Here is a 54,664-nt window from a genome sequence, read left to right as displayed (position 1 = left end):
TCGCGCTGCAGGTCCCGCATGAGGTCCAGGATCTGGGCCTGCACGGTGACGTCCAGCGCGGTGGTCGGCTCGTCGGCGATGAGCAGCTCGGGGTCGCACGAGAGCGCCATGGCGATCATGGCGCGCTGGCGCATGCCGCCGGAGAACTCGTGCGGGTAGGCGTCGACCCGGCGGGCCGGCTCGGGGATGCCGACGCGGCCCAGCATGTCCACGGCGTGCTTCCTGGCCACGGACTTGGAGACGTTGTGGTGGATGCGGTACGCCTCGATGATCTGGTCGCCCACGGTGTAGAAGGGGTGCATCGCCGACAGCGGATCCTGGAAGATCATCGCCATCTTCTTGCCGCGCAGGCCGCGCACGTGCTCCTGGGAGGCGCCGACCAGCTCCTCGCCGTCGAGCCAGATCTCGCCGGAGATGTCGGCGCCCCTGCCCTTGTGCAGGCCGAGGATGCCGAGGCTGGTGACGGACTTGCCGGAGCCGGACTCGCCGACGATGCCGAGCGTCTTGCCCCGTTCGAGGCTGAAGGTCAGCCCGTCCACGGACCTGACCAGGCCGTCGTCGGTCGGGAAGTGGATCTTCAGGTCTTTGACATCGAGAAAGGGGGTCACGCCAGCCTCACCCTCGGGTCGACGACCGCGTAGAGCAGGTCCACGATCAGGTTGGCCAGGATGATGAAGGTCGCCGCGAGCAGCGTGACGCCCATCACCTGGGGGAGGTCGTTGTTGCTGATGGCGTCCACGGCGTACTTGCCGATGCCGGGCAGGGAGAACGTGCTCTCGGTCAGCACCGCGCCGCCGAGCAGCAGTCCCAGGTCGAGGCCGAACATCGTGAGCACGGGCGTGAGCGTGGCGCGCAGGCCGTGCTTGAGCACCACGACCCGCTCGGGCAGGCCCTTGGCCCTGGCGGTCCGGATGTAGTCCTCGGACATGGTCTCCAGCATGCCGGCGCGGGTGAGCCGGGCGTAGCCGGCCGCGTACAGGAAGGCCAGCGTGACCCACGGCAGGATCAGGTTGTTGGCCCAGGTGAACGGGTCCTCGGTGAGCGGCACCCAGTCGGCCACGTCGCCGACCAGGCCGAGCTGGTCGCGGAAGATGGCCAGCGAGACGATGCCGGTGAAGAAGATGGGCAGCGACACGCCGGCCAGGGCGATGCCCATGGAGACGCGGTCGAAGAAGCTGCCCCGCTTGAGCGCGGACACCACGCCGGTCGCCACGCCGAAGATGACCCACACGACGGCCGCGCCGAGCGCCAGCGACAGCGTGATCGGCAGCCGGTTGAGCAGGTCGGGCAGGACCGGGTTCTGGGACACGTAGGAGTAGCCCAGGCAGGGGGCCGGGCAGTGCTCGATGCCGGGGCCGTAGTTGCGGTCGACGCCGACGAAGATGCCCTTAACGAACCGGCCGTACTGCACGATGATCGGGTCGTTGAAGCCCAGCCGGATGGCCGTGTCGTGGATGACCTGGGCGTTGGCCGCCTTGCCCACGTACCGGGAGGCGAGGTCGTCAGCGGACATCCCAGCGAGCCGAGGCACGAGGAAGAAGATGGCGAACGTCGCGATGCTCACCACGAAGAGCAGCATGACGGCCGCTACCAACCGTCTGAGAATGTATGTCACCACTGATCTCGGCCACGGGCGGCCGGGCCTTGTGGGCCCGGCCGCCCAAGCCTTCACCTGCTTTCGACGGACGTTCCTGCGGGATTGCCCCGGCCGGGTACTACTGGGTGCTCAGCGTGAGGAACTCGTACATGCCCCAGTTCTGGCTGACGAAGACGTTCTTCAGCGTGGGCGGCCGGTAGAACAGGCCGTGCGCCCACACGTAGGGCAGGATGAACGCCGAGTCCATGACCTGCTTGTCCACCGCGGCCCAGATGGCGCCGCGCTTGGTGGCGTCCGTCTCGGCCGCCGCCTGGTCGATCAGCTCGTCGATCTTGGGGTCCTTCACGCCGAGGTTGGTGTTACCGGCGGGACGGATGACCCGGCTGTCGACGATCTGCTGGAAGAAGCCGAAGCCCTCGGGGTAGTCGGCGCCCCAGCCGTAGACGATGAGGCCCAGGCCGTTCTTCTTGGCGAAGTCGGGCTTGCCGGCGTACAGCTTGAAGTAGTCACCCTGCGGGTAGCCCTTGACGTCCAGCTTGATGCCCACGCGGGCGAGCGACTGCTGCAGCGCCTCGGCGGTCTGCTTCTCGGCGGCGCGCTCGTTGCGGAAGGAGATGGTGGTGCTGAAGCCGTTCGGCTGGCCGCAGGCCGCCAGCTCCTCCTTGGCCTTCTCGACGTTGCCGCCGGGGTTGGCCTCGACGCCGTACGGGTCGATCTTCTGGTAGCCGGTCATCTTCGGCGGCATGAGGCTCAGGGCGACGTCGCCGCCGGCGTCGGGGCCGCCGTAGGCGCCCTGGATGGCCGAGCGGTCGGCCGCGTAGAGGACCGCCTTGCGGCAGTGGATGTTGTCGAACGGCTTGACGTCACCGTTGATGTTGGTGAACCAGGTCCGGTCGATCAGGGCCGAGTCGGCGTACTGCTTGACCTTGTCGTCGGTCAGGACCGTCTTGCGGGCGTTGGCGGCCACGCCGGTGCTGTTGACCTTGACGTCGATCTTGCCGGACAGCAGGCGCTGGTCGAGGTCGTCCTCGTTCTGGCCGAGCAGCACCTCGATGGAGTCGTTGAGCTGCTTGCGGTTCGGGTCGGTCGCCGGGTCCCAGTTCGGGTTCTTCACGAGCTCGATGCGCTTGGTGAGCTCGTGCGACTTGAACATGTACGGGCCCGTCGAGACCGGGTGCTCCTTGTACTTCGAGCCGGTGTCCTTGGCCTCGGGCACGGGGGCCGTCTGCGGGAGCATGGCGAAGTAGTCGAAACCGCCGTACGGCTTCTTCAGGTGGAAGACGACCGTCCGGTCGTCGGGCGTCTCGACGGCCTTGAAGTCGTCGAGCTTGCCCTTCATCTTGTACGGGCCCGTGTAGTCGCCCAGGTCGAGCCAGTCGTTGAAGTAGGTGGGGCCGCTGGGCAGGATGTCCTTGTCCAGCGAGCGGGCCACGGCGTACTTCACGTCCTTGGACGTCACCGGGGTGCCGTCCTCGAACTTGACGCCCTCGCGCAGCTTGTACGTCCAGGTCTTGCCGCCGTCGCTGGGCTTGCCCAGGTCCTCGGCGAGGTCGCCGACGAGCTGCAGGCCCTCCTCGCCCGGCACCGGCTTGAACATGGTCAGCGCGCGCGTGTAGAAGCGGGAGAAGTTCCACGCGTAACCGTAGTACTGGTCGCCCGGGTCCACCGAGTCGAAGTCGCCGGGCATGCCCATCCGGAGCGTGCCGCCGGTCTTCGTCGACGGGTTGACGACCTGCGTCACCGCCGCGTTGTACTGGCTGGCGGGGGCCGCGTCACTGCCGCCGGAGGAGCTCTTGGAGCCACCGCCACCGCCGCCGCACGCGGAGACGACCAGGGCGAGAGCGGCGGTCGTTGCGACCGCCGACGCCGTTGATCTTATCTTCATGGACCTGACACACCCCTTGATCTAGGAGTTCGTAGAACTTTCGGAAAACTCACGAGGTCTATCGCGCCTTGGGGTCGAATGCGTCCCTGAGGCCGTCACCGAGCAGGTTGAACGCCAGCACGGTGACGAAGATCGCGAGACCGGGGAAGAGCATGAAGTTCGGCGCGACGTCGTAGTTGTGCACGGCCTCGGCGAGCATGCCTCCCCACGTCGGGGTCGGCGGCCGCACGCCCACGCCGAGGAAGGACAGCGCGGCCTCGAACAGGATGTTCGAGGGGATCAGCAGCGTCGAGTAGACGAGGATCGGCGCGATCAGGTTGGGCAGGATCTCCTTGAACAGGATCACGTGGTTGCGCGCGCCGAGGCTGCGGGCGGCGTCGACGAACTCGCGTTCGCGCAGCGTGAGGGTCTGTCCGCGGATGATGCGCCCGATGTAGGGCCAGTTGAAGAAGCCGATGATGAACACCAGCAGGCTGATCCTCAGTGTGTCGCCCGACATGCCGAACGCCTTGTCGGGGATCACCCCCGCCAGCGCCAGCGCGAACACCAGCAGCGGGAAGGCCAGGAAGATGTCCATGAGCCGGCTGATGACGGTGTCGATCCAGCCGCCGAAGAATCCGGCGATCATCCCGAACACGGTGCCGAGCACCACGCAGAGCAGGGTCGCGAAGAACGCGATCAGCAGGGAGATGCGGGCTCCGTACAGGATGCGGCTGAACAGGTCGCGGCCCGTGGTCGGCTCGACGCCGAAGAGGAAGTCCCAGCTCATGCCGCCGAACGCGCCGATCGGCGCCTGGATGGCCGGGTCGATCTTCTCCCGGTGCCACTCGGCCGGAGGGTGGCCCAGCCAGGAGACCAGCAGCGGCGCGAAGATCGCGATCAGGATCAGCAGGATGATGACGATGCCGCCCGCCATGGCGACACGATCGCGCTTGAGGCGCATCCACGCGATCTGGCCGAGCGAACGCCCCTGGATGGCCTTGCGGTCCGCGCCGGCCGTGACCGCTTCCGGAGCGGCCTGCGACACGGATTCGGGCACGTCGAGCGGTGCGGTCATGCGCCCTCCCGTTGCGGCGCCGCGGGGCGCGCGAAGGCTCGCGTGACCGAGGAACTGCGCATGCGGTTCATGCCCCCTGGGTTGCAGACGACGACGTCCGTGCCGGACACCGTCCGATCTGGTGGCATCCGTGAGATCAGAGACCGCACGTCACGGCCCCAGGGTGCAGAATCTATGCCTTGAGCTGCGCTGACCAGCCCCCAGGGGCGCTATGTGGCTCAACTGTGACTGACGCGAAACTCATTCGTATTGATCTTGAACGGGATGTCAGGGAGGCATTCCGATTGTGTCGCAGATCTGTGACACAAGCTCGGTCACTTGATGCCGCGGCGCCGGAGGATGTCCTCGATGTCGGAGAAGTCCTCGTCGCTCTTCCGCTTCGGGGGCGCCTCGACCGCAGGCTTGCCCGGCTGCGCGGGCCGCCCTCCGGCGCCCTCCTGGCCGGTCGCGGCCTGCCCCGTCACCTCTTCCCGGCGTGCCTTGCGGCCCTTGCGCGAGCCGCCCTCGCGGGCCAGCACGCGGCCCCGCATCACGCCGGAGACCACGAACAGCACCACGGACAGCCCGGCCACCGCGACACCGGCCCATACCAGCGGGTTGAGCACCAGGCTGGTGACGAACCCGACGACCGTCGCGCCGATCGTCCACAACGCCTGCAACGCGCCGGTCAGGTACGCGGCCACGGGCAGCAGCGCCCACGCCGCCGCGCGCATGCCCGCCGCCGCGCCCCTGCGGCGGAAGGCCAGGAAGCTGAGCACCAGCCCCGCGATGGTCAGTCCTGCGCACAGCGCCATCCACGGGATCTGTTCGAACATTCCGGCCGCCGCCCCTCGTCTCGACTACGCCTTCCATCCTGGCACGCGGACACCGGCCGGGCGCTCCTCCGCGAGGACCACTTCCCCCTTAGGGGAAGGGGCCGGAGATCTCAGGGACACCCCGCGGGGATCTCCCCCGGCGACCGGGGAGGGTCAGGCGGGGACGAGGGCGCGGAGGTCGTCGATCGTGACCGAGGTGAGCGAGGGGACGACCAGGCGGCCCGGGGCGGGCTCGACCGGCAGGACGCTCGGCACCGCCACCACCGCGCAGCCGGCCGCCGTGGCGGCCGCGACGCCCGTGGGAGAGTCCTCCAGCACCACGCAGCGGACCGGCTGCACGCCGAGCAGCCGCGCCGCCGTCAGGTACGGCTCCGGGTCCGGCTTGGTACGGGTCACGTCGTCGGCCGTGACGACCGCGTCGAAGCGCTCGCGGCCCACGCCCTTGAGCACCGCGTCCGCGATGTCCTTCAGCGAGGACGTGACCAGGGCCACCGGGACGCCCTCCGCGCGCAGCCCGTCGAGCAGCTCCGAGGCGCCCGGCATGATCCGCACCCCCTCGGACAGGGCGGCGACCATGCCGTCGACCATCCACTGCCACAGAGTCGCCGCAGGCACGTCCGCGCCCGACACCTGGATCATGTAGTCGACCGTGCGCTGCATGGAGCCGCCCACGAGGTGTGCCTGGTGCTCGGCGGTCCAGACGGCGCCGAGCCGGGCCATCACGCCGGTCTCGATCTCCAGCCACACCTTCTCGGTGTCGACGAGAAGGCCGTCCATGTCGAAGAAGGCGGCTTGCATGCGGCTCCGATCGGTCGCTGACGGGTGCCGGCGGCCCGGCGCGGGGCCGGGCCGCCGGCTGGGGCGTCAGACGTTGAAGTACTTGGCCTCGGGGTGGTGGGCGACGAGGGCGGAGGTGGCCTGCTCGGGGTGGAGCTGGAACTCCTCCGACAGCGTGACCCCGATGCGCTCGGGCGAGAGCAGCTCGAAGAGCTGCACCTGGTCCTCCAGGTTGGGGCAGGCCGGGTAGCCGAACGAGTAGCGGCAGCCCTCGATGTTGACCTTGAGCATGTCGTCCAGCGACTCCTCGCCGCCGATGCCCAGCTCCGCCCGGACCCGCGCGTGCCAGTACTCGGCCAGCGCCTCGGTGAGCTGGACGGACAGGCCGTGCAGCTCCAGGTAGTCGCGGTAGGCGTCCTTGGCGAACAGCTCCGCCGTGGCCTCGGAGATCTTGCCGCCCATGGTCGCCACCTGGAACGCGACCACGTCCACCTCGCCGGACTCGCGCGGGCGGAAGAAGTCGGCCAGGCACAGGTGGCGGTCGCGGCGCTGGCGCGGGAACGTGAAGCGGGTGCGCTCGCGGCCCGCGTCGTCCAGGATGATCAGCGAGTCGCCGTCGCTGACGCACGGGAAGTAGCCGTAGACGACGGCCGCCTCCAGCAGGCCCTCGGTCTGGATGCGGTCGAGCCACATGCGCAGCCGGGGCCGGCCCTCGGTCTCCACCAGCTCCTCGTAGTCGGGGCCGTCGCCGCCGCGGGTCGGCTTGAGCCCCCACTGGCCCAGGAACAGCGCGCGCTCGTCGAGGAAGGCGGCGTACTCGGTCAGCGAGATGCCCTTGACGATGCGGTCGCCGTGGAAGGGCGCCACCGGCACGCGGTTGTCGGTGGCCACGTCGGAGCGGGCGGGCAGCTCCTCGACGGGGGTGCGCTGGAGCACGGCGCCGGTCTTGACGCGGCGCTCGCGCAGCGGCGGCAGCGTCGCGCCGGCCACGCCGCGCTTGACGGCCATGAACGAGTCCATGAGCCGCAGCCCCTCGAAGGCGTCGCGGGCGTAGCGCACCTCGCCCTCGAACAGCTCGGCGAGGTCCTGCTCGACGTAGGCGCGGGTGAGCGCGGCGCCGCCCAGCAGCACCGGGTACTTCTCGGCCAGGCCCCTGGAGTTCATCTCCTCCAGGTTCTCCTTCATGATGACCGTCGACTTCACCAGCAGGCCGGACATGCCGATGACGTCGGCCTTGCTGTCGTCGGCGGCCTCCAGGATCGCGGAGACGGGCTGCTTGATGCCGAGGTTGACGACCTGGTAGCCGTTGTTGGACAGGATGATGTCGACGAGGTTCTTGCCGATGTCGTGGACGTCGCCCTTGACGGTGGCCAGCACGATGCGGCCCTTCGTCTCGCCCTCCACCCGGTCCATGTGCGGCTCCAGGTAGGCGACGGCGGCCTTCATGACCTCGGCCGACTGGAGCACGAACGGCAGCTGCATCTGGCCGGAGCCGAACAGCTCGCCGACGGTCTTCATGCCGTCGAGCAGCACCTCGTTGATGATCTCCAGGGCGGGCCGCTGGTCCAGGCCGGCGTCGAGGTCGGCCTCCAGGCCCTTGCGCTCGCCGTCGATGATGCGCCGCTTGAGCCGCTCCCACAGCGGCAGCGCGGCCAGCTCCTCGGCCCTGCCGGCGCGCACCGCGGCGGCGTCGACGCCCTCGAACAGGTCCATGAACCGCTGCAGCGGGTCGTAGCCCTCGCGGCGCCGGTCGTAGACCATGTCGAGCGCGACCTGGCGCTGCTCGTCGGGGATGCGGGCCATCGGCACGATCTTGGAGGCGTGGACGATGGCCGAGTCGAGGCCGGCGTTGACGCACTCGTTGAGGAACACCGAGTTGAGCACCATGCGCGCGGCCGGGTTGAGGCCGAAGGAGATGTTGGACAGGCCCAGCGTGGTCTGCACGCCCGGGTAGCGGCGCTTGAGCTCGCGGATGGCCTCGATGGTCTCCAGGCCGTCGCGGCGGGTCTCCTCCTGGCCGGTGGCGATGGGGAAGGTCAGGCAGTCGACGATGATGTCCTCGACCCGCATGCCCCAGTTGCCGGTCAGGTCCTCGATGAGGCGGGTGGCGACGCGCACCTTCCAGTCGGCGGTGCGGGCCTGGCCCTCCTCGTCGATGGTGAGGGCGACCACGGCCGCGCCGTGCTCGCGGACCAGCCGCATGATCTTCTGGAAGCGGGAGTCGGGGCCGGCGCCGTCCTCGTAGTTGACGGAGTTGACGGCGGCGCGGCCGCCGAGCATCTCCAGGCCGGCCTTGAGCACCTCGGGCTCGGTGGAGTCGAGCATGATCGGCAGCGTGGAGGCGGTGGCGAAGCGGAAGGCCAGCTCCCGCATGTCGCCGACGCCGTCGCGGCCGACGTAGTCGACGCACAGGTCGAGCATGTGGGCGCCGTCGCGGGCCTGGTCGCGCGCCATCTCGACGCAGTCGTCCCAGCGGCCCGCCAGCATGGCCTCGCGGAACGCCTTGGAGCCGTTGGTGTTGCACCGCTCGCCGATCGCGAGGTAGGAGGTTTCCTGCCGGAACGGGACGCTCTGGTACAGCGAGGACGCGCCGGGCTCCGGGTGCGGGCGGCGCGTCACGGGCTCGCGGCCGCGCACCCGCTCGACGACCTGGCGCAGGTGCTCGGGCGTGGTGCCGCAGCAGCCGCCGATCATCGACAGGCCGTAGTCGCGGGTGAAGGCGTCGTGGGCGTCGGCCAGCTCCTGGGCGCCGAGCGGGTAGTAGGCGCCGTCGGAGGTCAGCACCGGCAGGCCGGCGTTGGGCATGCAGGACAGCTTCAGCCGGGAGTGGCGGGCGAGGTAGCGCAGGTGCTCGCTCATCTCGGCGGGGCCGGTGGCGCAGTTGAGGCCGATCACGTCGACGCCGAGCGGCTCGATCGCGGTCAGCGCGGCGCCGATCTCGGAGCCGAGCAGCATCGCGCCGTTGGTCTCGATCGTCACCTGGGCGATGACCGGCACGTCACGGCCGGAGTCCTCGGCGGCCCGCTTGGCGCCGACGACGGCGGCCTTGACCTGGAGGAGGTCCTGGCAGGTCTCGATGATGATCGCGTCGGCGCCGCCCGCGATGAGGCCGGCGGCGTTGTCGCGGTAGGCGTCGCGCAGGCTGGCGTACGGCAGGTGACCGAGGGTGGGCAGCTTGGTGCCGGGGCCCATCGAGCCGAGCACGAAGCGCGGCTGGTCGGGGGTGGACCAGTGGTCGGCCCGCTCCCGGGCGATGCGCGCGCCCGCCTCGGAGTACTCGAAGACCCGGTCGGAGATGTCGTACTCGCCGAGGGCCGCGAGGTTGGCGCCGAAGGTGTTGGTCTCGACGCAGTCGACGCCGACGGCGAAGTACGCGTCGTGGACGCCGGCGACGATGTCGGGCCGGGTGACGTTGAGCACCTCGTTGCAGCCCTCGAGTCCCTCGAAGTCGTCGAGGGTGGGGTCCTGCGCCTGCAGCATCGTCCCCATGGCGCCGTCGGCGACGATCACTCGCTGGGACAGGGCTTCACGGAAGGAGGACGCGGGGCTGCTCATGGCGCTCAGCTTATCGGCTGTGCCCGCCGCGGGTTCTCGGGGACACGGGAATTGGATCATCAGGGATCGGGTCCCTGCACCGGCGTCACTCCGGTAACGGGATCCGGCCGCCGGTGGATGGTGCGGAGCCGGGCCCGCGTCTGGTAAAGGTGATCATCAGCACTCGGTGACATGAGCGGCTCCTCACCGCATAGGCTTAGCGGGACGGAGGAGAGAGGAGGCGACACATGATCGAGCTCGAAGGGCTCCCCGAGCTCGTCGACCCGGTGCTCATCGCCGCGTTCGAGGGGTGGAACGACGCGGGCGAGGCTTCCAGTGGTGTGATCGCCCACCTCGAGTCCGCGTGGAAGGCCGAGCCGCTGATCGCGCTCGACCCCGACGACTACTACGACTTCCAGGTCACCCGGCCCATCGTGGAGATGGGCGACGGGCTGACGCGTTCGATCGTGTGGCCGACGACCCGGCTCTTCCACGCGCGCCCGCCGGGGCTGGAGCGCGACGTGGTGCTGCTGCGCGGCATCGAGCCCAACATGCGCTGGCGCTCGTTCTGCGCCGACATCATCGAGGTCTGCCGCGAGCTGGGCGTGGAGCTGGCCGTCATGCTCGGCGCGCTGCTCAACGACTCCCCGCACACCCGGCCGGTGCCGATCCTGGGCGGCGCGACGGACGAGGCGCTGGCCCGCTCGACCAATCTGGAGCTGAGCCGCTACGAGGGCCCGACGGGCATCGTGGGCGTGCTCCAGCACGCCTTCGGCGAGGCCGGGCTGAAGGCCGTGTCGCTGTGGGCGTCGGTGCCCCACTACGTCGCCCAGCCGCCCAACCCGAAGGCGACGCTGGCGCTGCTGCGCCGCATGGAGGACGTCCTGGACATCCCGATGCCGCTCGGCGACCTGGACGAGGAGGCCCGCGCGTGGGAGCGCGGCGTGGACGAGCTGGCGTCCCAGGACAGCGAGGTGGCCGAATACGTCAAGGAGCTGGAGGACCGCAAGGACGCGGCGGAGCTCCCCGAGGCCAGCGGCGACGCGATCGCGGCCGAGTTCGAGCGGTACCTGCGGCATCGCGACACCGATACTGACAGCTAACTTCCAGCATTTCGGGCGCGCTTCCCGCGCGCCGTCCGGGTCATAATCGGGGCCGTAGGACGGCGAGGCCGGCCGGGGGTTCCAGCCCGGTCAGGGCCTGGCCGAGGCTGAGGCAGGAGAGTCGGGCGTGCGCCGGTCACAGGGGCGTCACGCCGCCCCGTTCCACGTGACCGCCCACGTAAGGCCCCCCATGGTGACATCTCACGTAGACCCGCACCAGCGAAGCCAGGACGCCAGGCGACGTGTCCTGGAGATGGCGCTCTCCCTGCGCGACGGGCCGCCGGGCGGCTCGGTCGACCACTTCCTAGCGCTGCTGCAGTACCGCCTGCCGTTCTGGCTGAGCGTCCTGCACGACCTGTCGAACCACGCCGGCCGCGACACGGTCCGCGGCAATCTGGTGCCGGTGGCGCGGGCGGGCGTCGAGTACCACCTGGAGGTGCAGTCGGCCGCGCTGCCCGCGTTCAGCTCGCCCGACGTGACCGTGCGCGTCCGCGAGGCCATCCGCGCCGCGGGGCTCGGGCCGGACGCGGAGGTGACGCCGCTGGCCGCCTACCTGGAGGAGGAGCGGCGGCTCGGCCGGGTGGCGGCCTGCGTGGACCCGGAGGCGAGCGCGCGGCTGCTGCTCGCGGGCTGCTTCCACCGGGCCTACCTTGAGCTGTTCGTCGGGGCGGACGCGGTCCCGTCACGGGACGTGAGCGCCGAGGAGATCGTCCGCGAGCTACGGCTGGATCCCCCCGCCTGACCGCCCGTCTGACCGCCCGCCTGCTCCGTCCGCCCGCCCCCGCTGTGGCGGGCGGGGGGGGGGGGGGGCGCGGGGCACGGCGGGCCTTCGGGTCAGGTCAGGCCGTCGCGGCGCGGGCGGCCAGGGCGGCCTCGTCGTAGCGGGCCCACACCAGCGACGCCACGTCCGGGTCCGCGCCCAGGGGGTCGGTGACGAGGTCGGCCCCCGCGGCCAGGAGACGGCCGTGGAAGTGACCGGGCGCCAGCACGTACGACGCGACGGCCACCCGCCGGGCCGGACCGGACCCGGCCCGTTCCAGCGCCTCGGGGAGCGTCGGCGTGCCGGCCGAGGCGAACGCCGCGGTGACCGGCCGGCCGAGCCGCACCGCGAGGCGGTGGGCGGCGGCGCGCACGTCGGCCAGCGCGGCCGGGTCGGACGAGCCGGCCGCGCCGAGGACGACCGCGTCGGTGCGGCGCAGCCCCGCGCGGGTGAGCGAGCGGGTCAGCGCGGAGGTGAGCAGCCCGTGGGGGCCGAGCGGCGCCGCCATGAGCGCCCCCGGCCGGTGCTGGGCGAGCACGGCGGGCAGGTCCACGTGGACGTGGTAGCCGCCGGCGAGCAGCAGCGGCGCCACGACCACCGGCCCGGGGACGGCCGGCAGGACGTCGCGCAGCAACGGGCCGCTGATCTCCAGGTAGGCCAGCTCGACGCGGCGCCCCGGCCGTCGCCGGCGGACGGCGGCGGCCAGCTCGGCGAGGGTGCGCTCCCCCTCGGCGCTGCGCGTGCCGTGCGCCGCGAGCACCAGCGTGGGCGCGCCGCCCCGGGTCACCGCCGGGGGAAGTCCCCGGGACGGCCCTTTCGGCAGCGCCCGGGACGGATGCGGAGACGGGCTCCGGGTCGGGCCCGGACGCACGCTCACTGGTGGGCCTCGTGGGTGCAGGCCAGGCGGTAGCCGCGCTTGACCACCGTCTCGACGATGCCGCCCGGCCCGAGCGCGCGCCGCAGCCGGGTGATCGCCATCTCGACCGCGTGCTCGGCCGAGTCGCGGGCCAGGCTGCCGGGCAGCACCGTGCGCAGCTCCGTACGGGACACCACGTGGCCGGGCTTGTCGGCCAGCCGCTTGAGCACGGCCATCGGCGCGGGCGGCAACGGCCGCAGCTCGCCGTCCACGACGACGGCGTGGCCGCGGATCTCCAGGTGGTGCCCGCCGGCGAGGACGCGGGTGACGCCGTGCTCGGGCAGGTGCCGGGCCAGGGCCCGGGCGAGCGCGCCGAGCCGGGAGCGTTCCGGCTGGAGGGTGGGGATGCCGCGGGAGACGAGCGGGTCGGCGGTGACGGGGCCGACGCAGGCGGCGACGACCCGGTCGCCGAAAGCGGCCAGCAGCGGCTCCTCCTGCCCTTCGGCGCGGGCGGCGGCGAGCATGGCGTGCACGGCGGGCGCGCTGGTGAAGGCGACGGCGTCGACGGCTCCGGAGATCGTCTGGGTGATGAGGCGGCACAGGGGCGAGGGGTCGCGGTAGGGCAGCCACCGGTAGACGGGGATCTCGATCACCTCGGCGCCCGCCGCGCGCAGGTCGGCGACGAAGTCGGCCAGCGGCTCGCCGTGGAGCTGCACCGCGATGCGCCGGCCCCGCAGGTCCTGGGCGAGCAGGTGCTCCTTGACCTCCTTGCAGGAGTCGGTGGCGGGCGTCCAGTGGTCGTCCAGACCGGCGGCGCGGACCGCTCCCCTGGCCTTGGGGCCGCGGGTGAGCAGGCGGGCGCGGGCGAGCCGGGCGACGAGGTCGCCGGACAGGCCCCAGCCCTCGGCGGCGGCCACCCAGCCCCGGAAGCCCACGCCGGTGGTGACCACCACGTCGTCGAGGGGTCCTTCCAGGCTGAGGCGGGTGGCGGCCAGCAGGTCGGAGTCCTCGGCGAGCGGCACGAGGCGGATCGCCGGCGCGCTCACCACGCGGGCGCCTCTCCGTTCGAGCAACGCGCCGAACTCCTCCCGCCGGCGGGTCGCGGTGACGCCGACGGTGAAGCCGGACAGGGCGTTGGGAGCCGTCTCGTGGGTACGCGACGGGTCCTCGTCGGGGAGCGCGCTCACGCGGACACCTCCTGATGGATCGGGGGAGCCGGCGGGCCCGGCCGGGCCCCGAGCACCCGGCCGGGCATCACAGGCACGTGAGCCAGAAGTGAGATCACGCGCTCCATGGTGCTTTCGTGCCGTTTCGCCGCTGGGTCCCTTCTGTTACCGCTGTGCTACAAGCGCCCCGGAAACCGTGCGCGGCGAGAACGGCAGGCAGTTGTCACCGCGGTGCCACATCCGCCGCCGTCCGGGATTGATCGCGAGCGGGCGCGGGAAGCCTTCCGGGTGACCAAGCGACCTTTCGGGGAGGTTCGGTGACGGTCCGGCCCATCCGCCTGTTCGACGACCCGGTGCTGCGCTCGGTGGCGGCGCCGGTGCGCGACTTCGACCGCGAGCTGCGCGGCGTGGTCAAGGCGCTGATCGCGACGATGCGCGCCGGCCCGGGGCGCGCGGGGCTGGCGGCGCCCCAGATCGGGGTGCCGCTGCGGGTGGTCGCCTACGCGTACGAGGGCCGGTCAGGCCACCTCGTCAACCCCCGCCTGGAGCTGTCGGAACGACGCGTGACGGCGGACGAGGCCTGCCTGTCGGCGCCGGGGGTGTGGTGGCCGCTGGAGCGCTCCTACATGGTGGTCGCGCGCGGCCGTGACATGTTCGGCAAGCCCGCGACGGTACGGGCGCTGGGCGTGCTGGCGAGGGTGCTGCAGCACGAAGTGGACCATCTGGACGGCGTGCTGTTCAGCGATCACCTGGAAGCAGGCGAGCGGGAACGGTTTCTGGCCGTCGCACGACCATCGGGATGAGGGAGCGGCGCTGGTCGGGGTCGGTGCCGCCCCAGACGCCGTTGACCTGGCGGGTGTCGATCGCGTAGTCCAGGCAGGGCTGGCGCACCGGGCATCCCCGGCACACCGACTTGGCCTGCTCCACCTGCTCACGGCCCGGCCCCTCCATCGTGATCGGGAAGAACAGTTCCGGGTCCATGGCCTGGCAGGCGGCCCTGCGTGACCAGTCGAGCATCATCATGCTCAGGGCGCCTACCCCTTTCCCCGCGGGTCACACCACTTCGTCGAGCAGCCTGTCCCAGTCGGCGAGGAACCGGCCGAGCCCGTAGCGGCTCAGGGCCGCGGCGCGGGCGGCCTTCCCGGCCTGGGCGGCCCGCTCCGGATCGGCGGCGAACTCCTTCAGCGCTCCGACCAGCACGTTCATCCTGGTGGAGATGACGCCCGCCTCCGGCGGGACGGCCTCGACGGCCTCGGTGGCGGCCAGCGCCACGACCGGCATGCCGATCGTCATCGCCTCGATGAGGGCCAGCCCGAGCGAGGTCCACCGGTACGGGTGCAGGTAGACGCGCCGCCGGGCCAGCTCCCGGTGCATGAGGTGCTGCGGCAGGTCCTCGTACGTCCCGTACGGCAGTTCCCTGACCTTCATGCCGAACACGTCGAGCGGCACGGCCTCGTGGAAGCGGGGCAGCAGGTCGGTGCCGGCGACGCGGGTGCGCCGCACCGGCTCGTTGACCACGACGCCGGCCCGGGGCAGCTCGCCGGTGTAGAGGTGGCCGGGGTCGGGGACGCCGTGCTCGATCACCCGGGTGGGGGCCCTGCCGTTGTCCCAGTACAGGTCGTTGAAGTGGGTCACGTGGACGAGCGTGATGTCGTCCCGGCCGGCGAGCGGGTGGCGGGTGCGGGGCACGTCGCCCGCGGGCGTGTTGTGCTCGACGTAGACGCCGGGCAGGTCGCGGCCGAGCCACTCGCGGGCCAGGTCGAGGTCGCGGGGGCGCTGGTAGACGACGGCGTCGATCGGCTCGTGGCGCAGCCGGTCCCAGCTGACCTCGCGGGCGCTCCCGGGCCAGTCGTAGGTGTCGGCGCGGCCCAGGCCGTCGGGGCCGCGACCGGGGACGAGCGGCAGGACGTACTCGTGCGGCCCGCGGATGAACGCGCTGGTCCACGCGCCGTGGACGTGCCACAGGAGGATCCTCACCAGCGGCTCCAGCCGATCACGCGGGCCCGGCGCGAGTGGCCGGCGGGGACGGGGGCGGCCTCCAGGTCGCCCAGCAGCCGGTCGGTCACCTCGGTGAGGTCGGCGGCCACCTCGGCGGCCTCCAGGACCTCCTGGTGCAGCGTCTGCGGCGTGGGCACGAGGATGCCGCGGGCGCCCGCCGCGCGCGCCGCCTCCATGTCCCTGCCGATGTCGCCGACCACCACGCAGTCGCGCGGGCTCACGTCCAGCACGGCCGCGGCCCTGATGACCAGGCCCGGCGCGGGCTTGCGGCAGGTGCAGCAGTCGCCGTCGTCGTGGACGCAGATCGCCCACGCGTCGAACGGCCCCATGAGCTCCTCGACCCGGGCGTTGACCTGCCCCATCTCGTCGGGCGTGATGAGCCCCTTGGCCACCCCGGACTGGTTGGTCACCACGGCCACCGGGATCTCCGCGCGCCGCAGGCGTGACAGCGCCTCGACCGCCCCCGGCATCGGCTGCACCTTGCCGGGGTCCCCGTTGTACGGGATGTCCCTGATCAGGGTCCCGTCACGGTCGAAGAGCACGGCCCCGGGACCTCGCTGTACGAACACCGCTCACCTCCGTCACGCCGGCCGGTCAGCTACCCGGCGAGGTCCCCCACAAACAACTACTGAGCGTGACCAATCGCAGAGCCCGCAGGCTGTTTTCGCACCTCCACGCGATGCCGCATGTTTGAGAGTCGCTTCTCTCGGTAGCGGTTCTCCATCCGGTGGGAGGAGCCAGATGAGATTTCTCGGCATCAACGCGATCTTTCACGACCCCGCCGCGGCGGTCGTCGCCGACGGCCGCATCGTCGCCGCCGCGGAGGAGGAGCGGTTCAGCCGCCGCAAGCACGGCAAGCGGCCGCTCGCCTTCTCGGCCTGGGAGCTGCCGGAGCTGGCGGCCGCCTGGTGCCTGACCGAGGCCGGGCTGTCCCCCGAGGATCTCGACGCGGTCGCCTACTCCTACGATCCGGCCCTGGTCGTCCGGCGTCCCGAGGGCGACTGGGAGGACCTGCGCACGAGGTACGCGGTGCGCGCGCCGAACTTCCTCGCCACGGCCCTGCCCGGCCTGGACCCGGCGCGGGTGCGCTTCGTCCCCCACCACGTGGCGCACGCCGCCTCGGCGGGGCTGGCCGCGCCGTTCCGGGACTGCGCGGTGCTCGTGTGCGACGGCCGCGGCGAGAACGTCTCCCACCTGGCGGGCCGCTACCGCGACGGCGAGCTGGAGGTGCTCGCCGCGCAGGAGCTGCCGCACTCGCTCGGGCTGATGTACGAGGACGTGACCCAGCACCTGGGCTTCCTGCGCTCCAGCGACGAGTACAAGGTCATGGCGCTGGCCTCCTACGGCCGGCCGCGGCACCTGGAGTCGCTGCGCGAGCTGATCCGCACCACGGAGGACGGCGGGTTCCGGGTCGAGCCGATCGACTGGAACTCCTACGCCAAGGCCCTGTCCAGGGGCTCGCCGTGGACGCCGGACCACGCTGACCTCGCCGCGAGCGTGCAGGCGCGGCTGGAGGAGGTGCTGCTGGAGCTGGTCCGCTGGCTGCACGAGCGCACCGGGGAGCGGCGCCTGGCGCTGGCCGGCGGGGTCGCGCTCAACTGCGTCGCCAACACCCGCCTGCTGGACGAGGGGCCGTTCGAGGAGGTGTGGGTGCAGCCCGCCGCGGGCGACTCCGGCACCGCGCTGGGCGGCGCCCTGCACCTGGCGCAGGCGTACGGCGAGCGGGCCACGCCCATGATCGGCGCCGACCTGGGTCGCGGCTTCACCGACGAGGAGCTGGGCGCCTGGCTGGACGTGGCGCGGGTGCCGTACACGCGGCCGGCCGACCTGGCCGACGCGGTGGCGGCCGAGCTGGCCGCCGACCGGATCGTCGCCTGGTTCCAGGGCCGCTCCGAGTACGGACCGCGGGCGCTCGGCCGGCGCTCGCTGCTCGCCCACCCGGGGCACGCCCGCAACACCGAGCGGCTCAACGACGTCAAGGGCCGCGAGCAGTTCCGGCCGATCGCGCCGATGGTGCTGGAGTCGCGGGCCCGCGACATCTTCACGCGGGGGCCGGTGCCCTCGCCGTACATGCTGTTCGTGCACGAGGTCGACCCGGCGTGGCGGGAGCGGATCCCGGCCGTGGTGCACGTGGACGGGACGGCGCGGGTGCAGACGGTGTCGCCGCGCTCGGAGCCGCTGCTGGCCCGGATGCTGTCGTCGTTCGAGGCCCGCACCGGGCTTCCGGTCGTGGTCAACACGAGCCTCAACACCGCCGGGCGGCCCATGGTGGACGACCCGCGCGACGCGCTGGAGTGCTTCGGCTCCTCGCCGGTGGACGTGCTCGCCCTCGGGCCGTACCTGGTGCGGCGGCGGGAGGTGTTCGCTCAGTGATCACGGTGGTGGTCCCCACGGTGGGGCGGCCGAGCCTGCGCGCGACGCTCGCGGCGCTCGGGCCGGACGTGCCGGTGATCGTGGTGGACGATCGGCCGGCCGGACATGACGGGGCGCCGCTGGTGACACCCGGGCACGTGACGGTCGTGCGGTCCGGCGGGCGGGGGCCCGCCGCCGCGCGCAACGCGGGCTGGCGGGCGGCCTCGACGCCGTGGGTGGCCTTCCTCGACGACGACGTGGTGCCGGGGCCCGGCTGGTACGAGGCGCTGTGGAAGGACCTGGCCGGGCTGTCGCCGCCGGTCGCGGGCAGCCAGGGGCGGATCAGGGTGCCGCTGCCCGCCGGCCGGAGACCCACCGACGCCGAGCGGAACACGGCGGGCCTGGCCGGGGCGCTGTGGATCACCGCCGACATCGCCTACCGGCGGGCCGCGCTGGAGGAGGTCGGCGGGTTCGACGAGCGCTTCCCCCGGGCCTACCGCGAGGACGCGGACCTGGCGCTGCGGCTGACCAATCGGGGGCACCGGCTGGTGCGGGGCGAGCGGGTGACCGTGCACCCGGTGCGCGACGACGGGTTCTGGGCCAGCGTGCGCTTCCAGCGGGGCAACGCCGACGACGCGCTGATGCGGCGCCTGCACGGGCCGGGGTGGCGGGAGGCGATCGGCGGGGCGCGGGGACGGCTGCGCCGCCACGCCGCGGCCACGGCCCTCGGTATGGCCGCCGCGGGCCTCGGCGTGGCCCGGCTGCTGGGCGCCCGCCGGCCGGACACCGCCTTCCTGGCGGCGGCGGGCGCGGGGTGGGCGGCGTTGACCGCCGAGTTCGTCTGGGCGCGGATCGCGCCCGGCCCGCGGACGCCGCGCGAGGTGCTGCGGATGGCCGTCACCAGCGTGCTGATCCCGCCGGTCGCCTGCGCGCACCGGCTGCGGGGGGAATGGAAGGTGCGGCGATGAGCGGACGGGTGCTCGTGGCGCGGCTGGACGACGCCGGGGACGTGCTGCTGGCCGGCCCCGCCGTCCGGGCCGTGAGCGCGCACGCGCGCGAGGTGACCGTGCTCGCCGGGCCGCGCGGCCGGGCCGCGGCCGAGCTGCTGCCCGGCGTGGACCGGGTGATCGTGTGGCAGGCGCCGTGGATCGACCACCGGCCGCCGCCCGTGTCCCCGGAGGACGTGGACGACCTGCTCGGCCGGATCCGCGGCGTCGACGAGGCGGTGATCCTCACCTCGTTCCACCAGTCGGCGCTGCCGCTGGCGCTGCTGCTGCGGCTGGCCGGCGTGGGCCGGATCTGCGCCATCAGCAACGACTACCCCGGCTCGCTGCTCGACGTGCGGCACGTCGTCGACGAGGGGCTGGACGTCCCCGAGGCGGAGCGGATGCTCGCCGTGGCCCGCGCCGCCGGCTTCGACCTGCCGCCCGGCGACGACGGCCGGCTCGCCGTCCGCCGCCCGCTGCCGGACGTGTCCCGCTTCGGCCTCGGTCCCGGCCCGTACGTCGTCGTGCACCCCGGCACGTCGGCGCCCGCCCGGACCTGGCCGCCCGAGCGCAACCGCGAGGCGGTGCGGGAGCTGGCCGACGACGGCCACCGGATCGTCGTCACCGGCATGGAGCGTGAGCTGACCGCCCATGTCGCGGCCGGGGCCCCCGAGGCGGCCGTGGACCTCGGCGGCGCGACCACGCTGGCGGAGCTCGCGGCCGTCATCGAGGGCGCCGCCGTGCTCGTCGCCGGCAACACCGGCCCAGCCCACCTGGCGGCGGCGGTCGGCACGCCGGTCGTCAGCCTGTTCGCCCCGGTCGTCCCGGCCGCGCGGTGGGCCCCGTACCGGGTCCCCACGGTCCTGCTCGGCGACCAGGGGGCACCATGCCGGGACTCCCGGGCGCGCGTGTGCCCGGTGCCCGGCCATCCCTGTCTGGCGCAGGTGACCAGTGAGCAGGTCGTCAAGGCAGTGAGGGAGCTGAACCAGTGAGAATCGCCCTGGTCTCGGAGCACGCGGACCCGCTCGCGGCCATCGGCGGCGTCGACGCCGGCGGGCAGAACGTCTACGTCGCCGCCCTGGCCGCCGCCCTCGGGGCGCGCGGCCACGAGGTGGTCGTCCACACCCGGCGCTGGGGGCAGGACCAGCCGGACCGCGTCGTGATCGCTCCGGGCGTGCGCGTGGAGTACGTCACCGCGGGCCCGGCCGCGCCGGTCCCGAAGGACGAGCTGCCGCCGTACATGCCGGAGTTCACCGCGCGCCTGGCGGCGCGATGGGAGGAGGAGCCGCCCGATGTCATCCACGCGCACTTCTGGATGAGCGGGCAGGCCTCGCTGCGGGCCGCCGGGAACGTGCCGGTGGTGCACACCTTCCACGCGCTCGGCACCGTCAAGCGGCGCTGGCAGGGCGCCGCCGACACCAGCCCGGCCCACCGCGTGGACACCGAGCGGCAGATCGGCCGCAGCGCCGACGCCGTGCTCGCGACCTGCCGCGACGAGGTGAACGAGCTGCGCGCGATGGGCGTGCCCGAGCAGCGGATCGCGATCGTGCCGTGCGGCGTGGACACCGGCGTGTTCCGCCCCGACGGCCCGTCGGCGCCACCCTCCGGCGCCTCCTGGGCCTGGGACGGCGCGGGAGCCCCGGGCGGCGGGCGGATGGCGCGGGTGCTCAGCATCGGCCGGCTGGTGCCGCGCAAGGGCGTGGACACCGTCGTGCAGGCCATGCGGCTGCTGCCGCGCGCCGAGCTGGTGATCGCCGGCGGGCGCGTGGACGACGAGGAGGCGGTACGGCTGCGCGACCTGGCCGACGGGTGCGGCATCGGCGACCGGGTGCGGGTCGTCGGCAGCGTCCCGCGCGACGAGGTGCCCGCGCTCATGCGCTCGGCCGACGTGCTGGTGACGGTGCCGTGGTACGAGCCGTTCGGGATGGCGCCGGTCGAGGCGATGGCGTGCGGCGTGCCGGTGATCGCCTCGGCCGTCGGCGGCCACCTCGACACCGTCGCCGGATGCGGCCTGCTCGTGCCGCCCCGCCGCCCGCGCGCCCTGGCCAGGGCGCTCAAGGACGTACTGGCGGATCCGGCCCGGCGCCGCGCGATGGGCGCGGCCGGGGCGCGCAGGGCGCGCGAACGGTACGGCTGGCCGCGCGTCGCCGAGCGCACGGAGGCCGTGTACACGCAGGTCATCGACGGCAGGCTGTGCCGTCTCACCGCGCTGGGAGGGTGAGCCATGGACGCGCATCTGCAGAAGCTGTGCGCCACCCTGGCGCGCGTCGACGGCCACACGGCCGTCGTCCGCGCGTGGGGCGGCAAGCTGGCCGGGGTGCTGGGCTCCGGCGGCAGGCTGCTGGCCTGCGGCAACGGCGGCTCGGCGGCCGAGGCGCAGCACCTGACGGCCGAGCTGGTGGGCCGCTTCCGTGCCGACCGCCCGCCGTACGCGGCGATCCCGCTGCACGCCGACACCTCGTCGCTGACGGCGATCGTGAACGACTACGGCGCCGAGGAGGCGTACGCGCGGCAGGTGCGCGCCCACGGCCGCGAGGGCGACGTGCTCGTGTGCCTGTCCACCAGCGGCGGCAGCGCGAACGTGCTGGCCGCCGCCAAGGCCGCCCGCGAGTGCGGGATGCTCGCCTGGGCGCTGACCGGGCCCGGCCCCAACCCGCTGGCGGGACTGTGCGACGAGGCCGTCACCGTGCCCGCCGAGGAGACCGCGACGGTCCAGGAGGTGCATCTCGCCCTCATCCACCTGCTCTGCGACGCGGTCGAGGAGGCGCTGTGAGCGGTCCGCTCGTCGTCATCGGCGACACCCTGCTGGACGTGGACGTCGAGGGCGTCGCGGACCGGTTGTGCCCGGACGCGCCCGTCCCCGTGATCGACGTCGAGGCCGAGCACTCCCGGCCGGGAGGAGCCGGCCTGGCGGCGCTGCTGGCCGCCCGCGACGGCGCCGACGTGGTGCTCGTCACCGCGATCGGCGACGACCAGGACGGGCGGCGCCTGTGCGGGCTGCTGGCCGGCGAGGTGGAGCTGGTGCGGCTGCCGCTGCGCGGCGGCACCGTGCGCAAGACCCGCGTCCGGGCGCGGGGGCAGACGCTGGTGCGCGTCGACTCCGGCGACGGCAGGGCCCGGCACGCGGCGGGCGAGGAGGTCGCCGCGGCGCTGCGCCAGGCCGGGGCCGTGCTCGTGTCCGACTACGGCCGGGGCGTCGCCCGGGCGGTGCGCGAGGCCCTGCGCGGGCTGGATGTGCCGCTCGTGTGGGACCCGCACCCGCTCGGCCAGGAGCCGGTGCCCGGGTGCGCGCTGCTGACGCCCAGCGAGGCCGAGGCCCGCCTCATGTGCGACGTCCCGTACGAGGGCCCCGACCAGGCGGCCCGCCACCTCATGCGCTCGCTGCGGGCGCGGGCCGTGGCCGTCACGCTCGGCGTGCGCGGCGCGGCGCTGGCCCGCCAGGGCGGCGCGCTCACCCAGGTGCCGGCGCCGGTGTCCGCCTCCGGGCAGGACGTGTGCGGCGCCGGGGACCGGCTGGCCGCCGCCTCCGCGCTCGCGCTGCGCGACGGCTCCGGCGTGGAGGAGGCGGTCACCATCGGCGTCGGCGAGGCGTCGCGCTTCGTCGAGCGGGGCGGCGCCGCCTCCATCCGCACCCAGGAGCAGGAGCTCGGCGACCGGCCGCGCACCGCGCTGGAGGTGGCCGAGCTGACCCGCGCGTACGGCGGGCGGCTCATCGCCACCGGCGGCTGCTTCGACCTGCTGCACGCCGGCCACGTCAGCCTGCTGCGGCGGGCCCGCGCGCTCGGCGACGCCCTGGTGGTGTGCGTCAACTCCGACGACTCCGTCCGCCGGCTCAAGGGACCGACCCGCCCGATCGTGGACGTCCGCGACCGGGTCGAGGTGCTGCGGGCGCTGGCCTGCGTGGACGCGGTGCTGGTGTTCGACGAGGACACCCCGGCCGCGGCCATCGAGCGGCTCAGGCCGGACGTGTGGGTCAAGGGCGGCGACTACGAGGGCGACGTGCTGCCCGAGGCCGAGATCCTGGACCGGCTCGGCGCCGAGATCGTCGTCCTCAGCAGCCTGCCGGGCCGCTCCACGACCAACCTCATCAGGGAGATCCGCTGAGCCGCGTCGGCCGGGGCTCCCGCGGTGCGCGGGAGCCGTACCGCCACGAGAAACCGCCACGAGAAGGAGAGCACATGAACGTCCTCATCACCGGAGGGGCCTCGGGCCTGGGCCTGGCCACCGCCGAGGCCGTGGCCAAGGAGGGCTGGCGGCCGCTGGTCGCCGACGTGCGCGAGCCCGGGCAGGGCGTCGATCACGTGGTCGCCGACCTGTCCGACCGGGCCGAGGCCGAGCGGGCCGTGCGCGAGCTGGCCGAGCGGGCCGGCGGGCTCGACGCCGTGGTCACCGCGGCGGGCGTCGACGCCTGCGGGCGGCTGGAGGACGTGGCCGCCGACGACTGGGACCGCGTGATCATGGTCAACCTGCTGGGCACCGCCTCGGTCGTGCGCGCGGCGCTGCCGTACCTGAGGACGTCGCGCGGCAAGGTCGTCACCTGCGCCTCCACGCTGGGGCTGCGGCCGCTCAGCGACGCCACCGCGTACTGCGCGTCGAAGTTCGGCGTGGTGGGCTTCACCCGGGCGCTGGCCGTCGAGCTGGCCGGGCAGGTGGGCGTGACGCTCCTGGTGCCCGGCGGCATGCGGACCGCGTTCTTCGACGGCCGGCCGGAGCAGTACAAACCCGGGCCCGACGCGGGCCTGAACGATCCGGCCGACGTGGCGCGGACCATCGTGTTCGCGCTCGGGCAGCCCGCCGGGTGCGAGGTCAGGGAACTGGTCGTGTGCCCCTCGACGGAGACGTCATGGCCCTAGAACTCGTCGCGCTGCGCGGGCTCGGCCTGGGCGACCTGCTCACGGCCGTGCCCGCGCTGCGCGCGCTGCGCCAGGAGTTCCCCGTCCACCGGATCACGCTCGCGGCGCCGGCCGCGCTGCGGCCGCTCATCCCGCTGACCGGGGCCGTCGACGACCTGATCGACGTGCGGGGTCCCGGCCCGGTGCCGGTCGAACGGCCCGACGTGGCCGTCAACCTGCACGGCAAGGGCCCGCAGAGCGTCGAGGCGCTGCGCCGTACCCGGCCCGGGCGGCTGCTGAGCCACACCGACGGCCCGCCGTGGCGGGAGGGCGTGCACGAGGTGCGGCGCTGGTGCGACATGCTGGAGTGGTACGGCGTCAAGGCCGACCCGTCGGACCTGACGCTGGGCGTGTCGGACCGGACCGGGCCCGTGGTCGTCCACCCGGGCGCCGCCTTCCCGTCGCGCCGCTGGCCGCCCGAGCGGTTCGCGCAGGTGGCCGCGGCCCTGGAGGGCTCCGTGGGCGAGGTCGTCGTCACCGGCAACGCCGAGGAGGAGGCCATCGCCGCGCGCGTGGCGGAGCTGGCCGGGCTGCCCGCCGGGCGGGTGCTCGCCGGCCGCACCGACCTGGCCGGGCTGATCGACCTGGTGGGCCGGGCCCGGCTCGTCGTGTGCGGCGACACGGGCGTGGGGCACCTGGCGACCGCGTTCTGCGTGCCGTCGGTGGTGCTGTTCGGGCCGGTGCCGCCCGCGTGGTGGGGGCCGCCGCCCGGCTGGCGGCACGTCGCGCTGTGGGCCGGGCTGCCCGGCGACCCGCACGGCGACCGGGTCGACCCCGGCCTGCTGCGGATCGAAGTCTCCGAAGTCGTCGAGGCCGTGATGGAGGTCACGTCATGAGGGCTCTGGTTACCGGTGGAGCCGGTTTTCTCGGCTCCCACCTGTGCGAACGCCTGCTCGGCCAGGGAGCCGAGGTCATCTGCATGGACAGCTTCCTCACCGGCGGGCCGCGCAACGTCGAGCATCTGATCGACCGCCCCCAGTTCCGCATCATCGAGTGCGACCTGACCGGGTACGTCCACGTCCCCGACCGGCTGGACCTGGTGCTGCACTTCGCCTCGGCCGCCTCCCCCGCCGACTACCTCCGCTACCCCATCGAGACGCTGCGGGTGGGCAGCGTCGGCACGCTGCACGCGCTGGGGCTCGCACGGGAGAAGGGCGCCCGGTTCATCCTGGCCTCCACCAGCGAGGTGTACGGCGACCCGCTGGAACACCCGCAGAAGGAGACGTACTGGGGCAACGTCAACCCGGTCGGGCCGCGCAGCGTGTACGACGAGGCCAAGCGCTTCGCCGAGTCGCTGACGACCGCCTACCGGCACTCCCGTGACACCGACACCGGCATCGTGCGGATCTTCAACACGTACGGCCCGCGGATGCGGCCCTTCGACGGCCGGGCGATCCCGACCTTCATCCGGCAGGCGCTGCTGGGCGAGCCGATCACGATCACCGGCGACGGCGGGCAGACCCGGTCCGTCTGCTACGTCGACGACACGGTCACGGGCATCCTGGCCATGGCCGGGAGCGACTTCGCCGGCCCGGTGAACATCGGCAACCCCGGCGAGCTGACCATGCTGGAGCTGGCCACGCTGATCAAGGAGCTGACCGGGTCGTCGTCGCCGATCGAGTTCATCGAACGGCCGGCCGACGACCCGATGGTGCGCCGGCCGGACACGACGCTGGCGGCCGAGCGGCTCGGCTGGCGGGCCGCGGTGCCCGCCGCGGAGGGGCTGCGCCGGACCATCGACTGGTTCGCCGCCGAGCTGGCGGGCCACGGCAAGCTGGAGCGGCTGGGCGCCTGAGCGTGGCGTCGGGGGGTGGTGGTCCGAGGATGCCGGGAATCGCGATGATCGTGCTCGACATGCTGAACCCGTACGAGCACGAGGACGCCGACCGGCTCGTGCACGGGGTGGAGCCGATCGTGCCCAAGCTCGCCGAGCTGGCGGGTCGGGCGCACCGGCGCGACGACGTGGAGCTGATCTACGTCAACGACAACTACGGCGACTTCGCCGCCACCCGGGAGGATCTCGTGACGCGGGCGCTGAAGGGGCGCCGGCCCGACCTGGTGCGGCCGATCGTGCCGCCGAGGGACTGCGCGTTCCTGGCCAAGGTGCGCCACAGCGCCTTCTACGGCACCTCCCTGGAACACATGCTGCGGCAGCGCGGGATCGGCACCGTGCTGCTTGCCGGGCAGGTGACCGAGCAGTGCGTCCTCTACAGCGCGCTGGACGCGTACGTGCGGGAGTTCGACGTGGTGGTGCCGCCCGACTGCGTGGCGCCGGTCCACGGGGATCTCGGCCGGGCCGCGCTGCGCATGATGGAGCGCAACATGTCGGCCGAGATCATCCCGTCACGCCGCCTCCTGGTGTGAGGCATCCCCGTCCGAGCCGGACGGGCCTCCGCTAGAGCGCGACGCCGAGCAGGGCGTCGGACAGGTCGCGGACCAGGGCCGGCGCTCCGGCGTCGGCCCCCTCCACCGCGAGCGCTCGCTCGGCCCAGGCGTCGATGGCGGCCAGCGCGCCCGGCGCGTCGAGGTCGTCGGCGAGCCGCTCCCGCACCAGCGCCAGCAGCTCGTCGGCGGGCGGCCCCGACGGCAGCGCCGCCGCCTCGCGCCAGCGGGCCAGCCGCCGCTCCGCCCGCTCCATCAGCTCCGGGGTGTACTCCCAGTCGGCGCGGTAGTGGTGGGCCAGCAGGACCAGCCGGACGGCCATCGGGTCGTGCTCCCGGCGCAGCCGCGACACGAACACCAGGTTGCCCTTGGACTTCGACATCTTCTCGCCGTCGAGGGCGACCATGCCGGCGTGGGTGTAGAACTTGGCGAAGGGCCACTCGCCGGTCGCCGCGTGCCCCTCCGAGGCGCCGCACTCGTGGTGCGGGAAGATCAGGTCCGTGCCGCCGCCGGCCACGTCGTAGCCGGCGCCCAGGTGGTCGAGCGCGATCGCGGTGCACTCGATGTGCCAGCCGGGCCGGCCCCGGCCCAGCGGCGAGTCCCACGCCGGCTCGCCCGGCCGCTCGGCCCGCCACAGCAGCCAGTCGAGCGGGTGGCGCTTGCCCGGCCGGTCGGGGTCACCGCCCCGCTCGCCGAACAGCTCCAGCATCTGGTTCTCGCCGTACCCGGACACCTGCCCGAACTTGGGGGCGTCGGCCGAGCTGAAGTAGACGTCGCCGTCCAGCTCGTAGGTGACGCCCTTGGCGGACAGGGACGCGATCAGCTCGGCGACGCGGCCGACGACCTCGGTGACGCCCACGTACTCGCGGGGCGGCACGATGCGCAGCGCCTCCATGTCCGTGCGGAACAGCTCGATCTCCCGCTCGGCCAGGTCCTGCCAGGCGATGCCGGTCTGCTCGGCGCGCTCCAGGAGCGGGTCGTCGACGTCGGTGGTGTTCTGCGTGTAGTGGACGTCGTGGCCGCCGTCGCGCCACACGCGGCCGACCAGGTCGAAGGCGTGGTAGGTGTTGGCGTGACCGAGATGGGTGGCGTCGTAGGGGGTGATGCCGCACACGTACATCCGGGCCGTGGGGCCGGGATCGGTCGGGCGGACCTGCCCGGTGGCCGTGTCGTGGAGCCGCAGCGGGACGCTCTGACCGGGCAGCTTGGGGACGTTCGGGGCGGACCACGATCTCATAGCTTCGAGCCTATCTGTCCCGTTCGGCGGTCAAGTCCGTGAAGTCGTACGTCACATCTCCGGCGGCCAGCGTGACCCGCATGGCCGACAGCGACGTGAGGATCTTGCCCTCGGGCGTCTCGTGGCGGACCAGGAGCGACTCGGGGTCGGCGGACGGCGCCTCCTCCCCCGGGACGCGCCAGTCACCGGCCCGGAAGCGCGGCAGGTTGGCGACGACGCGGGGATGGGCGGGGTCGAGTCCCGCCGCGTTGACGATCATGTTGGTGCCGTCGGGCACGCGGGTGACGGTCAGCCGCTCGCCGTCCCAGCCGGCCAGCCGCGCTCCCGGCGGTTCGGCGAGGAGGAGGAAGAAGGGGTCGTAGACGGTGAGGTCCGCCTCGGACAGGCTCACCTCCGCGGGGACGTCCGCACGGGGCGGGTCGCCCGGCAGGGTGCCGGTGGCGGCGGCGCGCAGGGCCAGGTCCCCGCGGGAGACCCGGGTGGCCTCGGCAGCCGTGACGCCGCAGCCGTTGAGCAGGGCGGCCGCGCGGTGGGCCGTGGGGTGGAGCGCCAGCCAGGTGCCGCCCGCCTTGAGGTCGCGACCGCCGATCACGCCGGGGTAGCGGTCGGGCCAGTGCTCGCCCGGCCCCTCCCAGGGCCGGTCGGCGTACTCGTCGCGCACGAACAGGAGGGTCAGTGGCCACCCTGTCTTCACGATCACGGTGCACATGAGGCAAAGAGTAGTGAACGCCGCTAAATGGGCGGCCAGGGGATGGCGGGCCAGTCCTCCGACGGCGACGGGTGGACGCCGGTGTCGAGCAGCCGCCTGACTCGCTGCCAGGTCGCCTCCACCTCGGCCGGCGTGAGCAGCTCCCGCAGCCGGCGCCCGAGCGCGCCCGCCTCCAGGTCGCGCTCCAGCTTGGCCAGCACGGCGACGGCCTCGCGCGCCAGCGGCTTGCCGCGCCACTGCCACAGCACGGTGCGCAGTTTGTCCTCGGCGGCGAAGCAGACGCCGTGGTCGACGCCGTACACGTGGCCGGTGGGCAGCGGCAGCAGGTGGCCGCCCTTGCGGTCGGCGTTGTTGACCACGGCGTCGAACACCGCCATCCGCCGCACCACCGGGTTGCGGCTGCGTACCAGCCGCATCAGGTCGATCTCGCGCTCGGTGTCGATCCAGAGCTGGCACATGCCGGGGCCGAACGGCCCGTCGCGGTAGACGGTCGGCGGCACGATCTGCCAGCCGGTCGCCTGGGACACCTCGAAGGCCGCCACCTCGCGGGCCGCGAGGGTGCCGTCGGGGAAGTCCCACAGCGGGCGCTCCCCGCGTACGGGCTTGTAGACGCAGGCGACGGTCTGCCCGGCGAGCGTGACGGAGCAGTAGAGCGTCAGGTTGGTCGCCTCGACCAGGCGCCCCACCACGTCGAGGCGCCCGTCACGGAGGAGCTTCAGCGCGCTCTCCTCATCCATGACCGGCGTGTGCGAGTGCCTGACGGCGGGCTCGCTCTCCGGGGCGCTCATGAGGCCGCCTCACCCCCGCGGTAGCCGTTGAGCCGGACACAGATGTGCCCCTCGGCGTCGAGGGGCTGGCCGCACAGGGGACAGGGTGGCCTCCCCGCGGCGACGAGCCGCAGGGCGCGCGCGGTGAAGGCCCGCGCGGCCCCGGCGCTGATGTGGACCCGCAGCACCGCGGGATCGGGCACGTCGAGGTCCTCCTCTTCGACCATCTCCTGCGCCTCGATCACCACCTGCGAGGTCTCGGGGTCCCAGGCGAGCGCCATGGTGCCCACCCGGAAGTCCTCGGAGAGCGGAACGTCGAGGGGGTCGTCGTCGGCGAGGTCGGCGGGTGCGAGGGCCGGCACGTGCGCGGTGCCCCCGCTGCGCCGCAGCACCTCGTCGAGCAGCTCGTCGAGCCTGCCCGCGAGCGCGGCGACCTGGAGCTTCTCCAGCGCGACCGTGGTCAGTCTGCCCTCGGCTCTGGCCTGCAGAAAGAAGGCTCGGGCGCCCGGTTGCCCCAGGGCACCGGCCACGAACCTCTCTGGTGGGTCGTAGTCGAAGACCGGCATAGCCTGACCTTACGTGGTCCCGGGTCCGCCGCCGACGGCGGCATCGCTCCCGGTGATGTTTTCTCCCCCGTCTTTCTCCTCCGAATCCTCGGGGAGCCGCAATTCCCCCATATCGTTAAGCCTGAGGAGAAAGGGACGCAAGGGGGTATATCGAATCACAGTGAGGGCGGCCGGATCAGCGGTTATCCGCTGGAACTGGTCGAGGTGGAGGCCCAGCGCGTCGGCCACGATCGCCTTGATCACGTCGCCGTGGCTGCACACGAGGTAGACGGCCTTCTCCCCCAGGCGCGCGTTCCACTCCCGCACCGCCGCCACCGCCCGGTGCTGCACGTCGGCCATCGGCTCCCCGTCGGGGAAGACGGCCGCGCTCGGGTGGGCCTGCACGACCCGCCACAACGGCTCCTCGGCCAGCTCCTCCAGCGGGCGGCCGGTCCACGTGCCGTAGCCGCACTCCACGAACCGGTCGTCGGTCTTCACGGCCGTCGCGCGGTCGGCGGCCACGGCCGTCGCGGTCTCCACGCACCGCTCCAGCGGGCTGGAGACCACCGCGTCCAGGCGCACGCCCGCGATGCGGCCGGCCAGCGCCTCGGCCTGCCGCCGGCCCTCGTCGCTCAGGTGGACCCCCGGGGTGCGGCCGGCCAGGACGGGCCCCGTGAGGGCGGTGAGGCCGTGGCGGGCCAGAAGCAGCGTGGTCACGAACCAAGTGTCGCAGGCCGGGATCACGGTTTTTCCCCGGCCCGGACGGTAACCTGGCGGGATCATGCAGCAGCGCTATGTCGGCCGTAGCGGCCTGTCGGTGTCCCGGGTGGGGCTCGGCACGATGACCTGGGGGCGTGACACCGACGCCGACGAGGCCTCGGCACAGCTCCGCACCTTCATGGACGCGGGGGGCACGCTCGTCGACACGGCCGACGTCTACACCGGCGGCGACGCCGAGCGGCTGCTCGGCCGGCTGGTGCGCGACACGGTGCCGCGCTCCGAGCTGGTGATCTCCACCAAGGCCGTGGTGACGCCGCTCGGCCGCCGGCCCCGCGACGCCTCCCGCCGTCACCTCGTGGCCGCCGTGGACGAGTCACTGGCCCGGCTCGGCGTCGACTACGTCGACCTGTGGCAGCTCCACACCTACGACGAGGAGGTGCCGCTGGAGGAGACCCTCGCCGCGCTCGACGCGATCGTCTCCTCCGGCCGGGCCGTCTACGCGGGGGTGTGCGACTACACCGGCTGGCAGCTCGCCGCCGCGGGCGTCGCCCAGCGCTCCGTCCCGGGGCGCGTGCCGATCACCTCCGCCCAGGCCGAGTACTCCCTGCTGGCCCGCGAACCCGAGCGGGAGCTGCTGCCGGCCGCCGACCACGTGGGGGCCGGGGTGCTGGCCTGGTCGCCGCTGGGGCGGGGGGTGCTGACCGGCAAGTACCGCACCGGCATCCCGGCCGACTCGCGGGCCGCGACGCCGCACTTCGCCGACTTCGTCCGGCCGTACCTGGACGAGCGCAGCCGGCGGGTGGTGGAGTCGGTCATGACGGCCGCCGACGGGCTCGGCGTGTCGCCGCTGGCCGTGGCGCTGTCGTGGGTGCGCGACCAGCCCGGGGTGGCCTCGGCGATCGTGGGGGCCCGCACCCGGGCGCAGCTGGCCGGGATACTGGCGGCGGAGGAGGTCGTGCTGCCCCGCGAGATCCGCGAGGCCCTGGACGACGTCTCGTCCCTGGACTGACCGGCTGAACGGGAGTCGGGCTCGCGTATCACTAGTCGATACCGAATCGCAACTTTGGCGGAAAACACCTGCGTCTCGGCGGCGATGTCCGTAAAGATTTCCATCCAAGGCGATGAGGGAGGGGACGGACCGATGGGGAGCAGGACCGTGACGGCGGCCGGTGTCCTGGCGACGGCACTGGCGGCGACCGCGGTCACCGTGGCCCTCACGGTCACGCTCGCGGGGCCGGCCGCCGCGGACGACTGCCCCCAGGGGGGCGGATTACTCGGCGGGGTGACCGGCACGCTCTGCGACACGGTGGGCAAGGTCACCGACACCGTCGACACCGTGACCGGAGGCAGGGCGAAGGGCCTGACCGACACGGTGGACGACACCACGGGCAAGGTGCTCGGCAAGGTCGGCGAGGCCGTGCCCACGGTCAGGCCGGGCCAGGCCAGGAAGGCCGATCCGGAGCCGTCCGCCACCGCCACGCTGCTGCCCGAGAAGCTGGCGGACGTCTGCCTGCCGGTGCTGGCCTGCGACGACCAGAGCGTCCACGACGACGGCGTGACGCCCGCGCCGCGCGCCACCGAACACCCGCCCGCCGAACGGCGCACCGGGCAGCCGGAGCAGCCGACGCGCTCCGGCACGGCCCGCCAGCGCAAGGACGACAAGCAGCACGCGGCGGTGCCCACGGCCGCGCCCACCCGCTCCGCGAGGCAGCCGGAGAGCCAGCCGTACCTGATGGACACCCGGGAGGAGCGGGTCGGCGAGGAGCCGGAGGCCGACCCCGACGAGGCCCGCATCGACCTGCTGTGGCCGCAGCCCCTCGTGCGCGAGCTGACGGCGCCGATGCGCGACCAGCAGGTGGTACGGCCCAGCACCCCGGCCTCGGACGTGCTGGGCACGGCGCTGACGATCGCGCTGCTGCTGTCGGCGGTGGCGGCCACGCGGGTGGTGCAGCAGCGGCGGCAGCGGGCGGACCGGGCCGACTCGATCCCGTTCGAGCCGTCGACGGCCGCCAACGGCCGCCACCGCCTGGCCTGACGCGGGGCCGGCCCGAGGACGAGCCGGCCTGGACAGGGGCCTGTCCGGCGGGGGCCGGCCCGATGGAGGGGCGGTCAGGCGCCGATCGCGTGGACGCCGCCGTCGACGTGGACGATCTCGCCCGTCGTCGCCGGGAACCAGTCGGACATCAGCGCGACGCACGCCTTGGCCGCCGGCACCGTGTCGCCCAGGTCCCAGCCGAGCGGCGCCTTCTCCGGCCAGCTGTCCTCGAACTCCTTGAAGCCGGGGATCGACTTGGCCGCCATCGTCCGCAGCGGCCCGGCCGCGACGAGGTTGACCCGGATGCCCTGCTTGCCGAGGTCGCGGGCCAGGTAGCGGGAGGCGGACTCCAGGCCGGCCTTGGCCACGCCCATCCAGTCGTAGACGGGCCACGCCTTGGTGGCGTCGAAGTCGAGGCCGACGACCGCGCCGCCCTCCTTCATCAGCGGCAGGCAGGCGACCGCCAGCGACTTGAACGAGTACGTGGACACGTGCAGGGCGGTGGAGACGTCCTCCCACGTGGTGTTGAGGAAGTTGCCGCCGAGCGCGGTCTGCGGGGCGAAGCCGATGGAGTGCACGACGCCGTCGAGGCCGTCGACGTGCTCGCCGACCCGGTCGGCCAGGGTGTCGAGGTGCTCGGTGCTCTGCACGTCGAGCTCCAGCACCGGGGCGGGGTGCGGCAGCCGCTTGGCGATGCGCTCGACCAGGCTGAGCCGGCCGAAGCCGGTGAGCACCACCGTGGCGCCCTCCTCCTGGGCCAGCTTGGCCACCGAGAACGCGATGGAGGCGTCGGTCAGGACCCCCGTCACGAGGATCCGCTTGCCTTCGAGAATGCCCACGTCAGTGCCCCATTCCAAGTCCGCCGTCGACGGGGATCACGGCCCCGGTGATGTAGGAGGCGTCGTCGCTCGCCAGGAAGCGGACGACGCGCGCGACCTCGCCCGGCGACGCCTGCCGCCCGAGCGGGATGTTCTTGATAATGGCCTCCTCGTCCAGACCGGCCGTCATGTCGGTCCGCACGAAGCCGGGCGCGACCACGTTGACCGTGATGCCCCGCGAGCCGTACTCGCGGGCCATGGACCGGCCGAACCCGATGAGCCCGGCCTTGGAGGCGGCGTAGTTGGTCTGGCCGGCGGAGCCGGACAGGGCGACGACGGAGGAGACGAGGATGACGCGCCCGCGCTTGAGCTTCATCATCGGCCGGATGGCCCGCTTGGCGACCCGGTAGGCGCCGGTCAGGTTGGCGTCGATGACGTCGGTGAAGGTGTCCTCCTTCATCATCGCCAGCAGGGTGTCCTTGGTGACGCCGGCGTTGGCCACCAGCACCTCGACGGGCCCGTGCTCGGCCTCCACCTTGTCGAAGGCGGCCTCGACGTCGGCCATGACGGTCACGTCGCACCGGACGCCGAACAGCCCCTCCGGGGGCTCCCCCGAGCGGTAGGTGACCGCGACGGCGTCGCCGGCCGCGGCGAGTTCTCGGGCGATCGCGAGGCCGATGCCGCGATTGCCCCCGGTGACGAGTACAGAGCGTGCCATGGGACCTGACGCTATCTCCTACCGGCTGGTATGCGCTTGTCCGGGGCAGACAAGATCACAGGGTTAGGATCGTGGACATGCGCCAGATGGACCCCGATTTCCTGGAGCTGCCGCTGCGGCAGCTGGCGGACGCCGCCCTGCAACGCGCCCGCGACCTGGGTGCCGAGCACGCCGACTTCCGGCTCGAACGCGTCAGGGCCGAGTCAATGAGCCTCTACGACGCCCGGCTCGAAGGCGCGATGGACGCCGACGACCTGGGCTACGCCGTGCGTGTCGTCAAGGGCGGCACGTGGGGCTTCGCCTCCGGCATCCTCCTCACCCCGGAGGCGGCCGCGGCGGTGGCCGAGCAGGCGGTGCGCGTGGCGGAGGTGAGCGCGCCGATCAACAGGGAGCCGATCGAGCTGGCGCCCGAGCCCGCCCACCGCGAGGTGACGTGGGTCTCCTCGTACGAGGTGGACCCGTTCACGGTGCCGTCGGCCGACAAGGTCGCGCTGCTGGCCGACTGGTCGGCGGAGCTGCTGAAGGGGGCCGACCACGTCTCGGCCCGGCTGCTCCAGGTCAAGGAGCAGAAGTTCTACGCCGACTCGGCCGGCACGGTCACCACGCAGCAGCGGGTGCGCCTGCATCCCGTCCTCAACGCGATGAAGGCCGCGGGCGGCGGCTTCGACGACATGTCGACGATCGCGCCGCCGGTCGGCCGGGGCTACGAGTACCTGACCGGCACCGGCTGGGACTGGGCGGCCGAGCTGGCGCAGCTTCCCGAGCTGCTGGCGGAGAAGCTGGCCGCGCCGTCGGTCGAGGCGGGCGAGCACGACCTGGTGATCGACCCGTCCAACCTGTGGCTGACGATCCACGAGTCGATCGGCCACGCCACGGAGCTGGACCGGGCGCTCGGCTACGAGGCGGCCTACGCGGGCACCAGCTTCGCCACCTTCGACCAGCTCGGCGAGCTGGTGTACGGGTCGCCGGTCATGAACGTGACCGGTGACCGCACGGTCGAGCACGGCCTGGCCACGGTCGGCTACGACGACGAGGGCGTGCAGGGGCAGTCGTTCGACATCGTGCGCGACGGGATCCTGGTCGGCTATCAGCTCGACCGGCGGATGGCGCTGATGAAGGGGTTCGGCCGCTCCAACGGCTGCGCCTTCGCCGACTCGCCCGGCCACATGCCGATCCAGCGCATGGCCAACGTCTCGCTCGCCCCGGCCCCGGACGGGCCGTCCACGGAGGAGCTGATCGCGGGCGTGGAGCACGGCCTCTACATCGTGGGCGACAAGAGCTGGTCGATCGACATGCAGCGCTACAACTTCCAGTTCACCGGGCAGCGGGCCTACCGCATCGTCGGCGGCCGGCTGGCCGGGCAGGTGCGCGACTTCGCCTACCAGGCGACGACGACCGACTTCTGGCAGTCCATGGAGGCGGTGGGCGGGCCGGGGACGTACGTGCTGGGCGGCGCCTTCAACTGCGGCAAGGGCCAGCCGGGGCAGGTCGCCCCGGTCAGCCACGGATGCCCCTCGGCGCTGTTCCGGGGCGTGCGGATCCTCAACACCGTGCAGGAGGGTGGCAAGAAGTGAGCGAGCGCATCACCGGCGGTTCGCCGCAGGACATGGTGGAGCGGGCCCTGGAGCTGTCGGGGGCCGACGGCTGCATGGTGCTCGCCGACGAGAGCTCCACCGCCAACCTGCGCTTCGCGGGCAACACCCTCACCACCAACGGCGTCGCCCACTCGTCGCGGCTGACCGTGATCTCCGTCGTGGGCGAGGGCGTCGGCGTGGTGTCCCGCGCCGCCGTACGGCCCGGCCAGCTCGCCGACGTGGTGGCGGCGGCCGACCGGGCGGCGCGCGAGGCCCGGCCGGCCGAGGACGCCCGGCCGCTGGTCGAGGGGGTGCCGGCCAGCCCGTCGTGGGGTGAGCCGGTGACGCCCACGGACATCGGGGTGTTCGAGGGGTTCGCGCCGGCGCTGGGCGAGGCGTTCGCCACCGCCGAGTCGGGCGGCAGGAAGCTGTACGGCTTCGCCGAGCACTCCCGTACGACGACGTTCCTGGGCACGTCGGCGGGGCTGCGGCTGCGCCACGACCAGCCGTCGGGCCGGCTGGAGCTGAACGCCAAGTCGGCCGACCTGAAGCGGTCGGCGTGGACGGGCGTGGCGACGCGCGACTTCTCCGACGTGGACGTGACGGGGCTCGACTCGTCGCTGGCCCGGCGGCTCGAATGGGCCAAGAACCGGATCGACCTGCCGGCGGGCCGTTACGAGACGCTGCTGCCGCCGAGCGCCGTGTCCGACCTCATGATCTACATGTACTGGTCGGCGGGCGCCAGGGACGCGCTCGACGGCCGCTCGGTGTTCTCCAAGCCGGGCGGCGGCACCCGGGTGGGCGAGCGGCTGGCCGAGCTGCCGATCACGCTGGCGGGCGACCCGTCGGCGCCGGGGCTGGAGTGCGCGCCGTTCGTGGTGGCGCACGGGCCGAGCCGCGAGGCGTCGGTGTTCGACAACGGCCTGCCGCTGGAGCCCACCGCGTGGCTGCGGGACGGACGGCTGGAGGCGCTGCCGCAGACCCGCTACTCCGCGCAGCTCAGCGACATGCCGGTGACGCCGTCGATCGGCAACCTGATCATGACCGGTGGCGAGGGCGGCCGGTCGCTGGAGGAGATGATCGCCTCCACGCGGCGCGGCCTGCTGCTGACCTGCCTGTGGTACATCCGCGAGGTGGACCCGCAGTCGCTGCTCGTGACGGGGCTGACCCGTGACGGCGTCTACCTCGTCGAGGACGGCGAGGTCGTGGGCGAGGTGAACAACTTCCGGTTCAACGAGAGCCCGGTGGACCTGCTCGGCCGCGTGTCGGAGGTGGGATCGAGCGGGCAGACGCTGCCCCGGGAGTGGAACGACTACTGGACCCGGGCGGTCATGCCGGCCTTGCGGGTGCCCGACTTCAACATGTCGACGGTCAGCCAGGCGAGCTGACCCGCCGGCCCGCGCCCGCCTCCCCCGGCGGGCGCGGCCGTCGCCGTGCGACGTCGCCCGTGCGACGTCAGGTGTCCTCCAGCCGGAAGCCCACCTTCATGCCCACCTGGTAGTGGGCGACCTCTCCCCCTTCGATGTGCCCGCGCACCTCCGTCACCTCGAACCAGTCGAGGTGACGCAGCGTCTGCGAGGCGCGCCGGATGCCGTTGCGGATGGCCTCGTCGACGCTTTCGGCCGAGGTCCCGACTATCTCGGTGACCCGGTACGTTCGGTCCGTCATCTCCACATCCTCCTTACTCGAAAGCCATGATCGCATGACCCGTCTTCCAGGGCCGGGCAGCCGTCGCCGGGCGCCCCTCCGAGGTCTACGGTGGGACATATGAGGATCTGGCGCAGGAAGAACGACGTTCATCAGGTGACGGACGCCAGACCCTCGCTGAGCGCGGACATCCAGCGCCGCGAGGTGAGCTACCTGATCAAGATGGGCATCCGGACGATCTGCCTGATCCTGGCCGTCGTGGTGCCCGTGCCGTGGCCGTACAGGCTGCTGTTCATCGCGGGCGCAGTCTTTTTGCCATACATAGCCGTAATCGGAGCCAATGAGAGGGGGATGGATGTCCCTCCTCCCACCTTTCAGACACCGGAAGCTAACCAAAGCGAGATACCGAGGCACCGACGCGAGATCGGGTCGTGACTAAGTCTTGACGCATCCCATGGGTTGTAGGTGTACGCTTTAGCCAGCACTCCGGTCCCCCGTCGGAGTGCTGGTGCCGGCGTTCCGGGCCCCCGTCGGAACGCCGATGAAGCGACGCCGGGTGGTTTGCCCCCGTAACCACCCGGCGTCGCCCTTTCCCGGGGAAATCCGCGCCGTAGATGATCAGTCCGGCGACGACGCCACCCGTGTGATAGGGCCCCTTTCCCGAAATCGTTTTCGCTCCGTCGCGTCCATAATTGCCAGGAAACTTTCAGGTTCGCGCAGCGGTTGACATGATGAGTTCGTTGGAGTGTCAGTCGCCGGTCAGCGTCTGGGGCGTGGCCTGTCCCCAGTCGCGGGCTAGGGCGGTGAGGCGGGCGACGGCGTCCTCGGGCGCGGTGCCGGCGCCCTCGGCGAGGCCGAGCAGGTAGGCGGTCAGCGGGGCGGCGGGCCGGGCCACGCCGTGCGCCACCTCCTTGGTCAGCTCCAGGATCAGGTCGCGGTCGACGCGGGCCGGGTCGACGCCCAGCTCCTTGCAGGCCAGCGCGGTCCACTCGTTCAGCACGTTCATACGGTTGTGCGGCGCGGGCGCCCCCGCACGCCACGGCCTCGCGGCACGTCCTGCCGCGTCACGGCCGTCACGGGGCGGGCGTCGCGCCTCCTCCTGTCGTCGGGAAGGGGACACGGGTCGTGTCACCGAGGCGGGCTTCGTCCAGGTCGTCCATTGTGTCGCAGTCGAACCAGGCCCGCTCGGGCAGCGCCACGCGGGCCGCGACGAGGGGTGCCAGCAGGCCGCGCAGAGCCCGCCCGCCGTACCGGCCGAGCGCCGCCCGCAGCGGCGCGGCCTCCCACCCGCCCAGCAGCCACTGCTCCCGCCCGTCACCGTCCACCGCCACCGCCCCGGCCGGCCGTGCCGCCTCCTCGCCGCCGTCGCCCGGGGCGCTCCCACGGCCCTCGTACGCGTCCGGGACCTCCGGGGCGCCGGTGGGCCGGGCCGCCGCCTCTCCGGGCGCCAGGGACGGGCCTCGCGCCTGCGCGGGGTGGACGCCGGCGGCCGCGGGAGGGCCGCCGGAGGTCTCGGCGGGGCGGCCGGGGACGGCGGAGGTCTCGGCGGGGCGGCCGGGGGTGGCGGGCATGGCGGACAGGAGGGTGGCGATGTGGGCCGGGGTCAGGAACGGGAGGTCGGCGGCCAGCAGGACCACCCTCGGCGCCGTGACCTCGCGCAGCCCGGCACGGAGCGCGGGCACCGGGCCGCCGCCCGGAGGGTCCTCCCGGGTGAAGACCACGCCGGGCAGGTCCCGTTCGGGCCCGACCACCACCACCCGTCCTGCCCCGGGAACGGCCGCGACGACCCGCTCCAGCAGCGTCCGCCCGCCCACGACGAGCCCGGGCTTGTCGGCGCCGCCGAGCCGCCGCGCCTCTCCCCCGGCCAGCACCACCACGTCGTACCCACCGCTCATGCCTTCACCGTACGCACCTCGGTCCGCGCCCGGTCCCGATACCCCGCCGCGCGTCCGCGCCCCCCGCCCACTGCCTCCGCAACCGCGGGCAGCCCGCATCCTCTATGGCAACAGAGATTGACATAGAAGGGACAGGAGTGGTCCGATGGCGCGATGAGTACCGAGTTCCTCCTCACCACCCTCGTCATCGTCGTCACGCCCGGCACCGGTGTGCTCTACACGATGGCCGCCGGCCTGGCCCGGGGCGGGCGTGCCGGCATGGTGGCCGCCCTCGGGTGCACCCTGGGCATCGTGCCGCACATGGCCGCCGCCATCACCGGCCTGGCCGCCGTCTTGCACGCGAGCGCCCTGGCGTTCCAGGTGCTGAAGTACCTCGGCGTGGCGTACCTGCTCTACATGGCCGTCCTGACCCTGCGCGAGCGCGGGGCGCTCAGCGTCGAGCCGGAGACGGCCCCGCGCCCGGCAAGCCGGGTGATCGCCTCCGGCGTGCTGGTGAACATCCTCAACCCCAAGCTGTCGATCTTCTTCTTCGCGTTCCTGCCGCAGTTCGTGAGCGTGGACGAGCCTGCGGCGTTCGCGCGCATGCTGGAGCTGAGCGGGGTGTTCATGCTGGCGACGTTCGTGGTGTTCTGCGGGTACGGATGGTTCGCCGCGGCCATCCGGGGTCAGGTGATCTCACGTCCCCGGGTGATGGCGTGGATGCGCCGGGTGTTCGCCGGCGCGTTCCTGGCGCTGGGGGTGAAGCTGGCGCTGACCGAGAACTGAGCCTCAGCCGCCGATCGCCGACATGGGGCGGGACGGCTGCAGGAACGACGGGTCGTCGATGCCGTGTCCCGCGCGCTTGCGGGCCACGGCGGCGGTCCAGCGCGCGGCCAGCTCCTCGTCCGTGGCGCCGTCCCTCATCGGCGTCTTGAGGTCGGACTCCTCGGTGGCGAACAGGCAGTTGCGCACCTGGCCGTCGGCGGTGAGCCGGACGCGGTCGCAGGCGCCGCAGAACGGCCGCGTCACCGAGCCGATCACGCCCACCCGGGCCGGCCCGCCGTCCACGAGGAACCGCTCGGCCGGGGCGCTGCCGCGCTCCTCCAGGTCGTCGGGGGTCAGGTCGAACGCGGCCGAGAGCCGGTCGAGGATCTCGTCGGCGGTCACCATGTTCTCGCGGCTCCAGCCGTGCTGGGCGTCGAGCGGCATCTGCTCGATGAAGCGCAGCTCGTACCCCTGGTCGAGGCAGAAGCGCAGCAGCGGCACGGCCTCGTGGTCGTTGACGTCGCGCATGAGCACGGTGTTGACCTTGACCGGGCGCAGGCCGGCGTCGTGGGCGGCGGCCATCCCCTCGACCACGTCGGCGAACCGGTCGCGGTGCGCCAGCCGCTTGAACGTGTCGCGGTCGAGGGTGTCGAGCGAGACGTTGACCCGGTCGAGCCCGGACTCCGCCAGCGGCCGGGCGAGCCTGGACAGGCCGATGCCGTTGGTGGTCAGGGAGACCTGCGGCCGGGGGCGCAGCGCGGTGGTGCGGGCGACGATCTCCACCAGCTCGCGGCGCAGCAGCGGCTCCCCGCCGGTGTAGCGGACCTCGGTGACGCCGAGCCGCTCGACGCCGATCGTGACCAGCCGGACGATCTCGTCGGCGGTCAGGAGCTGGGCGTTGGGCAGCCAGTCGAGCCCTTCGGGCGGCATGCAGTACGTACAGCGAAGGTTGCACTTGTCCGTGAGGGACACCCGCAGATCCGTCGCCACCCGTCCGAACGAGTCCCGCAACATGGGCGTCACCTCCTGTCAGATCGCCGGACGGCAAGCCTACGGCCCGGCCCCGCAGTAGCCCCAACCCGGCTGGTCACATGGTGCCGTATCCCATGACAACAGCCGCACACCACACCCGATTCCCCCGGCATCACGCCCCGGAAATCGAGTACCGGGCATGCCGGACAGGGTGCCATCATCCGGACCATGCATCACTGGCCGCTCTTCTCCCTGACGATCACCACGCCCCGGCTGGAGCTCAGGCTGCCCTCGCTGGCCGACCTGGACGAGCTGGCCGGACGGGCCGCCGAGGGCATCCACGACCCCGCGGTCATGCCGTTCCTCTACCCCTGGTCGGACGCCGAACCGGAGGAGCGCGCCCGCAGCACCGTGCAGTACCACTTCCGGCAGTGGGCCGGCTGGACGCCCGCCGCCTGGAGCTGCCCGCTGGTCACCGTCTTCGAGGGACGGGTGGTGGGCGTGCAGGAGGTGGAGGCCGTGGACTTCGCGGTCACGCGGGAGGTGCGGACGGGCTCGTGGCTCGGGCGGCGCTTCCAGGGCCTGGGGATCGGCACCGAGATGCGCCGCGCCGCGCTGCATCTGGCGTTCGACGGGCTCGGGGCCGAGAGCGCCGTGTCGGAGGCGTACCTCGACAACCACGCGTCGCTGCGCGTCTCCCGACGGCTCGGCTACCGGGACGACGGCCTCGTCCGCGGCAGCCGCCGCGGCGAGCTGGCCCTGCAGCAGCGGCTGCGGCTGGACCGCGAGGAGTGGAGCACGCCGCCCGGCCACCGCATCGACGGGCTGGAGGCGTGCCTGCCGCTGTTCGGCCCTCCGACCGGCCCGGAGCGGGCGCCGGGAAAACGAGTGGGGTTCTCGTCATGATCGCGGCACACTGGGGCACGGACGAGTAAAGGAGACCTCGGACATGCCGAACCAGCCCGCACCCAACGTGCTCTCGTGGGCCAGCGAGATCGACGACGCCGCGATCATGCAGGCCGCGCGCACCGCACGCCTGCCGTTCGTCGCCGGCCACGTCGCGCTGATGCCGGACGCGCACGTCGGCATCGGCGCCACGGTCGGCTCGGTCATCCCCACCGAGGGCGCGATCATCCCGGCCGCCGTGGGCGTCGACATCGGCTGCGGCATGGTCGCCACCGAGACGACCCTCACCGCGGCCGACCTGCCCGACAGCCTCGACGCCCTCATGCCGCTCGTGGAGCGCCGCATCCCCGCCGGCGTCGGCAAGGGCCACGACGACCCGTCCGTGGACCGCACGCTGAGCGCCCTCGGGCTGCCGCACACCGATCTGACGGCCAAGCAGGAGAAGACGGTGGCGGTGCAGTTCGGCACCCTCGGGTCGGGCAACCACTTCGTCGAGGTGTGCCTGGACGAGCGGGAGCGGGTGTGGACGGTGCTGCACTCGGGCTCGCGCGGCATCGGCAACCAGCTCGCCACCCAGCACATCGTCGGCGCCAAGGGCCTGATGCGGCGCCAGGCCATGGGCCTGGAGGATCCCGACCTGGCCTACTTCACCCAGGGCACCCCGGAGTTCGAGGCGTACGTCGAGGACATGCTGTGGGCGCAGAGCTACGCCATGGCCTCGCGCGCCCGGATGGACCGGGTGCTGGTGGACGCCCTGTTCCGGGTCGTCGGCAAGGGATCGCGTGTCCGTGTCATCAACTGCCACCACAATTTCACCCAGTTGGAGAGCCACGGCGGCAAGGAGCTGTGGATCACCCGGAAGGGCGCCATCAAGGCCGCCACCGGTGACGAGGGCGTGATCCCGGGGTCGATGGGCACGCGGTCGTACATCGTGCGCGGGCGCGGCAACCCCGCCTCGTACGACTCGTGCTCGCACGGCGCGGGGCGGCGGATGTCGCGCAGCAAGGCCAAGAAGCGGCTGACGGCCGGCTCGCTGGCCGAGGCGATGCGCGGCCGCACCTGGAACGCGGACCGGGCGGCCGCCCTGGTGGACGAGCACCCGGAGGCGTACAAGCCGATCGACCAGGTCATGGCCGACCAGCGGGACCTGGTGGAGGTGCGGCACACGCTCAGCCAGGTGTTCAACTACAAGGGCTGAGCCTCACAGCCGCAGGTGCGCGCGCTGGGCGGCGTACAGGTCGGCGACCTGGGGCCGCTCGCCGTGCCCGGCGAGCAGGCTCTCCAGGTCGCCGGCGAAGTCCGGGACCAGCCCGCTCACCGTGCCGGTGACGCCCCGGACGCCGACCGTGACGCTGCGGGGCGCGGGTCGGCGATCGTGATCGCGTACGGGTCGCCGCCGGTGACGCGGACGTTCCAGTGGGCGATGCGGGAGCCGAACAGCGGCCCCGAGGCGGCCGAGCCGCCGACGCGGCCGTTGTTGACGAGTGTGACGTCGGTCCGGACGTTCTCGAACGGCAGCGCCCGGTGGGTGTCGAACGTGCCCTCGGCCATGGTGCCACGCCGCCAGACGTTGCCGGACGACAGGCCCTCCAGTTGCCCGCCGCGGCGGCGGTGACGTCGCGGAACGTCACCGCGTCGCGGTCACCTCCGCCGAGGCCGGTGACCTGGGCGAGGCCGGAACAGGCGGGGCAGACGGCGACGCGGGCCGCGCCGTCCCGGCTCGCGCGCTCGGCCTCCAGCGGCGGCGGCGCGCTCAGGGAGAGGGGATGGCCGAAGCCGACCCCGATCTCGTCGATCTGGAGCTGCCGGTGGAAGCGGGGCGCCTGGGGCCGCTCCACGTGCTGAGGATCTCCAGCCTGACGTGGCGGGCGGTGCGCGGCCCGAGGTCGATGAACTGGACGCCGCGGGCGCTGCGCAGGGCGGCGGCGCGCACGGGCTCACCCCACCGCTTGCCGTCGTCGCTGACGTAGACGCGGTAGTCCTTGATCCGGGCGGAGTCCTCGCGCCGGCCGAACGACTCGCGGGCATACGTGGGCGACATCTCCCGCTGGTTGACGGCCAGGTAGGCGACGGGGCGGCGCCGGCCCAGATCGAGCGTCACCGACACGGGGAGCCGGGCGTCGCTGTCCCAGTAGTCCCGGAAGCCGCCGTCCACGAGCGCGGAGGCGGGGTGGCCGGCGCGGGAGGAGGTGGCGGTGGCCGTGAACCCGGACGAGTCGTACACGAACGGGCGGCCCTTGGTATCGACCTCGAAGACCGTGTCGTAGTCGTCCCACCTGGTGATGCCGAGGATCGTCAGGTGGCCGCCGGACTGGTGGAAGCGCATGCGCTCGCCGGTCCGCAGGTCGCGGACGCCGGTGACGAGGTGGCCGTTGTCGCGCAGGCGGACGAAGTCCGTACGCGGCCTGGTCACCACGTGGACGTACTGGGTGCCCGAACCGCGGGCGACGGTGACGACGCCGTGCGCGCCGTCGTTCCAGAAGCCGGGCTGCAGGCCGCCGTACAGGTAGCCGCCGCCCTCGGTCCGCTCCAGCGAGGCCCGGATGGGCGGCACCCAGCCTGCCATGAACGCGTTGAACGCCTCCTGCTGCGGCGGGAAGCGGCCGTTGACCATCGGCGTCTCGGCCATGAGGGACTTCATGGAGGAGCCGGCGTTGGTGATGTAGCGGCCGGTGCTGAGCCGGACGTCCACGGGGTGGTCGCGGCCGTCGTACCACCAGTCGCCGGTGGTGGGCAGCTTGTAGTCGGCCTCGGTCAGGCGGGGCATGGGGGTGAAGGCGGCCTGCGGGTAGTCGTAGGCCGGGGTCATGCCGGTCTTCTGCTCGTTGCTGACCGTGTCCATGATCGGCGTGTCCTCGTTGTTGTTGCTCAGCAACCAGGACGGGCGCTTCTCGCGGATCTGCTCGTAGAGGTGGTTCTGCTCCCAGTACTCGTTGTCGTTGTCGATCCAGAACCCGGCGAGGTCGGGCTAGTTCCGCATGACCTCGAAGAACAGGTCGTAGCTGAACATGCCGAACCCGGGCCGGGTGGTGAGGTCCACCTGCCGCCCTTTGTAGGCGGAGTAGGCGGCCGAGTCGAGGGTCTGCACGCCCTGCTCGCTGTGCCACTGCGGGTCGTCGGTCATGTAGAGCAGGACGCGGACGTTCTTCGCCTTGCCGGCGGCGACCAGCTCGCCGAGGAGGTCACGCTGCGTGGAGCAGCTTCCGGGTCCAGCCGCCGTCCGTGACGTCGCTCTCCCACTGGGCGCAGTCGAGGTGGCGGGGGGCGGTGAACATGCCCCAGTGCAGGAACAGTCCGGCGGTGGAGTCGCGTAACCACTGCTGGCGGGGGTGCTCGACCTCGGCGGCGGCGGGGCGGGCGGCGACGAGGGTGGTGAGGGCGGCGATCAGGGCGAGGACGAGCGCGGCGCGGGAGGCGCGCCGAGCGGGTCTCACCTGGGTACGGGGCTGCGGAGGAAGTCCCATGACGGCGGCTCTTTCGTCGAGCTGTGGTGGAGGCTCGCGGATCAGAGATCCGATGATTACATCGACGTTGACGGCGGTCAAGGGTCTGACTCGCGCCCCGTGCCCTATCCATCCGATGACTGGCGGGAGGATCGTGGGGGTTCGACCTGGTGACGCTGGGTAGCGGAAGAACCATCGGATATCCGGGGAGAGAGAGTTCGACATGCGCCGTACCGTCGCCGTCTCCGCCGTCGCGCTGACGCTCGCGACCGCGGGATGCAGCGGCCTGACGTACAACTCCGAGGACGTCACCCGCATCTTCACCCCCCAGAACGAGGGAGCCAACGCCAGCGGCAAGGGAGTCTACGTCCGCAACGCGTTCCTCCTCGGCGGTCAACCGGGGGCGCGGCCGGCCACGCCGCCGGCCGGGCTGCCGCTGTACGCCGTGCTCGTCAACGACCGAGCCGAGCCGGTGCGCCTGGCACAGGTGACGCTGCAGAAGGGCGGGCAGGCCCAGCTGACGGCCCCGGTGGTGGTGCCCGCGCGCGGGATCGTGGGGACCGACCGGCCGATCGGCACGGTGACGGGCGTGGCCGACACGGGCTCGGTCTCGATGACGTTCAGCTTCGACTCGGGGCGGGGCAGCCTGCGGCTCATCGTGCCGGTCGAGGCGAGGAGCGGCCTGTTCGCCACACTCAACCCCGGCGGCCCCTCGACCCCCACCGGCCCGGCGTCACCGGCGGCGCCCGTTTCACCGGGCGCCCCGACGAGCCCGTCACCCGCTAGCACCCCGTGACCGTCCGGGCGTACCCCCCGGGCCGCCCGGCCGGTCTCCGCCAAGCCGGCGGACGTGGAGGCTTCCCGTCACGCCGCGCCGGCGTCGCCGGCTCCGGTCACTGGCCGGCCAGGCCGGTGTGCGCGACGCCTCGCACGATCTGCCTCTGGAACAGCACGAACACCACCAGCAGCGGGAGCCCCGCGAGCACGACGGACGCCATGATCTGGGCGTAGCGCAGGCCGAACGTGCCCTGCACGACGTTGGCCAGGCCCACCGGAAGGGTCATCGTGTTCGGGTCGGTGGAGACGATGAACGGCCAGAGGAAGTTGTTCCACGTCGTGATGAACGTGAAGATCGACACGGCGGCGAGCACCGGCCGCGACAGCGGCAGCACGATGGTGAAGAACACCCGCCAGCGTCCGGCCCCGTCCACGAAGGCCGCCTGCTCCAGCTCCGGCGGCACGTCCTGGAAGAACTTGTAGAGGATGTAGACGATCAGCGGCGCGGCCACCTGCGGCAGGATGACGGACCACCAGGTGTCGACGAGCCCCAGCGACACCATCTCGGCGAACAGCGGCGCGATGAGCACCTGGGGCGGCACCATGATCCCGGCCAGGATGAGAGCCAGCAGCGCCCGCTGCCCGCGGAAGCTGGTCCGGGCGAAGCCGTAGGCGGCCATGGCCGAGAACAGCACGGTCATGGCGGTCACGATCACGGCGGTGACCACCGAGTTGACCGCCCACTTCACGATGCCGCCGGTGCCGAGCACGAGGCTGTAGGCGTCGAAGGTGATGCGGCTGCCGATCCACTCCAGCGGCAGCTTGGTCGTCTCGCTCTCGGGCTTGAGCGAGGTGGCCACGGCCCAGGCGACGGGCGCGAGCCAGGCGGCGGCGAGCACGAGGGCGGTGGCCAGCAGCACGAGCCGGCCCCAGCCGAACCTCTTGGTCATGACGGCTCCTCGCTCTTGCGGAACAGCCGGAGCTGCGCCAGGGAGACCACGACGATGATCGCGAACAGGATGTAGGACACGGCCGAGGCGTAGCCGATGCGGTAGCCGGTGAACCCGGTGTCGTAGGCGTACTCGATGATCGGCCGGGTGGAGTCCTCGGGGCCGCCGCCGGTCATCAGGTAGATCTGGTCGAAGACCTTCAGCGAGGCGAGGAGCTGGAGCACGACGACGACGCCCGTCGTGCGGCCGAGCAGGGGCAGCGTGATGGAGCGCAGCCGGTGCCAGGAGGACGCCCCGTCGATCGCGGCGGCCTCGTACAGGTGGCGCGGGATCGACTGGAGCGCGGCGAGGTAGAGCAGGAAGTTGAAGCCGACCGTCCACCACACCGTGGTCAGCACCATCGACCACATCGCCGTGGAGGGGTCGCCCAGCCACAGCACGTCGGTGCCGAGGCTTCCGTTGAGCAGTCCGTACTCGGGCGGGTAGATCATCTGCAGCCAGAGCAGCGAGACCACGGCCGACGGGAGCAGGAACGGGCCGAAGAACGACAGCCGCCACAGCCACTGCATGAAGCGCAGCTGGTGGACCAGCAGGGCGAGGGCGAGGCCGAGCAGCACGAGCGGGACCGTGCTGAGCACGGTGAACACGAGGGTGTTCCACAGGGAGCGCCACATGCGGGGGTCGGCGAACGCCTCGGCGTAGTTGGCCAGGCCGACGAAGCGGTCGTTGGTGCCGGCGATGTTGACGCTCGACAGGCTCATCCGCAGGCCCTGCAGCAGGGGCCAGACGAGGAAGGCCAGGTAGACCGCCAGGAAGGGCGCGATGAACAGCATCCCGTGCTGGGTCCAGCGGCGGCGCGCCCGGGCGTGCTCGGCGGGCGCGGCGGCCGGGGCGGCGGGGACGGCGACGGTGGTGGTCATCATCGCTCCTCTGCGGGGAAGGGGTTGGGCGCGGCCATGAGCCGGCGAAGCGCCTGCTTGGCCTGGGCGAGCCCCTGCTCGGGGGTGCGGGCGCCGCTGACGACCGGGGAGAACGCCTCGCCGAAGTCGAGCCAGAGCCGCGACGCGGATCCGGCGAACCACGCCCTCGGGTCGAGCGCGACCTCCGTGATGACGGAGCGGTACTCCGACTGGGGGTGCAGCGCGAGGTACTCCGGCTCCTCCAGCGTGGGCAGGTAGGCGGGCACGTGCCCGGCGACGGCCCAGTCGGCGCTGTTCTTCACCAGATAGGCGATGAAGCGGTAGGTGGCCCGCTCGATCTCCGGGTCGCGCTCGCGCTGGTGCGGCAGCACGAACGCGTGGCAGTCGGCCTGGGCCGCTCCCGTGCCGAAGACGCTGGGGAAGCGGGCCATGCTGAACGGGGTGCCGCGCTGCTTCAGGCCGGTGGTCTCCCAGTCGCCGTTCCACAGGAAGGCCGCCTGGCCGTTGGTGAACGCGGCCACGGAGGCGCCGTAGTCGGTGCGCGGGTCGCACAGCCCCTCCTCGCCGAGGGTGCGCATGAGGCGCAGCGCGTCGAGCGCCTTGGCGTCGTCGAGGGTGACGCGCGAGCCGTCCTCCGACAGCAGGGTGCCGCCGCTCTGCGAGTAGAGCGACCACCACAGGCGCCAGGGGCCGACGGTGCCGAGGCCGAGGGCGTCAAAGACGAGCGGCGGCCGGCCGCCGAGCACGCCCTTGGCCTTGCGCAGCGCGGCGAGCAGCTCCTCGGGCCCGTCGGTGGGCCGCAGCCTGCCGTCGGGGGCGAGCAGGCCGGCCCGCTCACAGATCTCGGTGTTGTAGTACAGCACCATGGGGTGGGCGTCGAACGGGACGGCGTACAGCTCGCCGCCCACGTGCGCGCGCTCCCAGATGGGCGGGCTGAAGTCGGCGGCTTCGAGACCGTTCTCGGCGAGCAGGGCGGGGTCGATCGGATCGAGGATGCGGCCGGCGCCGATGCCGGACAGGCGGGCGAGGTGGAAGGTGGCCAGGTCGGGCGAGCGGCCGCCGGCGCCGGCCATGGCGATCTTCGTGTAGTACGGCTCGCCCCACGCGAGCACGTTCTCCTCGACGGCGATGCCCGGGTTGTCCTTGGCGAACCCGCGGACCATCTTGTTCATGATGATGCCGTCGCTGGCACCGAGGAAGTGCCAGTAACGCACGCGGGTCCCGGCCGAGCCGAGTCCGACGGGAAGGGAACAGCCGGCGGCGCCCGCGCCCAGCAGCGCGAGACCACCGCCCAGGAGGCTGCGGCGGGTGAGGGATGGTCTGTCCACGGTGGGCCTCGTTCCTCTGGACAGCGATGCCTCAGGAGTGTTAGCGGTCACAATCCGCATGTCAAGACCTTGCTTCCATCAGTGCACAGACCTTGACGTTGAGGGTGATAACGCTAACAATCGGGGCATTCCAGTCACACCTGCACCACAGGAGCGCGAGAGCACGTGAGCAACCGCAGGGCCCGCGAGGCGCACCTCACCATCGACCCGGCGTTCCGAGTGGCCCCCGTGCGGCGGCGCACGTTCGGCACGTTCGTCGAGCATCTGGGCCGGTGCGTCTACACCGGCGTCTACGAGCCGGGACACCCCTCCGCCGACGAGGACGGCTTCCGCCGTGACGTCCTCGACCTGACCCGCGAGCTGGGCGTGTCCACGGTGCGCTACCCGGGCGGCAACTTCGTCTCCGGCTACCGCTGGGAGGACGGCGTCGGCCCGCGCGAGAGCCGGCCGCGCCGGCTGGACCTGGCCTGGCACAGCACGGAGACCAACGAGGTCGGCGTGGACGAGTTCGTCCGCTGGTGCCGCAAGGCCGGGGTCGAGCCGATGATGGCGCTCAACCTGGGCACGCGGGGCGTCGCCGAGGCCCTCGACCTCCTGGAGTACTGCAACCACCCGTCCGGCACGGCCCTGTCGGACCAGCGGATCGCCAACGGCGCCAAGGAGCCGCACGACATCCGCATGTGGTGCCTGGGCAACGAGATGGACGGCTTCTGGCAGACCGGCCACAAGACCGCCCCCGAGTACGGCCGGCTGGCCGCCGAGACCGCCCGCGCCATGCGCATGGTCGACCCGGGCCTGGAGCTGGTGGCCTGCGGCAGCTCCGGCTCCTCCATGCCGACGTTCGGCGCCTGGGAGGCGCAGGTGCTGGAGGAGACCTACGACCTGGTCGACTACGTCTCCTGCCACGCCTACTACGAGGAGAAGGACGGCGACCTCGGCAGCTTCCTGGCCTGCTCGACCGACATGGAGTACTTCATCTCCTCCGTCGTGGCCACGGCCGACCACGTCGGCGCGAAGCTCAAGTCCCGCAAGAAGATCAACATCTCCTTCGACGAGTGGAACATCTGGTACCTGTCACGCTTCCAGGCCGCCGAGCCGCCGCGCGACTGGCCGGTGGCGCCGCCGCTGCTGGAGGACCACTACCACCTGGCCGACGCCGTCGCCTTCGGCGGGCTGCTCATCACCCTGCTGCGCAACAGCGACCGGGTGACCGCCGCCTCCCTGGCCCAGCTCGTCAACGTCATCGCGCCGATCATGACCGAGCCGGGCGGGCGGGCCTGGCGCCAGACCACCTTCCACCCCTTCGCCCAGGCCTCCCGGTACGCCACGGGCGACGTGCTGCGGGTCGAGCCCGTCTCCCCGTCGTACGAGACGGCCGAGTACGGCGAGGTGCCGCTGCTGCACGCCGTGGCCACCCGGGCCGAGGACGGCGGCGTCACCGTGTTCGCCGTCAACCGCTCCACCGACGAACCGCTGTCCCTGGAGATCGACGCCCGCGCGCTCGGCGGCGTGCGGATCACCGAGGCGACCACGCTGACGGACACGGACGTCTACGCCCGCAACACCGCCGACGATCCCGGCCGGATCGCCCCCCGCCCCAACCCGGACGTCGAGCACGAGCCCCTGCGGGTGCTGCTGCCGCCGGTCTCGTGGAACGTGATCCGGCTGAGCTGAATCCGCCCGGGCCCTCAGGCCCGCTGCGGGGTGCCCGTACTCTCCCGCACCACCAGGTCGGGCTCGACCAGCCGGCGCCGCTCGCCCTTGTCCTCGCCCGCCATGCGGTCGAGGAGGAGGTGGAAGGCGTGCCGGCCGACCTCGCGGAAGTCCTGCCGCACGGTGGTCAGCGGCGGCCAGAAGTACGCCGACTCGGGGATGTCGTCGAAGCCGACCACGCTGACGTCCTCCGGCACCCGCCGCCCGGACTCGCGCATGGCGCGCAGCACGCCCAGGGCCATCTGGTCGTTGCCGACGAACACCGCCGTCACGGACGGGTCGGCGGCCAGCCGGCGGCCGAGCTGGTGGCCCGAGCGGGGACTCCAGTCGCCGCGCAGCGGCTCGGGCACGGAGCGGCCCTCGGCCTCCAGGACGCCGCGCCAGCCCTCGATGCGGCCGCTGGCGTCGATCCAGTCGGCCGGGCCGCCCACGTGCCAGACGGTCTCGTGGCCGAGGCTCAGCAGGTGGCGGGTGGCGCGGATCGCGCCGGCCCGCTGGTCGACCATGGCGACCGGGACCGGGATGTCCTCGCCCGCGTCGACCGCGACCACCGGCAGGTCGGGCGGCAGGTGGTGCAGGCCGTCGGCGGCGGACTCGTGCGGGGCGACGATGATGACGCCGTCGACCGACTGGGAGCGCAGCCGATGGACGCCCTCCTCGATGGAGCGGCGGTTGAGCGCGCTCAGGCTCGCGATGCTCACGGTGTAGCCGCTGAGCCGGGCGGTCTGCTCGATGCAGTACAGGGTGGAGGCCGGGCCGTACAGGGTGGTGTCGATGCTCACCACGCCCAGCACGCCCGAGCGGCCGGTGACGAGCTGCCGGGCCGCGGAGTTGGGCCAGTAGTCGAGCTCGCGCACGGCCGCCAGCACGCGCGCCCGGGTCTCGGCGCGCACGCGGTGAGGCGTGTTGAGCACCCGGGAGACGGTCATCGCGGAGACGCCGGCGAGCGCGGCGACGTCCCCGAGCACCGCGGGCCGGCTGCGCGGCCTCCCTCCCCCGTCAGAAGCCGTCGCCATGCGCCTCACCCCTTTCGCGATAACGCTAACAGGAACGGTCCCGCACCGCGTGCCCAAAAGCGATCTCCTTTGCGTCGACGCGGGCTTCCGTGCGACCGGTCACCCCTGGCGGAACCCCATCAGGCGCGTCTTCGTTCGCTAGGCAGGCGGGAGCCCCCCGCGCGACAGGACGGACGGGGAGGTACCCGATATGCCCGGACAAACCACTCAGACGGCCCGGCCCCTTCCGGACGCCGCCGGAGACCGGGTGCTGCGGTACCCGGCCGGGGCGCTGGTGATCCTGACCGGGCTGCCGGGCGCCGGCAAGAGCACGATGCTGCGCCGCCTGTACGCGATGGACGGCACCGAGGCGGCACCCGTGGTCGTGGACGGGGTCACGGTCATCGACTCCGCGCAGTCGAAGGCGCGCTGGGCGGGCACCCTCGGCCGGGCGCCCGGACGGGTGCGCACCGCGGTCGTCTTCGCCACCCACCTCCTGCGGATCCGGCGCGCGCTCGCCGCCGGCGGGCCGGTGATCGCGCACAACCGGGGCTGCGGGCCGCTGGTGCTGCGCGTCTTCGCCCGGATGGCCCGGCGCAGCGGCGCCGCCTTCCACCTGCTGCTGCTCGACGCCGGCCCCGAGGCGGCCCTGGCCGGCCAGCGGGCCCGCGCCCGGGTCGTGCGGGCGCGCACGTTCTCCTACCACCGCCGCCGCTGCGAGGCGCTGCTCGCGCGGGTCAGGGCCGGGACGGCCGCTCCCGCGGCGGGCGCGGTGGTGATCGACCGGAGCGCGGCGAGCCTGCTCCGCGGCATCGTCTTCGACGGGGAGCCCGCCTCCCCCTCCTCGCGCACGGAGCCCAGTACGATCTACAGATGACCGAAATGACCGAAACCACGCCCGGCTGGCTCGCACCCGAGGAGCTGGAGTCGCTGCGCGGCCGGATGCCGATCCTGTACGTCGACGCGGTGCCGGTGCGGGTGGACGACATGGGCATCGTCACCCACGTGGGACTGCTGCTGCGCATCGCCCCCGACGGCAACGTGAGCCGGGCCCTGGTCTCCGGGCGGGTGCTCTACCAGGAGCGGGTCCGCGACGCGCTGCTGCGCCACCTGGAGAAGGACCTCGGACCGGTCGCCCTGCCCAGCCTGCCGGCCTCCCTCGCGCCGTTCACCGTGGCGGAGTACTTCCCCTCCCCCGACGTCACGCCTTACCACGATCCGCGCCAGCACGCGGTGTCGCTGGCCTACATCGTGCCGGTGCGGGGCGACTGCCGGCCGCGCCAGGACGCGCTGGACCTGGTGTGGTTCACGCCGGAGGAGGCGGCCTCGCCGATGGTGCAGCAGGAGATGACGGGCGGCCAGGGAGTCCTGCTCAAGCAGGCGCTGGCGCACGTGGGCCGGCTCACCTGACACCCCGGCCCGCCCCGGCGAGGGTCGGGCGGCGGAAAGGCGACCGCCCGGCCCCCAGGAGGGAGCCGGGCGGCGCCGCGCGAAGGGCCGGGCGGGTCAGCGGCGGTGGCCGACGACCTTGACCCAGTCCGTGGCCTCCACCGGGTCGAGGCGGCGCGAGCCCTCGAAGACCGCGCGCCACGTGCCCGAGGTGTAGGCCGGGACCCTGGTGTGGAAGGAGCCGTCACGACCGGTCGTGACCGTCTCGACGTGCTCCCAGTCCCCGCCGCGGTCCGAGCGGAAGAGGATCACGATCCGCTTCCAGCCGAGCCGGTGCCACGACTCCGACTCCTTGCAGTAGTCGGCGTGGTGGACGGAGACGAAGCCGCTGATGTAGTCCTCCTCGCACTCCACCGAGAGCCTGCCGTCCAGCGAGAGGCTCCTGCCCTGCCAGACGGGCTCGGGGCCCGCGTCGAACCGGAGCGCGGTGTGGCCGCCGTCGACGTCCGGGTCCGCCAGCGCGGGGGCGGCGGCCGCCCCCACCATGGTGACGCCCAGAGCGGCCGCCGCCAGGCCGGCGGCGAGTCGTCGCATCATTGGGTGAAATTCCTTCCCCGTGTGGAACGCGCGCCCGGACGGGCACACGTCATCGCGATTGACGCGACGCGGTAAAGGAAAGTTGCGATCCGCCGATCACAATCATGCAACGACTCTTCATTTCATAGCCCGAAATATGCCTTCCTCGGGCCATTTATCGTGCTATTCGGCTATTTGGTGGATTTTCGAGAGGATCGGGGCGTAGCGGGAGGTCCCCTCGTAGCGCAGGCGCCAAAAGCCGCCGGTACGGCCCGCCACCGACGTGGTGAAGGCGCCGGTCTCCCCCGTGGTGGCCTCGGCCACCTCCTCCCACGTGTCACTGCCCTCGGGCCGCCAGAGGACGTCGACCGGCTGCGCGGCGAACGGGGCGTAGTCGGCCAGGCCCCGCGGTCCCACGCGGGTCAGCGAGCCGGTGAACCGCACGGCCGAGCCGTCCGGGGCGGATGCCACGCGCACGGCGTCCAGCCTGGTCTCGCGGCGCAGCTGGAACGTGGTGTACTTCGTCGCCGTGGACCCGTCGGCGCCGACGGCGGTCGCGGTGATCGTCCACGTGCCGGCCGGATAGGTGCGGTTCAGCGCCTTGTCCGGCAGGAAGCGCCACGTCTGCCAGTCGCCGTCGAACCGCATCCAGCCCGGCGTCGGGCGCCAGGACACCGTCGCGTCGCCCTTGTCGCGCCCCGCGTCCCGGCCTGCGGCGGAGCCCCGCTTGTGGTCGCGCTCCGGGGAGCGCGGCGCCAGGCGGGCCGCGCCGTGGATCTCACGGGCCGTGCCGGGCGACGCGGACGAGGAGTGGTCGTGGGACACCACCACGCCCGGCTGGTGGTCGCGCGTGGGCAGCAGCGGACGGCCCGCCGGCCGGATGGCGTGGCCGGACGGCATCGGCGCGCCCAGGTCGTCGAAGGCCACCGCGGGCGCCACGGCGGGTGAGCCGGCGGGCGGCGTCCGGTCCTGCGTCCCGGGTCCTGAGGCGGCTGATCCGGGCCTGCCCGTGCCGGGAGCGGCGGGGCGGGGAGCCGGAGCGGCCGGGCGGGGCGCCTGGGCGGCGGGCTCGCCGGGGGCGGCGGCTCCCGTGGCCGGGGAAGTCCCGTCGGAAGAGCCGGGAGCG

The 54,664-nt window shown here is 72.9% G+C and carries 57 protein-coding genes and 1 pseudogene (2 of these 58 only partly in view); 25 read left to right on the top strand and 33 right to left on the bottom strand.

All coding sequences use genetic code 11. The annotated features are described in order from the left end of the window. From MTP10_RS11330 to metH, 7 genes are all read right to left on the bottom strand, one after another. Positions 1 to 608: the 5' portion of an ABC transporter ATP-binding protein gene (locus MTP10_RS11330; RefSeq protein WP_310709035.1), read on the bottom strand. It extends 421 nt beyond the left edge of the window; 608 of the gene's 1,029 nt are visible here — the first part of the coding sequence; it begins with the start codon at positions 606 to 608; its stop codon lies off the left edge, out of view. Continuing rightward, positions 605 to 1,618, bottom strand: a complete 1,014-nt coding sequence (locus MTP10_RS11325; RefSeq protein ID WP_310709034.1) for an ABC transporter permease — start codon at positions 1,616 to 1,618, stop codon at positions 605 to 607. Before MTP10_RS11325 ends, MTP10_RS11330 begins: the two co-directional genes overlap by 4 nt. A gap of 97 nt (positions 1,619 to 1,715) precedes the next feature. Then, the gene (locus MTP10_RS11320; RefSeq protein ID WP_310709033.1) at positions 1,716 to 3,482 is read right to left on the bottom strand and encodes an ABC transporter substrate-binding protein; all 1,767 of its coding nucleotides are present in this window, start codon (positions 3,480 to 3,482) and stop codon (positions 1,716 to 1,718) included. A 58-nt stretch (positions 3,483 to 3,540) separates the two neighbouring features. Then, on the bottom strand, positions 3,541 to 4,539 hold the full coding sequence (locus MTP10_RS11315) for an ABC transporter permease (RefSeq protein ID WP_310709032.1): 999 nt from the start codon (positions 4,537 to 4,539) through the stop codon (positions 3,541 to 3,543). A gap of 314 nt (positions 4,540 to 4,853) precedes the next feature. Next, on the bottom strand, positions 4,854 to 5,354 hold the full coding sequence (locus MTP10_RS11310; protein WP_310709031.1) for a cellulose synthase: 501 nt from the start codon (positions 5,352 to 5,354) through the stop codon (positions 4,854 to 4,856). 153 nt (positions 5,355 to 5,507) lie between these two features. Beyond that, positions 5,508 to 6,152 (bottom strand): HAD family phosphatase, encoded by a 645-nt coding sequence (locus MTP10_RS11305; protein WP_310709030.1) that lies wholly within the window; start codon positions 6,150 to 6,152, stop codon positions 5,508 to 5,510. A 66-nt stretch (positions 6,153 to 6,218) separates the two neighbouring features. Continuing rightward, positions 6,219 to 9,686, bottom strand: coding sequence for a methionine synthase (gene metH / locus MTP10_RS11300; protein ID WP_310709029.1), 3,468 nt, complete (start codon positions 9,684 to 9,686; stop codon positions 6,219 to 6,221). Between the two features lie 227 nt (positions 9,687 to 9,913). Between metH and MTP10_RS11295 the strand changes: the two genes are divergently transcribed. After that, positions 9,914 to 10,768, top strand: a complete 855-nt coding sequence (locus tag MTP10_RS11295; RefSeq protein ID WP_310709028.1) for a PAC2 family protein — start codon at positions 9,914 to 9,916, stop codon at positions 10,766 to 10,768. 190 nt (positions 10,769 to 10,958) lie between these two features. After that, positions 10,959 to 11,510 (top strand): hypothetical protein, encoded by a 552-nt coding sequence (locus MTP10_RS11290; protein WP_310709027.1) that lies wholly within the window; start codon positions 10,959 to 10,961, stop codon positions 11,508 to 11,510. 97 nt (positions 11,511 to 11,607) lie between these two features. Here MTP10_RS11290 and MTP10_RS11285 read toward each other — a convergent pair whose 3' ends face one another. Together MTP10_RS11285 and MTP10_RS11280 are read right to left on the bottom strand one after the other, a co-directional pair. Further along, on the bottom strand, positions 11,608 to 12,315 hold the full coding sequence (locus MTP10_RS11285; RefSeq protein WP_310709026.1) for a CbiX/SirB N-terminal domain-containing protein: 708 nt from the start codon (positions 12,313 to 12,315) through the stop codon (positions 11,608 to 11,610). A gap of 86 nt (positions 12,316 to 12,401) precedes the next feature. Then, positions 12,402 to 13,571, bottom strand: coding sequence for a uroporphyrinogen-III synthase (locus MTP10_RS11280; RefSeq protein WP_310709025.1), 1,170 nt, complete (start codon positions 13,569 to 13,571; stop codon positions 12,402 to 12,404). Between the two features lie 296 nt (positions 13,572 to 13,867). Here MTP10_RS11280 and MTP10_RS11275 point away from each other — a divergent pair, with 296 nt between their 5' ends. Then, positions 13,868 to 14,353 carry a peptide deformylase gene (locus tag MTP10_RS11275; RefSeq protein ID WP_310709024.1) on the top strand — a complete coding sequence of 162 codons (486 nt, stop codon included), beginning with the start codon at positions 13,868 to 13,870 and terminating at the stop codon, positions 14,351 to 14,353. On the opposite strand, the gene MTP10_RS11270 is transcribed toward MTP10_RS11275, so the two are convergent. From MTP10_RS11270 to MTP10_RS11260, 3 genes are read right to left on the bottom strand one after another with little or no spacing between them, the layout of a single operon-like run. Then, positions 14,289 to 14,573 carry a WhiB family transcriptional regulator gene (locus MTP10_RS11270; RefSeq protein WP_310709023.1) on the bottom strand — a complete coding sequence of 95 codons (285 nt, stop codon included), beginning with the start codon at positions 14,571 to 14,573 and terminating at the stop codon, positions 14,289 to 14,291. The two genes, MTP10_RS11275 and MTP10_RS11270, sit on opposite strands and share 65 nt — an antisense overlap. 30 nt (positions 14,574 to 14,603) lie before the next feature. Continuing rightward, on the bottom strand, positions 14,604 to 15,527 hold the full coding sequence (locus MTP10_RS11265) for a glycosyltransferase (protein ID WP_310709022.1): 924 nt from the start codon (positions 15,525 to 15,527) through the stop codon (positions 14,604 to 14,606). Next, on the bottom strand, positions 15,524 to 16,117 hold the full coding sequence (locus MTP10_RS11260) for an HAD-IIIA family hydrolase (protein WP_310709021.1): 594 nt from the start codon (positions 16,115 to 16,117) through the stop codon (positions 15,524 to 15,526). Before MTP10_RS11260 ends, MTP10_RS11265 begins: the two co-directional genes overlap by 4 nt. 172 nt (positions 16,118 to 16,289) lie before the next feature. Here MTP10_RS11260 and MTP10_RS11255 point away from each other — a divergent pair, with 172 nt between their 5' ends. The 10 genes from MTP10_RS11255 to MTP10_RS11210 all read left to right on the top strand — a co-directional run bounded on the left by MTP10_RS11255 (position 16,290) and on the right by MTP10_RS11210 (position 26,142). Continuing rightward, positions 16,290 to 17,921, top strand: a complete 1,632-nt coding sequence (locus tag MTP10_RS11255; protein ID WP_310709020.1) for a carbamoyltransferase C-terminal domain-containing protein — start codon at positions 16,290 to 16,292, stop codon at positions 17,919 to 17,921. After that, the gene (locus MTP10_RS11250; protein ID WP_310709019.1) at positions 17,918 to 18,868 is read left to right on the top strand and encodes a glycosyltransferase; all 951 of its coding nucleotides are present in this window, start codon (positions 17,918 to 17,920) and stop codon (positions 18,866 to 18,868) included. The genes MTP10_RS11255 and MTP10_RS11250 overlap by 4 nt, the downstream gene beginning before the upstream one ends. After that, the gene (locus MTP10_RS11245; protein ID WP_310709018.1) at positions 18,865 to 19,878 is read left to right on the top strand and encodes a glycosyltransferase family 9 protein; all 1,014 of its coding nucleotides are present in this window, start codon (positions 18,865 to 18,867) and stop codon (positions 19,876 to 19,878) included. Before MTP10_RS11250 ends, MTP10_RS11245 begins: the two co-directional genes overlap by 4 nt. After that, entirely contained in the window at positions 19,875 to 21,107 is a 1,233-nt protein-coding gene (locus MTP10_RS11240) for a glycosyltransferase (RefSeq protein WP_310709017.1), read from the top strand. Before MTP10_RS11245 ends, MTP10_RS11240 begins: the two co-directional genes overlap by 4 nt. 3 nt (positions 21,108 to 21,110) lie before the next feature. After that, positions 21,111 to 21,659: an SIS domain-containing protein gene (locus tag MTP10_RS11235; protein WP_310709016.1), complete on the top strand. Its 549-nt coding sequence runs from the start codon at positions 21,111 to 21,113 to the stop codon at positions 21,657 to 21,659. Further along, positions 21,656 to 22,990: a PfkB family carbohydrate kinase gene (locus MTP10_RS11230; RefSeq protein ID WP_310709015.1), complete on the top strand. Its 1,335-nt coding sequence runs from the start codon at positions 21,656 to 21,658 to the stop codon at positions 22,988 to 22,990. Before MTP10_RS11235 ends, MTP10_RS11230 begins: the two co-directional genes overlap by 4 nt. 74 nt (positions 22,991 to 23,064) lie before the next feature. After that, a complete protein-coding gene (locus tag MTP10_RS11225; protein ID WP_310709014.1) occupies positions 23,065 to 23,739 on the top strand; it encodes an SDR family oxidoreductase in 675 nt (224 codons plus the stop codon). Beyond that, complete coding sequence (locus MTP10_RS11220) at positions 23,730 to 24,614, top strand: glycosyltransferase family 9 protein (RefSeq protein ID WP_310709013.1); 885 nt, start codon at positions 23,730 to 23,732, stop codon at positions 24,612 to 24,614. Before MTP10_RS11225 ends, MTP10_RS11220 begins: the two co-directional genes overlap by 10 nt. Then, positions 24,611 to 25,573, top strand: a complete 963-nt coding sequence (locus MTP10_RS11215) for a UDP-glucuronic acid decarboxylase family protein (RefSeq protein WP_310709012.1) — start codon at positions 24,611 to 24,613, stop codon at positions 25,571 to 25,573. Before MTP10_RS11220 ends, MTP10_RS11215 begins: the two co-directional genes overlap by 4 nt. Before the next feature lie 29 nt (positions 25,574 to 25,602). Beyond that, positions 25,603 to 26,142 (top strand): isochorismatase family cysteine hydrolase, encoded by a 540-nt coding sequence (locus MTP10_RS11210; RefSeq protein ID WP_310709011.1) that lies wholly within the window; start codon positions 25,603 to 25,605, stop codon positions 26,140 to 26,142. A gap of 31 nt (positions 26,143 to 26,173) precedes the next feature. On the opposite strand, the gene mshC is transcribed toward MTP10_RS11210, so the two are convergent. From mshC to MTP10_RS11185, 5 genes are read right to left on the bottom strand one after another with little or no spacing between them, the layout of a single operon-like run. Beyond that, entirely contained in the window at positions 26,174 to 27,397 is a 1,224-nt protein-coding gene (mshC, locus tag MTP10_RS11205) for a cysteine--1-D-myo-inosityl 2-amino-2-deoxy-alpha-D-glucopyranoside ligase (protein ID WP_310709010.1), read from the bottom strand. A 10-nt stretch (positions 27,398 to 27,407) separates the two neighbouring features. Continuing rightward, on the bottom strand, positions 27,408 to 28,106 hold the full coding sequence (locus tag MTP10_RS11200) for an NRDE family protein (RefSeq protein ID WP_310709009.1): 699 nt from the start codon (positions 28,104 to 28,106) through the stop codon (positions 27,408 to 27,410). Positions 28,107 to 28,129: 23 nt separating this feature from the next. Further along, positions 28,130 to 28,894: an SCO1664 family protein gene (locus tag MTP10_RS11195; protein WP_310709008.1), complete on the bottom strand. Its 765-nt coding sequence runs from the start codon at positions 28,892 to 28,894 to the stop codon at positions 28,130 to 28,132. After that, on the bottom strand, positions 28,891 to 29,439 hold the full coding sequence (locus tag MTP10_RS11190) for a DUF3090 domain-containing protein (protein WP_310709007.1): 549 nt from the start codon (positions 29,437 to 29,439) through the stop codon (positions 28,891 to 28,893). Before MTP10_RS11190 ends, MTP10_RS11195 begins: the two co-directional genes overlap by 4 nt. 9 nt (positions 29,440 to 29,448) lie before the next feature. Beyond that, on the bottom strand, positions 29,449 to 30,135 hold the full coding sequence (locus tag MTP10_RS11185) for an MSMEG_4193 family putative phosphomutase (RefSeq protein WP_310709006.1): 687 nt from the start codon (positions 30,133 to 30,135) through the stop codon (positions 29,449 to 29,451). Positions 30,136 to 30,199: 64 nt separating this feature from the next. On the opposite strand from MTP10_RS11185, the gene MTP10_RS11180 reads away from it, so the two are divergent. Together MTP10_RS11180 and MTP10_RS11175 are read left to right on the top strand one after the other, a co-directional pair. Then, positions 30,200 to 31,147: an aldo/keto reductase gene (locus MTP10_RS11180; protein ID WP_310709005.1), complete on the top strand. Its 948-nt coding sequence runs from the start codon at positions 30,200 to 30,202 to the stop codon at positions 31,145 to 31,147. Positions 31,148 to 31,279: 132 nt separating this feature from the next. Next, the gene (locus tag MTP10_RS11175; protein WP_310709004.1) at positions 31,280 to 32,173 is read left to right on the top strand and encodes a hypothetical protein; all 894 of its coding nucleotides are present in this window, start codon (positions 31,280 to 31,282) and stop codon (positions 32,171 to 32,173) included. Positions 32,174 to 32,247: 74 nt separating this feature from the next. Here the strand turns inward: MTP10_RS11175 and fabI are convergent, their stop codons facing one another. Both fabI and fabG read right to left on the bottom strand, forming a co-directional pair. Continuing rightward, positions 32,248 to 33,012: an enoyl-ACP reductase FabI gene (gene fabI, locus MTP10_RS11170; protein ID WP_310709003.1), complete on the bottom strand. Its 765-nt coding sequence runs from the start codon at positions 33,010 to 33,012 to the stop codon at positions 32,248 to 32,250. Position 33,013: 1 nt separating this feature from the next. Continuing rightward, positions 33,014 to 33,709 (bottom strand): 3-oxoacyl-ACP reductase FabG, encoded by a 696-nt coding sequence (fabG, locus tag MTP10_RS11165; RefSeq protein WP_310709002.1) that lies wholly within the window; start codon positions 33,707 to 33,709, stop codon positions 33,014 to 33,016. Between the two features lie 77 nt (positions 33,710 to 33,786). On the opposite strand from fabG, the gene MTP10_RS11160 reads away from it, so the two are divergent. Beyond that, the gene (locus tag MTP10_RS11160) at positions 33,787 to 35,283 is read left to right on the top strand and encodes a TldD/PmbA family protein (RefSeq protein ID WP_310709001.1); all 1,497 of its coding nucleotides are present in this window, start codon (positions 33,787 to 33,789) and stop codon (positions 35,281 to 35,283) included. A gap of 32 nt (positions 35,284 to 35,315) precedes the next feature. Further along, the gene (locus MTP10_RS11155; protein ID WP_310709221.1) at positions 35,316 to 36,671 is read left to right on the top strand and encodes a metallopeptidase TldD-related protein; all 1,356 of its coding nucleotides are present in this window, start codon (positions 35,316 to 35,318) and stop codon (positions 36,669 to 36,671) included. A gap of 67 nt (positions 36,672 to 36,738) precedes the next feature. Here MTP10_RS11155 and MTP10_RS11150 read toward each other — a convergent pair whose 3' ends face one another. Next, a complete protein-coding gene (locus tag MTP10_RS11150) occupies positions 36,739 to 36,951 on the bottom strand; it encodes a dodecin (RefSeq protein ID WP_310709000.1) in 213 nt (70 codons plus the stop codon). A gap of 99 nt (positions 36,952 to 37,050) precedes the next feature. On the opposite strand from MTP10_RS11150, the gene MTP10_RS11145 reads away from it, so the two are divergent. Further along, positions 37,051 to 37,365, top strand: a complete 315-nt coding sequence (locus MTP10_RS11145) for a DUF3099 domain-containing protein (RefSeq protein WP_310708999.1) — start codon at positions 37,051 to 37,053, stop codon at positions 37,363 to 37,365. 313 nt (positions 37,366 to 37,678) lie between these two features. On the opposite strand, the gene MTP10_RS11140 is transcribed toward MTP10_RS11145, so the two are convergent. Together MTP10_RS11140 and MTP10_RS41930 are read right to left on the bottom strand one after the other, a co-directional pair. After that, positions 37,679 to 37,936, bottom strand: a complete 258-nt coding sequence (locus MTP10_RS11140) for a DUF6457 domain-containing protein (RefSeq protein ID WP_310708998.1) — start codon at positions 37,934 to 37,936, stop codon at positions 37,679 to 37,681. Between the two features lie 562 nt (positions 37,937 to 38,498). Next, positions 38,499 to 38,825: pseudogene (locus tag MTP10_RS41930) on the bottom strand (molybdenum cofactor guanylyltransferase); the annotation flags it as partial. Between the two features lie 153 nt (positions 38,826 to 38,978). Here MTP10_RS41930 and MTP10_RS11130 point away from each other — a divergent pair. Next, on the top strand, positions 38,979 to 39,590 hold the full coding sequence (locus MTP10_RS11130; protein ID WP_310708996.1) for a LysE family translocator: 612 nt from the start codon (positions 38,979 to 38,981) through the stop codon (positions 39,588 to 39,590). Between the two features lie 3 nt (positions 39,591 to 39,593). On the opposite strand, the gene moaA is transcribed toward MTP10_RS11130, so the two are convergent. Next, positions 39,594 to 40,583, bottom strand: a complete 990-nt coding sequence (moaA, locus tag MTP10_RS11125) for a GTP 3',8-cyclase MoaA (protein ID WP_310708995.1) — start codon at positions 40,581 to 40,583, stop codon at positions 39,594 to 39,596. 186 nt (positions 40,584 to 40,769) lie between these two features. On the opposite strand from moaA, the gene MTP10_RS11120 reads away from it, so the two are divergent. Both MTP10_RS11120 and MTP10_RS11115 read left to right on the top strand, forming a co-directional pair. After that, complete coding sequence (locus MTP10_RS11120) at positions 40,770 to 41,447, top strand: GNAT family N-acetyltransferase (protein ID WP_310708994.1); 678 nt, start codon at positions 40,770 to 40,772, stop codon at positions 41,445 to 41,447. 43 nt (positions 41,448 to 41,490) lie between these two features. Next, entirely contained in the window at positions 41,491 to 42,645 is a 1,155-nt protein-coding gene (locus tag MTP10_RS11115) for an RtcB family protein (protein WP_310708993.1), read from the top strand. A gap of 116 nt (positions 42,646 to 42,761) precedes the next feature. Here the strand turns inward: MTP10_RS11115 and MTP10_RS11110 are convergent, their stop codons facing one another. The 4 genes from MTP10_RS11110 to MTP10_RS11095 form a co-directional block, all read right to left on the bottom strand. Continuing rightward, positions 42,762 to 42,998 (bottom strand): hypothetical protein, encoded by a 237-nt coding sequence (locus MTP10_RS11110; protein ID WP_310708992.1) that lies wholly within the window; start codon positions 42,996 to 42,998, stop codon positions 42,762 to 42,764. Between the two features lie 202 nt (positions 42,999 to 43,200). Then, positions 43,201 to 44,322: a discoidin domain-containing protein gene (locus MTP10_RS11105; protein WP_310708991.1), complete on the bottom strand. Its 1,122-nt coding sequence runs from the start codon at positions 44,320 to 44,322 to the stop codon at positions 43,201 to 43,203. Positions 44,323 to 44,415: 93 nt separating this feature from the next. Continuing rightward, a complete protein-coding gene (locus tag MTP10_RS11100; RefSeq protein WP_310708990.1) occupies positions 44,416 to 44,571 on the bottom strand; it encodes a hypothetical protein in 156 nt (51 codons plus the stop codon). A 58-nt stretch (positions 44,572 to 44,629) separates the two neighbouring features. Then, complete coding sequence (locus tag MTP10_RS11095; RefSeq protein ID WP_310708989.1) at positions 44,630 to 44,911, bottom strand: hypothetical protein; 282 nt, start codon at positions 44,909 to 44,911, stop codon at positions 44,630 to 44,632. Between the two features lie 202 nt (positions 44,912 to 45,113). On the opposite strand from MTP10_RS11095, the gene MTP10_RS11090 reads away from it, so the two are divergent. Further along, positions 45,114 to 45,686 (top strand): hypothetical protein, encoded by a 573-nt coding sequence (locus tag MTP10_RS11090; RefSeq protein WP_310708988.1) that lies wholly within the window; start codon positions 45,114 to 45,116, stop codon positions 45,684 to 45,686. 97 nt (positions 45,687 to 45,783) lie between these two features. On the opposite strand, the gene MTP10_RS11085 is transcribed toward MTP10_RS11090, so the two are convergent. Genes MTP10_RS11085 through MTP10_RS11075 form a run of 3 tightly spaced genes read right to left on the bottom strand, consistent with a single transcriptional unit; the run spans position 45,784 to position 48,865 of the window. Next, positions 45,784 to 46,617 carry a carbohydrate ABC transporter permease gene (locus MTP10_RS11085; RefSeq protein WP_310708987.1) on the bottom strand — a complete coding sequence of 278 codons (834 nt, stop codon included), beginning with the start codon at positions 46,615 to 46,617 and terminating at the stop codon, positions 45,784 to 45,786. Beyond that, positions 46,614 to 47,537, bottom strand: coding sequence for a carbohydrate ABC transporter permease (locus MTP10_RS11080; protein ID WP_397334446.1), 924 nt, complete (start codon positions 47,535 to 47,537; stop codon positions 46,614 to 46,616). The genes MTP10_RS11085 and MTP10_RS11080 overlap by 4 nt, the downstream gene beginning before the upstream one ends. Beyond that, positions 47,537 to 48,865 (bottom strand): extracellular solute-binding protein, encoded by a 1,329-nt coding sequence (locus tag MTP10_RS11075; protein ID WP_310708985.1) that lies wholly within the window; start codon positions 48,863 to 48,865, stop codon positions 47,537 to 47,539. Before MTP10_RS11075 ends, MTP10_RS11080 begins: the two co-directional genes overlap by 1 nt. 165 nt (positions 48,866 to 49,030) lie before the next feature. Here MTP10_RS11075 and MTP10_RS11070 point away from each other — a divergent pair, with 165 nt between their 5' ends. Next, positions 49,031 to 50,539, top strand: coding sequence for an alpha-N-arabinofuranosidase (locus MTP10_RS11070; RefSeq protein ID WP_310708984.1), 1,509 nt, complete (start codon positions 49,031 to 49,033; stop codon positions 50,537 to 50,539). Positions 50,540 to 50,553: 14 nt separating this feature from the next. Here the strand turns inward: MTP10_RS11070 and MTP10_RS11065 are convergent, their stop codons facing one another. Continuing rightward, positions 50,554 to 51,594 carry a LacI family DNA-binding transcriptional regulator gene (locus tag MTP10_RS11065; protein WP_310708983.1) on the bottom strand — a complete coding sequence of 347 codons (1,041 nt, stop codon included), beginning with the start codon at positions 51,592 to 51,594 and terminating at the stop codon, positions 50,554 to 50,556. Between the two features lie 190 nt (positions 51,595 to 51,784). On the opposite strand from MTP10_RS11065, the gene MTP10_RS11060 reads away from it, so the two are divergent. Next, on the top strand, positions 51,785 to 52,450 hold the full coding sequence (locus tag MTP10_RS11060; protein WP_310708982.1) for an AAA family ATPase: 666 nt from the start codon (positions 51,785 to 51,787) through the stop codon (positions 52,448 to 52,450). Further along, complete coding sequence (locus MTP10_RS11055; protein ID WP_310708981.1) at positions 52,447 to 52,983, top strand: NUDIX hydrolase family protein; 537 nt, start codon at positions 52,447 to 52,449, stop codon at positions 52,981 to 52,983. The genes MTP10_RS11060 and MTP10_RS11055 overlap by 4 nt, the downstream gene beginning before the upstream one ends. A gap of 96 nt (positions 52,984 to 53,079) precedes the next feature. Here MTP10_RS11055 and MTP10_RS11050 read toward each other — a convergent pair whose 3' ends face one another. Beyond that, positions 53,080 to 53,559 carry a hypothetical protein gene (locus tag MTP10_RS11050; RefSeq protein WP_310708980.1) on the bottom strand — a complete coding sequence of 160 codons (480 nt, stop codon included), beginning with the start codon at positions 53,557 to 53,559 and terminating at the stop codon, positions 53,080 to 53,082. Between the two features lie 162 nt (positions 53,560 to 53,721). Continuing rightward, positions 53,722 to 54,664 carry the 3' portion of a hypothetical protein gene (locus MTP10_RS11045; protein WP_310708979.1) on the bottom strand. The gene runs 338 nt beyond the window's last position, so only the last 943 of its 1,281 coding nucleotides appear in the window; the start codon falls outside the window, past its right edge; the stop codon is at positions 53,722 to 53,724.

It is taken from the genome of Nonomuraea sp. 3-1Str, assembly GCF_031570565.1.
Classification (GTDB): domain Bacteria; phylum Actinomycetota; class Actinomycetes; order Streptosporangiales; family Streptosporangiaceae; genus Nonomuraea.
The sequence above is the reverse complement of the archived record's forward strand: the minus strand, read 5'-3'. Positions and strand labels throughout refer to the sequence as shown.

Coding starts and splice junctions, on each gene's coding strand:
- MTP10_RS11320 (WP_310709033.1), bottom strand. CDS start 3,482: ATGAAGATAAGATCAACGGCGTCGGCGGTCGCAACGACCGCCGCTCTC.
- MTP10_RS11315 (WP_310709032.1), bottom strand. CDS start 4,539: ATGACCGCACCGCTCGACGTGCCCGAATCCGTGTCGCAGGCCGCTCCG.
- MTP10_RS11310 (WP_310709031.1), bottom strand. CDS start 5,354: ATGTTCGAACAGATCCCGTGGATGGCGCTGTGCGCAGGACTGACCATC.
- MTP10_RS11305 (WP_310709030.1), bottom strand. CDS start 6,152: ATGCAAGCCGCCTTCTTCGACATGGACGGCCTTCTCGTCGACACCGAG.
- metH (WP_310709029.1), bottom strand. CDS start 9,686: ATGAGCAGCCCCGCGTCCTCCTTCCGTGAAGCCCTGTCCCAGCGAGTG.
- MTP10_RS11295 (WP_310709028.1), top strand. CDS start 9,914: ATGATCGAGCTCGAAGGGCTCCCCGAGCTCGTCGACCCGGTGCTCATC.
- MTP10_RS11290 (WP_310709027.1), top strand. CDS start 10,959: ATGGTGACATCTCACGTAGACCCGCACCAGCGAAGCCAGGACGCCAGG.
- MTP10_RS11270 (WP_310709023.1), bottom strand. CDS start 14,573: ATGATGATGCTCGACTGGTCACGCAGGGCCGCCTGCCAGGCCATGGAC.
- MTP10_RS11255 (WP_310709020.1), top strand. CDS start 16,290: ATGAGATTTCTCGGCATCAACGCGATCTTTCACGACCCCGCCGCGGCG.
- MTP10_RS11245 (WP_310709018.1), top strand. CDS start 18,865: ATGAGCGGACGGGTGCTCGTGGCGCGGCTGGACGACGCCGGGGACGTG.
- MTP10_RS11235 (WP_310709016.1), top strand. CDS start 21,111: ATGGACGCGCATCTGCAGAAGCTGTGCGCCACCCTGGCGCGCGTCGAC.
- MTP10_RS11225 (WP_310709014.1), top strand. CDS start 23,065: ATGAACGTCCTCATCACCGGAGGGGCCTCGGGCCTGGGCCTGGCCACC.
- MTP10_RS11220 (WP_310709013.1), top strand. CDS start 23,730: ATGGCCCTAGAACTCGTCGCGCTGCGCGGGCTCGGCCTGGGCGACCTG.
- MTP10_RS11215 (WP_310709012.1), top strand. CDS start 24,611: ATGAGGGCTCTGGTTACCGGTGGAGCCGGTTTTCTCGGCTCCCACCTG.
- MTP10_RS11210 (WP_310709011.1), top strand. CDS start 25,603: ATGCCGGGAATCGCGATGATCGTGCTCGACATGCTGAACCCGTACGAG.
- mshC (WP_310709010.1), bottom strand. CDS start 27,397: ATGAGATCGTGGTCCGCCCCGAACGTCCCCAAGCTGCCCGGTCAGAGC.
- MTP10_RS11200 (WP_310709009.1), bottom strand. CDS start 28,106: ATGTGCACCGTGATCGTGAAGACAGGGTGGCCACTGACCCTCCTGTTC.
- MTP10_RS11195 (WP_310709008.1), bottom strand. CDS start 28,894: ATGAGCGCCCCGGAGAGCGAGCCCGCCGTCAGGCACTCGCACACGCCG.
- MTP10_RS11190 (WP_310709007.1), bottom strand. CDS start 29,439: ATGCCGGTCTTCGACTACGACCCACCAGAGAGGTTCGTGGCCGGTGCC.
- MTP10_RS11180 (WP_310709005.1), top strand. CDS start 30,200: ATGCAGCAGCGCTATGTCGGCCGTAGCGGCCTGTCGGTGTCCCGGGTG.
- MTP10_RS11175 (WP_310709004.1), top strand. CDS start 31,280: ATGGGGAGCAGGACCGTGACGGCGGCCGGTGTCCTGGCGACGGCACTG.
- fabG (WP_310709002.1), bottom strand. CDS start 33,709: ATGGCACGCTCTGTACTCGTCACCGGGGGCAATCGCGGCATCGGCCTC.
- MTP10_RS11160 (WP_310709001.1), top strand. CDS start 33,787: ATGCGCCAGATGGACCCCGATTTCCTGGAGCTGCCGCTGCGGCAGCTG.
- MTP10_RS11155 (WP_310709221.1), top strand. CDS start 35,316: ATGGTGGAGCGGGCCCTGGAGCTGTCGGGGGCCGACGGCTGCATGGTG.
- MTP10_RS11150 (WP_310709000.1), bottom strand. CDS start 36,951: ATGACGGACCGAACGTACCGGGTCACCGAGATAGTCGGGACCTCGGCC.
- MTP10_RS11145 (WP_310708999.1), top strand. CDS start 37,051: ATGAGGATCTGGCGCAGGAAGAACGACGTTCATCAGGTGACGGACGCC.
- MTP10_RS11140 (WP_310708998.1), bottom strand. CDS start 37,936: ATGAACGTGCTGAACGAGTGGACCGCGCTGGCCTGCAAGGAGCTGGGC.
- MTP10_RS11130 (WP_310708996.1), top strand. CDS start 38,979: ATGAGTACCGAGTTCCTCCTCACCACCCTCGTCATCGTCGTCACGCCC.
- moaA (WP_310708995.1), bottom strand. CDS start 40,583: ATGTTGCGGGACTCGTTCGGACGGGTGGCGACGGATCTGCGGGTGTCC.
- MTP10_RS11120 (WP_310708994.1), top strand. CDS start 40,770: ATGCATCACTGGCCGCTCTTCTCCCTGACGATCACCACGCCCCGGCTG.
- MTP10_RS11115 (WP_310708993.1), top strand. CDS start 41,491: ATGCCGAACCAGCCCGCACCCAACGTGCTCTCGTGGGCCAGCGAGATC.
- MTP10_RS11110 (WP_310708992.1), bottom strand. CDS start 42,998: ATGGCCGAGGGCACGTTCGACACCCACCGGGCGCTGCCGTTCGAGAAC.
- MTP10_RS11100 (WP_310708990.1), bottom strand. CDS start 44,571: ATGACCGACGACCCGCAGTGGCACAGCGAGCAGGGCGTGCAGACCCTC.
- MTP10_RS11095 (WP_310708989.1), bottom strand. CDS start 44,911: ATGGGACTTCCTCCGCAGCCCCGTACCCAGGTGAGACCCGCTCGGCGC.
- MTP10_RS11090 (WP_310708988.1), top strand. CDS start 45,114: ATGCGCCGTACCGTCGCCGTCTCCGCCGTCGCGCTGACGCTCGCGACC.
- MTP10_RS11085 (WP_310708987.1), bottom strand. CDS start 46,617: ATGACCAAGAGGTTCGGCTGGGGCCGGCTCGTGCTGCTGGCCACCGCC.
- MTP10_RS11080 (WP_397334446.1), bottom strand. CDS start 47,537: ATGACCACCACCGTCGCCGTCCCCGCCGCCCCGGCCGCCGCGCCCGCC.
- MTP10_RS11065 (WP_310708983.1), bottom strand. CDS start 51,594: ATGGCGACGGCTTCTGACGGGGGAGGGAGGCCGCGCAGCCGGCCCGCG.
- MTP10_RS11060 (WP_310708982.1), top strand. CDS start 51,785: ATGCCCGGACAAACCACTCAGACGGCCCGGCCCCTTCCGGACGCCGCC.
- MTP10_RS11055 (WP_310708981.1), top strand. CDS start 52,447: ATGACCGAAATGACCGAAACCACGCCCGGCTGGCTCGCACCCGAGGAG.
- MTP10_RS11050 (WP_310708980.1), bottom strand. CDS start 53,559: ATGATGCGACGACTCGCCGCCGGCCTGGCGGCGGCCGCTCTGGGCGTC.